Here is a 43,459-nt window from a genome sequence, read left to right on the forward strand (position 1 = left end):
ACCACAATCACAATATCGGGTACAGGCGATAGCGGTGGCACAATGCAGCGCAGTTCTTGAATCGCCTCATAGACAGTGGTTTGGGCGTTAATGGCGTTGACCAGGTTGCGCTGGAGGCGAGAGTGATAAAGAGTGGGCATGGGTTTTTGCTGGGCCTGCCCATGGATAAATTCCCAGGCTGGGGAGCCGTCGATATTGTCCTGGTTTAGAAATGCTTCTAGAGGACTAGTGATAATAGGCGATTGCGCCATAGCTTAACCCCTCTGGTAGGGTGGGCACTGCCCACCATTTAAGACCGGTGTGCCGACGTTGTACTGCCACCTAACCCCGCACGTTAAACAGGCGGGCCACCCCGTACGCAAATCCCGGCAGCAGCTCTGAGGTAATTGTGTCCTGGGCCAAGAGGGTAGTGGTTAAGGTCAGCTGTGCCTGCTCACGGCGGTAGATCTCGATGCGCTGGGCGGTGCGATCGACGATCCAATATTCCAAGACACCTTGAATGGAGTAGAGCTTGAGCTTGGCAGAACGATCACGGTCTTCGTTAGCTTTACCCGGAGATAACACTTCTACGACCAACTCTGGTGATCCCTGGAAGTGGCCTGCCTCGTCTTGAATTTGGGCTATCCGCTCGGTGCTTGCCCAGACTACATCAGGAGAAACATTGTCGGCATCAGAGAAAATCAGCCCCGGCATAATAGATGCCTCGCCTTGGCCAGAACTGAAAGCCCAGTTATCCAATGCGGCAAAAATACGGCCAGCCAGCTGCTGGTGCTTGTGGTGGGGCGACCTAGTCACAAACAGCTCTCCATCAATAATCTCGTAGCGAACCCACTCATTTTCAGGGAGCGCTTCGATGTCTTTGGTGGTCCAGCGAACTGGGCTTTTGGCAACGCTCATGGCTGAGAACCCTGGAAAAGCTGTAGCTCTAATTGTAGTTGGCGAGTTGGTTTGGGTGAGTAGGTGACCTTTAACAGCAGAGGCCTCAGCTAGATTCTGCGCAGTGATCCTATGAGACCATCATCCTAATGGTGGGCGGTGCCCACCCTACGCTGCGACAGGCACCGGCAGCGATACCAAAAAATTTCGCAGGATTTGCAGGCCTGACTCGGTGAGAATGCTTTCGGGATGGAACTGCACCCCTTGCAGGTGCGGATAGTCGCGGTGCTGCACGCCCATAATGGTGCCGTCTTCGACCCAGGCGGTAATTTCGAGGACATCAGGGCAGGTGGGGCGATCGATCACCAGGCTGTGGTAGCGGGTAGCCAAAAAGGGATTCTCTAGACCGGCAAACACGCCCTCGCCAGTGTGGAATACGGGGGAAGTTTTGCCGTGCATGAGCTCGGCGGCGCGCACCACGTTGCCGCCAAACACCTGACCGATGCTCTGGTGGCCCAGGCACACGCCGAGGATGGGCAGGGTGGGGCCAAGCTTTTCGATGATCTCCAGCGAAACCCCTGAGTCATCGGGGGTGCCAGGGCCGGGGGAGATGACGATGCCATCGGGCTTTAGAGACATGATCTCATCCACGGTGATTTCGTCGTTGCGAAACACGCGCAGGTCGTTCGCCACCGGCAGTTCAGCCCCCAGTTCGCCTAGGTACTGCACCAGGTTGTAGGTAAAGCTGTCGTAGTTGTCGATGACCAAAATCATGGATGCAGGCAGAATAGGGCGAGAAAAGAGAGGCTAAAAGAATTGGGGTTGCAGGAGCCGCCACAGGGGCGGCAGCAGCAGGCAGGCGGCGACCGAAACCGAAATCAGCGCCGAAATCAGCACGGCGGCGGCGGCGCAGTCTTTGGCGATCTTAGCGAGTTCGTGGTAGGTCTGCTCGACGGTGAGATCGACCACCGACTCTAGGGCGGTGTTGACCAGCTCCATGGTGAGCACAATGCCGCAGGTGAGAATAATGACCGCTAGTTCTACCGGGGCAAGGCCCAGGGCGATCGCCAAACTGACCGCAAAGCTACCGACCACCACATGAATGCGAAAGTTGCGCTGGGTGCGAAAGGCGTAGGCCGCTCCCTGCCAGGCATACCTAAAGCTCACTAGCAGATTGGTGGCTACCTTCCAGGAGAGCGATCGGTTTACCGGGCTGAGGTTGGCCTCCGGTACCGACACCGCTGTCTCAGATTTTTCGCTGTAGAGGGTCATAGATAACTACTGATAGAAGCCATTGGGCGATATGCCCCTATACCGTACCGTGGAGAGCGAATCAGGGCTAATCTAGCCTACTTTTTCAGACTTTAACCCAGCGGCGGTGAGCAATTCGCTTTGTTTATCCAGCATTGCCACTAGGCTCGGGTCATCGGGGTGATCCCAGCCCAGCAGGTGTAGGAATCCGTGGGCGGCTAGCCAGGCTGTTTCCCAACGCAGGGAGTGACCTGCTTCTGCGGCTTGGCGGGCAGCGGTGTCTAGGGAAATAATAATGTCGCCCAGATAGAGGGGTTCTGTGGTCAGCAGTTCGTCTATCTGAGGAAAATCGGTTTCGAGGGCGGCGAAGGAGAGCACGTCGGTGGGCTGGTCGAGATGGCGAAACTGGTGGTTGAGGGCGGCGATCGCCCTGTCGGTCGTCAGCTTGAGCGACAGCTCGTAGGCCCCAATCGGCGACCCTTCCAGGGCCATCTGCTGGCCCCACTGGGTAAACCAGGTCTCCCAATCGTCAGTCGATATTATTTCGGCATCGGGATGCTCTGGGTCTAGGGCCACCTCTAGGGTAGGCAGGGGGAAAAGCGTTGCAGTCATAGGAATTAACGGGTCAGGTAGGCTAAGCCCACCAGCAGGCTCAGCAGAGCAGTCACAGTCAGCGAAAAGTGAAACAGCGACTTGCCGCCCTTCTTAACCATGTTGCGCATGGCCAATTTGACAAAACTGGGGGGCGCTTCAGCAGACGATGGGGCCGAGGGCGGCTGAGGGGTGGCGGTCGGGTCTAAAGTAGTTGGATCTTGGCTCATAGGAAACGTTGCAGTGCGGATAGCTTTAATGTACCGGGTTTTCTGGGTGGGTAGCGGGGGAGAACGCCCATTCAATAGGTGGCCTGTAGGCGGCTCAGCAAGTAGTCCCCCGCTGTAATGGGTGGATGCTTGGGTGGGTTGTTTGGCCCCTGACAGGTGGGCAGGCAGGTGATTAGAGCTTCGGAGTCGGGCTCGCAGAAGAAGGCGATGGAGTAGCGATGGTTGAGAACCGGCCCTGCGGGGCCATCGCGCCCGGCCTTGTCTACCTGGGGTAGCCCTACCCGGTGCTGGGTCGAGCGAAACACACCGTTGCTCCAGCGCTCGGTCAAGTCTCCGGTGTTGATTAGCACGGCACCGGGAATAGCTGGGGCTGAAATCCACTCTCCCTGCGTGCTGAGCACTTCCAGGCCGCCCACGTCATCCTGAAACAGCAGGGTGAGGGTGCCGTAGTCGGAGTGCGCCCCGGCTCGAATTTGCCCTGGTTTGGGGAGGCTGTTCAAAGGCGGATAGTGCAGCAGCCGGAGGGTGTAGTTGCGAGTCGTGTGTCGGTTGAGAAGAAAGTCTTCTGGCATCTCCAGAGCTAGGGCAAAGGCGCGAAACAGCCTGGCCGCCGCTGTCGCACAGGCGTTAAAAAAATCGGTCAGGGTGGTGCGAAAGTCAGCCTGACCAGCAGGCCAGAGATTCTGCACCGGAGGAATGCCTAACCTATTAGCTTCCTCGGCGCTGACCTCTCGGCCCAGGTTAAAGGCCTCTTTGAGATCGCCGGGCTGGGTTTCGTCCAATCGCTCTCGCTCTAGGCCGATGTAGCCCCGGTTGCTGACTTCGCTGGCCCAGGCGATCGCCTGTTTCTCGGCCAGAGGCAGGGCAAAGAACTGCTGCGATCGCGCAAAAACCCCCTCTATCGCCGCCTGGGGAATGCCGTGGTGGGTGAGATAGAGAAACCCCACCCCATGGCAGGCTCGATAGATGTCAGCGGCCACCTGGGCCTTACCCGCCGGGTCACTGGCCCAGAACGGTGAAAAATCGATCACGGGAATATTGCCTTGCGTGCTCACGGCCCTGGTTCTCTGACGGCATAAAGCGTTCTGTGGTGGGTAATGTCCGCCCTCCGGTGGCTTCAGGGTATCGCTGGCGGTTTAGACCGTCTGTTCCTGAAGAACCTGGTTTTCTTGACGGAGGTAGGCCTGAATGAAGGCTTCGAGATCCCCAGCCATCACGTCATCGATCGCCGTGGTTTCAACCCCGGTGCGCAGGTCTTTGACCAGCTGGTAGGGATGAAACACGTAGTTGCGAATTTGGGCACCCCAGCTGGCTTCGACCATGTCGCCGCGAATTTCGGCGATCGCCTGGGCCTGCTGCTCTTGAGCAATAATCAGCAGCTTGGCCTTAAGAATGATCATGGCCTTCTCGCGGTTTTGCAGCTGCGATCGCTCCTGGGTGCAGCGCACCGAAATCCCTGTGGGCAAGTGGGTAATGCGCACCGCCGTCTCCACCTTGTTGACGTTCTGGCCCCCCGCCCCACCCGATCGCGAGGTCTTGATCTCCAGGTCTTTTTCGGGAATATCCAGCTCGATGTTTTGATCGAGAATTGGCATGATCTCGACCCCGGCAAAGCTGGTCTGGCGCTTGCCGTTGGCATTAAACGGCGAAATCCGCACCAGGCGGTGGGTGCCCTTCTCCGACTTGAGGTAACCGTAGGCGTATCGCCCGGTGATCTCGAGGGTGGCCGATTTGAGACCGGCTTCTTCACCTTCCGATATTTCGACCAGGTGTACCTGGTAGCCCTGGCGCTCGGCCCAGCGGGTGTACATGCGCAGCAGCATCTCAGCCCAGTCTTGGGCGTCGGTGCCCCCCGCTCCAGCGTTGAGGGTCAGTACAGCCCCTTTTTTGTCGTAGGGGCCAGAGAGCAGCTGCTGTAGCTCCCACTGGTCTAGCTCCTGGCTGAGGCTGGTAACGGTGGCCTGGGCTTCTTGAAAGAGAGAGTCGTCCTGATCTTCTTGCAGCAGTTCGAGGATGGCAATGGTGTCGTCGAGGCTGGTTTGCCAGGTGGTGAGCTGGCTGAGGCTGGCCTTGTAGTCGCTCAGCTCTTGCAGGGTGTCTTGGGCTTTGCTCTGGTCATCCCAAAACTCGGGCTGGGCGGCGACCTGCTCTAGGTCTTGAATGCGGGCTTCAAGGGCAGGGATGTCAAAGATACTCCTGGGTTTTACCCAGGCGATTGGTGAGTTCGTCAAGCTCGCGCTTGAGGTCGGTGGTGTCGATCATGGTGTGAGGTAATTAGCTCGGAAAATCACTATAGCGAATGTTGGTAGAGGGATGAGCAGAGATTAGGCTGGGCATCGCCCACTGACTGTGCGACCAATTCCCTGCCTATAGCTTGGGCACTGGCCACTACAATTAAGTCATCGGTTAGATAACTGGCATAACCGCACCAGGGAGGTTAACCCGATGGTTCAAACCCCTACTCAATATCTGGCTCAGCAAGACTTTGAACAACTTTGCCTAGAGCACCCCGATCGCATGATCGAACGTACTGCCCAAGGAGAATTGGTAGAGGTGGCCCCTGTAGGAGGAGAAGGCAGCAGCCAAGAGGCCGATTTAATTGGAGACCTGATCATTTGGAATCGGCAAACCAAGTTGGGCAAAGTATTTAGCTCTCAAGGGGCTTTCAAGCTGCCCTTTGGCTCAACCCGTGCCGCTGACGTCGCGTGGGTTCAGTTAGAGCGCTGGGAAGCCCTCACCCCTGAGCAACGGATTGGTTTCCCACCAATTTGCCCTGATTTTGTCATTGAGCTGCGTTCTCAATCCATCTCCAACGGCATCATTAAGCCGCAATCTTTGGCAGAACTGCGCACCAAAATGGCTGAGTACCTGGCCAGCGGGTTATGCCTAGGTTGGTTGATTAACTCTCACGATCAGCAGGTTGAAATTTATCGGGCTGGGCAAGCTGTTCAAGTAGTTTCCATGCCTACTCTTTTGTCTGGCGAAGACGTGTTGCCCAATTTTGAACTTCAAGTTTGACTCTTCTAACCCAACTCCAACGTTTGGGTGCGTGGTCTTCGTCGTCCCGTAGGCGAGCTGCACTACTGTGTTTGCCCAAGGCCTTGCTTTGGCCACCTAAGCCGCCTTAAAAAAACGAATGATTTCGCGCACGTGTTCTAGAAACTGGCCGTCGGCGCTGAGCTGAGCGATCGCCTGCTGTCCCTCTAACGCCAATCGCTGGTGCTCCGTTTGATTGGTAGCAGTCAGGGTCATGACTTCCGTAGTGAGAACTGTGAGATCCTGCCTTAAAGCCTGGCGCTGGCGCTGCTCGGTGGCGGCCCAGGAGGCGGGGTCGTCGGTGTTGAGCTGGGTGGTGAGCTGCTCTAGCTTGGTTTCGGCCTGGGTGAGGCGATCGCGCAGCTCCACCACATCTTCGCGCGGGTACTTAAACTGCTGCTGAATGGCGGCAATGCGGGCGGCGAAATACTGGTAGGTGCGAACGGCGGGGCGCAGACCGCTGAGCAGTAGGGCGGCGGCAGAGCCCCAGTAGCCGAGCTGGCTAATTCCTGTACTGGCTAGAAAGTATAGGCCCAGGGCGGTGAGCAGGTGCAGACCGAGGACGAGGCGCAGCGACCAGCGGGCCAGCGATCGCACGTAGTCGATCTGGCGATTGTCTACCGCGATGCCGTTTTCTGCCGATAGGTTGGCTTCGCTCAGCGCGCCCTTGGCCTCAAAGTAAATGTTCCAGGGCACGGTGGTAATCGTCAGTAGCCAGCCAAAGCTGGCCAAACCCACCACCCAGTCGGCGAAGTTGCCCACAGGAATCTGCCACCACTGGGCCAGGCCAAAAATGCCCAGCAAAAGTACCACCAACACCAGGCTAAAAAAGCTTGCCACCATCCCTAGGCTCCAAACGCAATTAAGGGGCAAATAGATTAGGGAAACATCCCCGCCTATCTGCCCCTATGCTGGCCGCTATAGCTTGTCTGAGCGTGGCCGCTATACCGGTTTTTCAGCTGTTCCTGGCTGGCCCTTGGACAGGGTGATGGCTGACAGATTAGAGGGCGTTTGAAAAGTGATTTGCTGTAGTTTTAGTCACCTGCCGATCCCCCCTGCCCCCCTTAAAAAAGGGGGTAAAAGTCCCCCTTTTTAAGGGGGACTTAGGGGGATCTCCACTTTTTCTACAAGAAATAGGACTTTTCAAACATCCTCTTAGCTCGACTTTATCCAAATGCTAGAACCCTTACACGGCACTGGCTCTGGCAGGCCGGATTTTCTCTAGACTTTTCAGTATGTCAGTCAAACATGGCATGTCTGAAAAAGTTTGGCTCTCCGACTGCGATCCAGGCACCGCCGAAAATGGCTCCAATTTCAAATGGATAAAGTCGAGCTTAGATGCCTGGGTTTTTCCAAAAACCCAGGCATCTTGAGTGGCTACACCGCTAGATGCTGAGTGACGGCCTGCACAATGTGCTGAGTCCAGCGATCGACTAGGCCCGCGTCTGCGGCCTCGACCATGACTCGAATCACTGGCTCGGTGCCGGAGGGGCGCACGAGCACTCGACCCTCATTACCCATAGCCTGCTCGGCGGCAACTACAGCCTGGTGAACGGGAGCACAGTCTTGCCAGTTGAGGCGGCGATCGCGATCGACCACCATCACATTCTGTAGCTTCTGCGGATAGGTCTGGAAGCTGTCATCCACCAGGGCCGCTAGGGAACCCCCCAGGGATTGCACCAGGGTAGCCAGGTGCAGGGCGGTGAGAATGCCGTCGCCAGTCAGGCTGTAGTGGTGGCAGAGAATGTGGCCCGACTGTTCGCCCCCTAGCTTGGCCCCCCGGCTGACCATCTCGCTGTAAACATGCTGATCGCCCACTTGGGTGCGCACCAGGGTGCCGCCCAGTTTTTCCCAGGCGCGCTCAAAGCCCAGGTTGGCCATCACCGTAGAAATTAGGGTGTCGTTGGGCAGTCGTCCCTGCTCTTGCAGCCGCTTGCCCCAGAGATAGAGAATGTAGTCGCCATCGACCACGCGGCCTTGGGCATCCACCGCCATCACCCGGTCGGCATCGCCGTCGAAGGCAAAACCCAGATCGGCACCGTGGGCCTGAATGGCAGCCTTTAGGGGTTCTAAATGAGTCGAGCCGCAGTCTACATTGATGCGATCGCCGTCGGGGGCAGCGTGCAGAGCAATTACCTCGGCCCCAGCTTCCACAAACACCTGCTCAGCCAGGCGAGTGGCAGAACCCCAGGCCATGTCGAGTACCACCTTCATGCCCGCCAGGTCGAGGCCGGGCAGCAGGGGCTCGTGCAAGAAGCTGGCGTAGCGGTTGACGAGTTCGGGGCGGTAGTAGCACTGACCCCAGGTGGTTCCTGGGGCGATCGCCGTAGCCTGGCCCCTTAAGGCCACTTCAATCGCCGATTGCACGCTGCTGGCTAGCTTAGTGCCATCGCCGCCAAAAAACTTGATGCCGTTGTCGGCGGGGGGGTTGTGGCTGGCCGAAATCATAATGCCGCCCAGGGCCTGGCACGACTCGGCCAGGTAGGCCACAGCGGGGGTCGGGCAGAGCCCAATGTGCCACACATCTAGCCCGGCGGAGGTTAGCCCGGCAGAGAGGGCCGAGGCCAGCATGTGCCCAGAGGTGCGGGAGTCTTGGCCTAAGATGACCGGCCCGTCGGTTAAACCTTGGGCCTGCATGATTTGTCCGGCCCAGTAGCCAATTTCCATCGCCAGGGGAGCGTTCAAAAGATCCCCGGCTTTGCCGCGAATACCGTCGGTACCAAACAAAGGGCCGGGAGGGAGTTGTAGACCGCCCAATCCCTTCGTAGACTGCTCAAAAACAACCTCAGAACCGCTGAGTTGCTGGCCAATGGGTACTGTGCCCGTCGGCCTCACCGGAGAACTGACCATGTTAATTTTCCTCACACCTCACACTCACTGTGGAGGATAACACCTCTGCCTTAGGATGGAACTATCCCTTTAGGCCAGTTCTGCCACCGCTATGGCCATTGATATCTCCAATGACAGTGTTGATCCCCGTCTAGGGGCAGGGGTGGCTCTGTTTAATCAGGGTGACTATTACGCCTGCCACGACGTGCTCGAAGCCATCTGGATGGAGGCTGATACCCTAGACAAGCCGTTTTACCAGGGCATTTTGCAGATTGCGGTGGGGCTGTATCACCTGGGCAACCACAATTGGCAAGGGGCCAGCATTCTGCTGGGGGAAGGGACAAACCGCCTGCGCCCCTTTGAGCCAGTCTACGGGGGCATAGATGTGGAGCGCCTTGTAGACTGCGGCTGGGCCTGGTTGATGGCCCTTCACCAGAGCGGCCCTGAGCGGGTGGCCGACGTAGCGGCGGTGGTACCCGAGGCCCAGCGAGAGCCACTGTTTGGGGTTGACGCAAAGACCGTAGTGGCGATCGCCGCAGACGATGGCTCGCTACCGCTACCGGCGCTGTACATATACCCTCTAGCTAGCTTATAGACCGCTGGGCGGCATCATAGAATGAAGCGCATCCAGCGGTTGGGGGAGTAGGCCAAAAAATAGGGTGCAGGGAGAACAGTCTCTGGCTCCAAGTCTGGCGTGGGGCGATCACACCAGTGCGCTGATTCGCTAAGCCTTTCAGCAGAATGGTGCTATGCAGAGAAGCAGGTAAGCACCGCAGAGACATATCAACAATTTGTTGACTTACCTAACACAACCCCGTTTGAACCCGTTAGGTAGATGCTCCTATAAGAGAGGACGTATGCTTTCTGTGCAACCCGTTAGGAATCTGTGATGGGCAAAAGGCACCCGTTCCCTAGGTAGAGGGCTTCCTAAAAGGGGAACCCAAAATTAACTAATGAGTGCCCATCCATAACAAATGCTTTCACGCTAGTTAATAACGCTAAAGCGTTACTTATAGATAGGTAGACAAAATCAACAAATGGGTTCACGTATTCAACAAATGGGTGCTCATTCACAATAAATGCTTTCGCGTTAGTTGCTAATACTAAAGTATTACTTATGGATGGGTAAGCAATATTAACTAACGGGTTCGCAATATCAACTAACGCCTTAGCAATATCAACAAATGCCTTGACTGTTCTTTGGAATAGGACACTATTTACCGTAAATGCTTGAATAAACCCGTAAGTGCAGAGTCCATTATCGCCCTATGTAAGAGGATATTTGAAAAGTATCAATTAATACCCATGTAGAGGAAAAGGCTTCCTAAGTATTAGGCTCAGATTAACAACCTCTGTAGCCATTCGGAAGCCATGACCTCAGCATATTCCAGCAGCCTAACGCGTGACCAGTGGGATCTCCTTTCATCTCTACTACCCGGCCCGAAAGCGACGGGTCGACCTCGAACGGTTGACCTCTACGACGTCATTAATGCCATTCTCTATCTCTTGACGACGGGCTGTGCTTGGGGGCTCTTGCCCGATGACTTTCCGCCCTATTCCACGGTCTACTACTACTTTCGCCAATGGAAAACCGATGGCACCTGGAAACGGGTGCATGACCACATTGTTGAGTGGGTGCGAGTGGTTGATGACCGCCCTAAGACGCCCAGTGCTGGGGCACTCGACTCCCAGAGCGTGCCGAGTGCGGTGATGGTGAACCAATCGGTGGGCTTTGACGGCGGCAAGAAAATCAAGGGTCGCAAGCGCTTTACCTTAGTTGACACCATGGGGTTATTGATTGCGGTGAAAGTCGTTGCCGCCAGTACCCCGGAACGCCAGGGGGCCAAGCAATTGATGCAAACCGTCAAGGAGGAACGGGAGTGCCTCCCCCGACTGACTCGCATCTGGGTCGATGGAGGCTTTTCTGGCGTTGACTTCCTCAAGACAGTCATCGACTGCTTTGGGCTGATTCTCGAGGTGGTGCTGCGTCCCCAAGAAAAGACCGGCTTTGTGCTGTTGCCCAGACGCTGGGTCGTGGAGCGAAGCTACGGTTGGTTGCACTGGTGTCGCCGTCTCAATGTCGATTATGAGCGCTTGCCCGAGTCCTCCGAAGCCCTCATCTACATCGCTATGACTCGGGTCATGCTGCGGAGGTTGGCTTGATTCCTTTGATACACGTCTCCGTGTTTTCAAATATCCTCTCAGCTATCCAAAGCCAGTGCGCGCTATCCAGCCTGCTCCATAGCTAAAGTTGCTGGTGGGCAATGCCTACCCTACGGTGCCGACAAGGGAAAATTATTATGCCAAGACTTGTTTGTTGGTAAACAGGCCTTCGGCATCTACGTCGTAGACAATCGGCACCCCCGTGGCCAGTTCTAGGCTGGCCACTTCGTCTTCGCTGAGGCGATCGAGCACCATCAAAATCGATCGCAGCGAGTTCCCATGCGCGGCCACCATTACATTCTTCCCGGCCTTTAGCTCCGGCAAAATCGCCGCTTCAAAAAACGGCACCGTGCGCTTTACCGTATCCTCCAGGCTTTCCCCCCCCGGCGGTCGCACACTGTACGATCGCCGCCAGAGGTGCACCTGTTGCGCCCCAAATTTTTCCGACATTTCGGCCTTATTCAACCCTTGCAGGTCGCCGTAGTAGCGCTCATCTAAAGCGGGGGAGCAAATAATTTTGAGTTCCTTGTCGGGATCGCCAATGTGGCGATCCCAGCCGTGCCAGTCGGGTTCTGCCGGGTCGTGCCAGATGTAGGGAATGCGGCCACCGCGCACCGCATCACACTCCGTCAGACAGACGATCGCCGTTTCGATCGCCCGAATCAGCATGCTGGTAAAACAGATATCGACGGTATACCCCCCGTCGCGCAGCTTGCACGATGCGATCGTTGCCTCCGCCCGGCCCCGCTCGCTCATGGGCACATCGACCCAGCCGGTGAACTTGTTAGCCGCATTCCACAGGCTTTGCCCGTGGCGAATCAAAATGAGTTTTGCCATAGGTAACGGCGGGGCCGGTTGAGGTAAATCGTCAGAGGGGGAGGCCCATCGCCCCTCCCTGCCAGCTTACCCGATGGTCAAGGCCACGTCTGGGAAACATCAAGCTTCAGGAATTTTTGCAATACTTTAGTAATATCCTTGTTGCTAAAGTAGTTTCCCCGCCACTATGACTGCCGCCAATCCCCTGCTCGCCCTCGACTACCTGCCCGCCCTAGAGGCTCTGGGGGATGACTACTACGATATTGTCGCTGCCGCCAAATTTCCAAAGCACATTCTGCGGTTTCGCAACGACGATGTGGTGCGGCAGCTCGGCCTCGACCCCGCCACCGTCAGCGACGCCGACTTTATCGAAGCCTTTGGCAAATTTCAGGGGCGCGAACCCTTTCTGGCCCTGCGCTACCACGGCTACCAGTTTGGCGAATACAACCCCTTCTTGGGCGACGGGCGCGGCTTTCTCTACGGCCAGGTGCGCGGTACCAACGGCACCCTCTACGACTTTGGCACCAAGGGCTCTGGCACCACCCCCTACTCGCGCGGCGGTGACGGCATGCTCACTCTCAAGGGCGGCGTCCGCGAGGTGCTGGCGGCAGAAGCGCTCCACGCCCTGGGGGTTAACACCTCCCGCGCCCTCAGCCTGGTCGAAACGGGGGAATCGCTCTGGCGCGGCGATGAGCCTTCGCCGACGCGATCGGCGGTGCTGGTGCGGTTTAGCCAGTCGCACATTCGCTTTGGCACCTTTGAGCGGCTGGAATACCTCAACCGCCCCGACCTGATCGCCAAACTGCTAGAGCATGTGATTGATATTTATTACCCTGAGGCGCGGCTGTTTACCGATGCCCAGGAGCGGTATTTACATTTTTATGAGGAACTGTGCGATCGCGTCGCTCGTCTCGCCGCCCAGTGGATGTCGGTGGGCTTCTGCCACGCCGTGCTCAACACCGACAACATGTCGATCACTGGGGAAAGCTTCGACTACGGCCCCTTCGCCTTTATGGATGGCTACGACCCCCGCTTCACCGCCGCCTACTTTGACTACGGCGGGCGCTACAGTTACGGCAACCAGCCGATCATCTGCCAAATGAACCTCAAGGCACTGCAAAAGCCCCTCAAGCTGATCATGCCTGAAGCGGATCTGGAAGCAGCTCTAGAACCTTTCAAAGATCGCTACGAAACCTACTACCGGCAGCGCATGCTCCGCAAATTGGGCTTTGAATCGCTAGCGGATGACCTGGCCACCACCCTCGTTAGCCAAACCATTGAGTTGCTTACTGCTGTAGAAGTGGGCTATCACGATTTCTTCCTCGGCCTCACTCAGCAGTTCTCCTCAACCTGGCGCGACGACCCTAGCCAAATCTTTAGCACAACTCTAGCAGCCTCAGATGCGGCGGCGATCGCCCCGCTTGAAACCTGGCGACAGACTTACCACCGCTGCCTGCAAAGTCTTGATGCAGGGAATATGGAAGGCGTCGCATCATTACTGCGACACACCAACCCCGCCACTGTACTCCTGCGCCCCGAAATCGAAGCCATTTGGGAACCCATCACTACCGACGACAACTGGCAACCCTTCTACGACTTGTTGAATAAGATCCAGCATCCGTTTGCGTAGGAATAGGCATTCTTTGGGTCGGCCTCGATCATGGTGGGCATTGCCCACCCTACAGCATCCCTTTTGACGGGGGTAGGCACGACCACCCCTAGGTAAACTGAGATACATAACATCTTCTGGATGATTAAACCCATGGCCGACGACCCCACCCCTAATCCCCTTGCCCCGCCTCCTACCGCTAAAATTCTCCAGTGCTTTAGCGGTTCTTTTGTAGCGGGCACCATTGCCATCCTCGCCTACCGCATGATGCTGTCGATCGCCGCCAACTTTGCGGCTCGGCCCGTTCTATCAGACAACCCAGCGGTGGTAAATATTTCATCAGCCGTGCGCACCCTGGTCGTCGGCATGGCTGCTCTCGGCGCTGGCATCTTTGGCCTAGCCGCCGTGGGGATATTTTTGCTGGGAGTTCAGCTCCTCTTTCAGCGCCTCACCGGGCGACCCTCTACCCTGCAAGATTAGCCGCTGCTTCCTCACCCACCGGCCCATCCACTTACCTAGCCCTTCGCTGGCCCCTGCGTAACAATGAAGCAGGCAACTTTAAGGATGCAGCGCCATGAGTATTGGGGTTTGGGTACTGGGCAATCAGCTGTGGCAAGACCAGGCCGCCCTAGCTAGCTGCAAGGGCAAAGACGCCCCGATTCTATTGATAGAATCTCAAACCTTTGCGGAAGAACGGCCCTACCACAGGCAAAAGCTGGTGCTGGTGTGGTCGGCCATGCGCCACTTTGCCGACGAGCTGAAGAGTGCGGGGTGGGCCGTTACCTACAGCATTTGCGACGACACCGAAGCTGCCCTACGCCAGTGGATTGACGATCAGAACATCACCGAACTGCGGATCATGGATCCGGTAGATCATCCATTCACCGCCTGGCTGAATGGACTAGATTTGTCCTGCAAACTCACGATTCTCGACAACAACCTTTTTCTCTGGAGCACCGCTGACTTCAACGACTGGGCCGACCAGCGCAAGGGACTGCTGATGGAGAGCTTTTACCGCGAAGGCCGCAAGCGCTTTGCCGTGTTGATGGAGGGCGACCAACCCATCGGCGGCCAGTGGAACTTTGACAAAGACAACCGCAAGCCGCCCAAGGGCAAGCTCAGCACTCCAACGCCTCAGTGGTTTGACCCCGACGCTACCACGCAATCTGTGATCGATAAGGTCGATAAGCTAGAAATCTCCACCTTTGGGGAAGCGACTCCCTTCAACTGGGCCGTCACCCGCGACCAGGCGCTGCAAGTGCTGGATGTATTCATTGCCGAACGGTTAGAGACCTTTGGCCCCTACCAAGACGCGATGGTCACAGGCGAAGACACCATGTGGCACGCCCTGCTGTCGCCCTACCTGAACCTGGGACTGCTGCACCCCTTAGAGGTGATTGAGCGGGCAGAGGAAGCGTTCGTCGAGCGCAACCTGCCATTGAACAGCGTGGAGGGCTTCATTCGCCAGGTGATGGGCTGGCGGGAATATATGCGCGGTCTATATACGCACTTTGATGCCGACTACGCCCAGCGCAACTGGTTTGAGCACCAGCAGCCCCTGCCTGAGTTTTTCTGGACTGGGGAGGTGGAGATGAACTGCCTGCACCAGGTGATCGATCAGATTCACCGCACCGGCTATGCCCACCACATCCAGCGGCTGATGATTCTCAGCAACTTTTCGCTAATCGCCGGGTTCACCCCCCAGGCGGTGGAAGACTGGTTTCACGCGGTGTTTATCGACGCCTACGACTGGGTGATGCAAACCAACGTGATCGGCATGGGCCTGTTTGCCGACGGCGGGCTGCTGGCCTCTAAGCCCTACGCCTCGTCGGCCAACTATGTAAACAAAATGAGCGACTACTGCAAGGGCTGTCGCTACAACCCCAAACAGCGCACCGGGGAAGACGCCTGCCCGTTTAACTTTTTTTACTGGGATTTTCTCCATCGCCATCGCGACAAGCTGCAGGCCCAGGGCCGCATGAGTTTCATTCTCAAGAACCTAGACCGGATGGACAGCGAGGAGCTAGATGCGATCCACCGGCAGGCGGCGGATTGGCACGAGGCCCACCCGTAACTAGAAGTTGTGTTTTGTGACGGTTTGGGGGTGCGATCGCAGCCCCCCCAGCCCAGAAAGTTAAAATTCAGAGGCGAAATTCCCTAGAGATCCCCCCTATCCCCCTTGTGAAGGGGGGTACTTGATTAGCCTTCTACAGCGAGAGTCTGGGGGGATCGGTTCTGATCAAAGCTCGCCTCAACGCAGCGAGCAATGCCGTAATCTCGACTAAATACTATGGTTCAAACCGCACCTCAGACCCCAGCCAGCACCCTGCCCGCCGACAGCTACGTGGTGGTGGGTCTGGCCACCTGCTACCTGCGCCATGAGGGTGAAACCCTCGAAATTCAGGTGCTAGAGCCAATTCCCTCGGCCTACCTCCAGTCGGTGCTCCAGGGCATCCCCACCTCCTATACCGCCATCTGCGGGGCCACCTTGGCCCAGGCCCAGGCCCTCGACCTGCCCGAAATTGCCGCCGACCCGGCCCAGCCCTGCGCCGACTTTGAAGAGCGCTTGCAGGCGGCCGCCCGCACCTACCAGTCGCGGCCCGAGGCGGTCAATCTGGTGCCCGTGGGCACCCTCAAGCGCGACCTCAACCACTCTACCGAGCGCAAGCGGGTACTCAACAGCCAGCGCAAAATCTCCAAAAACGACAACGTCAAGCAGCACAAATATACCCACGAAGTGCTGTAGGGGCAAACGGCTGTTTGCCCAGCGGGGTTGCATTAGTACAGGAGAGGGCTTGGCTTCACCTATGGTGCAGAGCCAAGCCCTAGTAAATTGATCCTGCGGTGGGCGGACGAACACCGTTCGCCCACTCCCAATGCGTGGGGAACCCTAGAACCACAACCCTCTAGATCGGCACGATGGAGCGCTGGCAGGTGGGGCAAATGCCGTGGATTAGCAGTTGGCAATCCAGAATGTGGTAGCCGGAGCGATCGGCGGTTTTGGCCCCCACCTTGAGTACTGAGTCATTTTTGAACTCGATGGTCTTGTTGCACCGCACGCAGATCAGGTGGTGGTGGTGGTGGGGGGCGGGTTGGTTGATCTCGTAGCGCTTTTGGCCCTCGGCCAGCTCTAGCTCGCGCAAAATGCCCATGCGCGCCATCAGCTTGAGATTGCGGTAGATGGTGGAGAGGCTGATCGGCTCTCCCTCTTTTTCGAGCAGCTCACAGAGATCTTCGGCGCTCAGGTGGGTGCTTTCAGGCAAATTCTGAAAGGTTTTGAGCATGGTCTCGCGCTGGGGAGTCATGCGCCAGCCGCGCTCGTTGAGTTCGGCTTTAAGGGCTGATGGAGTGTAAGCAGCCATGGCCTGGTTTCTCCCCGTTAGATTTCAATAACTAATCCTTAATGAGAATAGTAGCGAACTTTTTGGGGTATTTGCAATAATTTTTTGTTATTGAGAATGACTCCGAAGACTGCTTTAGATGTCTTTAGGTTTCTCTAGGGTGCGGGCGGCGGTGACCAGGGTGAGCGCGGCTAAAGGCGCTGTGACGGCTCGCAGAATGTGGGGGCCTAAGGAAACTGGCTGAAAGCCCGCTGCGATCGCCCCCTCCACCTCAGCCTCTGTCCAGCCCCCCTCGGGGCCAATGGCCACCACGGCGGGGATGGTGCGATCGGTAGCCTGAGCCACTGCCAGCAGGTGGGGAGCCTCGCCTCGCGCCACGCAAATCCACCGATTTCCCTCGATCGGCCCCTTGAGATAGTCTCGCCAGGGCACAGGGGCCAGGATTTTGGGCAGCAGCAGCCGTTCCGACTGTTCGGTGGCTTCGGCGGCGATGCGTTGCCAGCGCTCTATCTTCTTGGGGTTGGGCTGGTGCAGGGTTCGATCGCTAATCACCGGCTGTAGGGTGCTCACCCCCAGCTCAGTGGTCTGGCGCACCACATCGTCGAAGCCGCTGCCCTTGGGCAGGGCGATCGCCAGGGTAATCGAAGCCTGGGTCGCTGAGGCTGGGGCGGGTAGAAGGGCGATCGCGGCCACATCTGGCTGCGCTGTCAGGGTGGCTAGCCACTGCTGCCCCTGGCCGTCGAGGGCCACAAACTGCTGCCCAGCCCCCAACCGCAGCACTCGGTACAGGTAGTGCTGCTGGGTGCTGGTCAGACAAAGCTGGTCATCGACCACCTGATCAGGCTCCACCATTAACCGCTGCATCGGCCCCCCTTGGGTCTGTAGGGGGTAAAGGGTTGGTCGAGGCCATCCGCAATGCCACGATTCAAGCTACTCAGGTATGTCCTCTGGGCTTCGTTCTTCACAGTTCGTTCATGGGGATTCGTTCTTCGTTCTTCACGTTTCGTTCTTTTGCCCTAGTCGATGCCTTACCCCTTATACCGCAACCCCAAAACTAAGGCCCCCAGCTCGAAAGCTGGAGGCCCTGGTTTTTTAGATGGTTCAGTATAGTACGTCCCTTATAAGAGCTTTACGGCTCATGACTAATGTAGGGGAATCTACGTAAAGAAGAAATAAGCTGTTTATGAAGCTTCTTCCAACTTTTTGCGGAAGTTACCTAGACGTTGGCGCTATCCCTTGATATATGGGCGTTTCATCTCTCTATTCCAGATTAGCTCCAGGAGCGCAGCACCCCAAACACCTTGGACAATAGCCCCTGAAGACGCTTATTTTTAGCGTACTTTTGCTTAGTGAGCTGAAGCGCCGCCTTGCTGTTCACCTCCGCCAGGGTGGGGTAGATGTGAATCATACTGGTCAGCGCGCCGACCTTGAGGTTGTTGCTCATGGCCAGCACAATTTCATGAATCAGTTCCCCAGCATGGGGGCCAACCAGGTGCGCCCCCAAGATTTCGCCATTGCTGCGGGTAATGATCTTGCCAAACCCTTGGCCAGCGGCCTCCGCCAGGGCGCGATCGACCCCATCGAAGCCCTGCTTGAGCACATATACATCGTTGTGGCGCTGGCGGGCCTGGGCCTCGGTCAGGCCCACCCGAGCTAGCTCAGGGTCGGTGAACGTGGCCCAGGGTATGACCCGGTAGTTGGCGGTTTTGGTGGGAAACAGCAGGGCGTTTTGCATCGCCACGGCCCCCTCGTAGCCAGCCACATGGGTAAATTGATAGCCGCCAATTACATCCCCGGCGGCGTAGATGCGGGAGTTGGTGGTTTGCAGCTTGGAGTTCACGGTAATGCCCTCTTTGCCCACGGCGACACCAGCGGCCTCCAGATTCAGCGAATCGACGTTGGGTGCCCGGCCCGCCGCCAGCAAAATGTCGTCAACTACCACGGTGCCGTTGGTGGTATGCACGTGCTTTTTGCCGTCGATCACCTCTACCCGCTGGGCGCGGGTGCCGTTGAGAATGCGCACGCCGTCTTTTTCCATCTGCGCCTGCACGACGGCGGCGGCTTCCGGATCCTCTTTTGGCAGAATGTGGTCTTGGCTGCCGATCAGGGTGACCTCGGTACCGAGGCGGGCGAAGGCCTGGCCCAGCTCGCAGCCAATGGGGCCAGCCCCAATCACTGCCAGAGATTTTGGCTGGTGCTGGAGCGAAAACACTGTCAGGTTGGTGATGTAGCCCGCTTCCTCTAGCCCCTCAATCTTGGGGTTGGCCGGGCGCGAGCCGGTGGCGATGATGTAGCTGCGGGCCTTAAGAGCGCGACCGTTGACGGTAAACGTGCGAGAGTCAGTGAATTCACCTTTGCCGTAAATCACCTCGACCCCCAGCGACTCAAAGCGCTCGGTGGAGTCGTGCACCTGAATGGTGTCGACCACCCGGTGCACGTGGCCCAGGGCGGCCTGAAAGTCAATTTTTTCGAGCTGGGCATGAACGCCAAACTCGGGGCCGCGCGAGACCTCGTGGGCTACCCGCGACGCGTGGATGAGGGATTTGCTGGGTACGCAGCCGTAGTGCAGGCAGTCGCCGCCGAGGCGGTCTTCTCGCTCGACCAGGGCGACTTTGGCTTTGAGCTGGGCTCCGGCGCTGGCGGCGACTAGCCCGGCAGAACCGCCGCCAATAATGACCAAATCGTAGTCAACGGCCATGGTAGTCTCCTTGCCCTGGGGTGCTGATGGGGAAATTCATCTAGGTCAATTTCCTTAGAGCATAGGCAAAAAATCTGAGGGATGGCTGAGACAGGTTGAAATGGGGGGCCAAGGCTGGGGGAAAACGAAACAGGAAGAACGAAGAAGGAAAAACAAAGAACGAAGCGGGGGCTTTTTCCCTAGCAATCCCCTACAGGCCTAGTATGCCTAGCTCATGCTGGCGGGGCACGATGTCGAGCACGTCGAGCTGGGCGCAGTATTGCAGGTCGGTTTCGTTGTTGAGGCGCAGCAGGCGCTGGCCGTGGCTAGCGTAGTGCATCAGGTCGAGTAGCTGGTCTTGCCATTGCAGGTAGAGGCTAACGGCGGCGATCGCAGCGTCATTCCCGGCCAAATCTTTAAAGGTCTGTCCGGTGGCAGCGATCACCCCGTGGACAATGGCCCCCGCACAGACCGTGTCTTCCAAAGAATAGGTGCCCTCCCAGCCCGAGCCGACGATCCACACGGTTTCAGGGTTTTGGCTGAGCAAGAAATCGACCACCGCCTGGCGGGTGGTGAGGGCGGCGGTGATTACCGTGGGGGCATGCTCGATGCGCTTGAGGCAGCGGGTGCCGTTGGTGGTGCTCATAAACAGGCGCTTGCCGCCAGATAGCTCGGGGGAGTGATCGAGGGGTGAGTTGCCCAGGTCGCAGCCCTCAACTTTGCCGCCGCCCCGTTCGCCCGCCCGCAGCCGTTTGTCGGCGGGCCAGGTTTCGCTGGTGGTGAGCAGGTCGTCGATGTTGCTAAACACTTGAATGGCCTCGGCCCCCGCCGCTAGGGCTGCGGCCATGGTGGTGGTGGCGCGCAGCACGTCGATGGCGATCGCACAGTCGGGTGCACCCTGCTCAGGCACTTCTTCAGGAGTATGGAATAGAAATAGTTTCACGGTTTAGGAATTTACTTAGGGGTTAACAATCGAAATCGGGGTCGCCAGGCGGGGGGCGGTAACACCTCATTCTATGCGGGGAGTTGTCGCATTTCTCAAAAAAAGGAGCACCCCTAGGGGCGCTCCTTAGCTTGTGATTCTGCCGTTAAGCAAGCGGGCAGCCTAGGGCAGCCACTCCAATACTGCTTCTTCCTTGGTATTGGTGCGGCGCGAGGGGGTAGCGCGATCGAAGGTCATATGGATGGCGCGAGTTTGCTCGCCATCCGCCGCTACCGCCATGATTGGATAGTCGATGTTGCCGTCCTGGAACGACATCTGGAACCGGAAAGTGCCATCGGAGTTGAGTTTGATCGGCTGCCCGCCAATGGTGACGGTGGCATCGGGCTCGGTGGCCCCGTAGACGATCAGCTCAGCATCAGCCACCAGCCAGAACTTGCGGGGCCGAATGGGCGGTGCTGAGGCCGAGAAGCCTGCCCCCGACATGGTCAGCCCAGCGCCCGACATGGTGAAGCCTGCCCCGGACATGGTGAGTTCGTTAAAGGCACCGATGCCCGACATGGTGGGCACCCCAGCTGCGGCCCCAGGGACGGCCCACAGCCCGGCTCCGGAGGGAAACACGTAGGAGCTGACGGCCTTTTCGGGAGCCATCGAGCCGGGCACGTGGGAACCCGGCACATGCTGCATCGAGCCGAACAGTGACCCCGCCACCCGCTGGGCCTCGGTCGATTCGGTCATGGCGTAGATTTCGTCGTAGATGGCGTTGGCGCTTTCGGCGGCGCGCTGGCTGGGGTGCTTGAGAGCTGCTACCGTCTTGCCACGCAGGTCAGCCTGCCAATCGACGGTGACAAAGTGGTCTTCGACCCAGTCGGAGGGATAGACGGGGGGAATGTGGACGGGCAGGGAGCGGGCCAGCACCAGCCAGCGGCCATCGTTGCAGAGGTAGCCGATCTCGGCCACGTAGTCGCGATCGCTGACCGGAATGGGCAGGTACCACTCCCGCGCCATCTCGTCGCACTCGTACTGCTGCAGGCTGTGGGGCGTCTGCGACATGAAGTTGATGTCGGTGACGTCGTAGAAGCGCAGGGCCAAACGCGAACCGCCCTGTCGCCGCAGCTCATCTTTGTGGGTGTGGGGAATGTCCCAGTAGCAGTAGGCCCACTGGGGGTCGCGGGGCATGAGCACAATGCGGCTTTCGCCGTAGCCGCTGGGCAAGTCAGACAGACCCTCATCTACGGTGGCCAGCACCTCAACTGGGGGCGCAGAGGGGGCCGTGTAGGCGGGAGTTGCCCCAGCGGTAGCGCCGGCCATAGCGGGTGCTGCCACCGACACCTTTGGGACGGCAACTGCCGCTGCCCCCAAGCCACGCTTGGCATCGATCGCCTGAATTGCTGCAATCAGCTCGGTCTTGCGCATACGGCTGTAGCGAGACACTTCGTACTCACTAGCTACCTTGCGGAGCTGCCGTAGGGTCAGTTCTTCTAAGGGTGGGCGGGGGGAAGACATAGAGCACTCTCCTCATAGAGACCAGGACGACAGACGATCAATCACGGCAGGCCGAAGAAAATAGCCAGCAGCGGCGGAAGGCTCAACCGATCCAGCGATCGGAATGGGGATACTCCGCTTAAAATCTCTCCGCCTAGCTGCCGGTCTTCAAGTTCAGGGTGGGGATCAACCGTTGCCAAGTAGCATGACAAAAACTACCGCTGGGATCAAGCCCCTGACAAGGCTTTTCTGGCCCTAGCAGCGAAAGAGTAGGGGTTCGGGGATCAATTTGTCATGAAATCCTCACAAATTGATCCCCGTGCGTATTATTACGTCAGGACTTTTTAATATTTGGTCATGACTTTAGGCGTGATGGCGCGGTGACTGCGTACTGCGTACCGATGTCCCGTTCTCCAACGAGGGGTGCTTCCCCTGCTAGAGTTTGGGGAAGCCATGATTCTCGACGCCGGTTCTCCCTGGGAGCGCGCCAGATCATGAGTTTTGTTCTCTTAGCCCGCCTATGACCTCTGACCCTGCTAATTCTGCCGACTCTGCCGCCAAGGGCAGCCGCATCATCAGTCGGCTGCTGCCCCCGGCCATTCGCCTGTGGCTGCACACCCAGCTCGACCACATAGAGGGTCTAGAGTTTGCCATCGACGGCAAAGACCGCCAGATTTTGGGTGGCTACCTGCCGGGGGTGACTCTGGCGGCTCGCCAGGCGGTGTACCAGGGGCTGCACGTCAGTCAGGCCGAGGTTAAGGCGACAGATATTCGCGTCAATCTGCCGCAGGTGCTGCGGGGTAAGCCTCTGCGGCTGTTGCAGCCCTTTCCGGTAGATGGGCAGGTGACGGTGCTGGCCGAGGATCTGCGCGCTTCTCTGGGTTCCCCGCTGCTGGGCCAAGGATTGCGCGACGTGCTGAAGCAGCTGCTGGCTGGAGCGGTGTCTGAACAGCAGGTTCCCTTAGTGAACTGGCTGGGTGATAGGGATTTGTCCCCCGAGGTTGACATTGTTCTGGGGCGCGATCGCATGACCCTGCGCTGGCCAGGGGCATCCTTTAGCGATGACACACTGGAGCTAAGCCTGGGGCTGGCGATGCGGGATGGGCGGTGGCTGTGTCTAAAGCAGCCGGTGGCCACAGTGGTGCCAGCGACCGGAGAGCCGTCGTCGCCGATCGCATTAGACGAAATCGCCTTTGACCTGGGGACAGAGGTCGATATTCGCCAGCTAGCCGTGACCCCCGCAGGCATTGACCTCGTGGGTATGGTGCAGGTGATTCCAGCTGACTAATCGAAGGAATTCCACGCGTGGCGCTGCGGAACTAGTCTGTGGGCTGAATCAACCCTTAGCCTTGGCTTTTTTCTCAGGGAAGTTGCGGGGTGGAATCGCCCGGCCTTCGTAAAAGCGACGTTCTAAAATGCCCAGGCCCGCCCAGGCGGCGGCGGTGGCTAGAGGCAGCAGACCCAGCAGAATGGCGACAAGGCCAGTGAGGCTACCGATGGCGATCGCGATCGGCAGCAGCGACCAGACCACCGCGCTCACCCCCAGCAGCCCCCAGCGCAGTTTTTGAATACGATTTAGCGCCGTGCGGCAGCTGTGGCAGTGCTGGGTATGGGAGTGGTAGCGATCGAGCAGTGCAGTTGGGCTCAACGCTGGTTCTAGGGATTGCCCAGGGAAGGGATCGGCCTCGAAGTCGCTGACCCAGTTGCGGAAGGCCAGCACGTAGCGATCGGCCTGGGTGGGCAGGTAGCAGGCCTGGGCGTAGGTGCGAGTCTTCTCTGGAGAGGCTTGGCCAATGGCTTTCTCCAGTTCGCGCTCTTGAATGTGCAGAAAAATCTGGTCATCTTCGAGCACACCGTTGTTGCCGATGTGGCTGTACCAGCGGGGGGTGAGGCCAATTACTGTAGCAGGCAGTTTTGACGAAAACTTAAACGGAAAACGGGCAAATAGCCGACATTCGCCCTTGCGGATCGGGGTGGCGTAGACCACGGTTAGGGTGCGGCCAAACTGCTCTGAGGTGAGGTCGTGGTACATCAGCGCCGGGGCGATGAAGGTGGTGTGCTGGGTACCCAGCTTGCCCTTGCGGGGGCCTTCGGGCCAGAGTCCCCGAAATCCCTGTTTTCCAGCGTCTAGAACGTCCATCTCCATGGAGGCCGCATTCTCCCGCTTGCCCACGGTTTTGTGGTGGGTGTAGGGAATGTGGCTGGCATCTAGCACGTTTTCGAGCAGGGTGAGGGCATCGTAGGGCAGGTCGCGAAAGGTGTTGAGCATCACCCAGCCCTCGGGCTCTTCCTCCACCGGACCAATGATCGGCACCTCTACCTGGGGCGCATTTTCGGCCTGGCCAGGGTAGACAAACAGCAGCCCCTGGGCGATCGCCGTTGGCAGCGCCAGGGCACAGGCCCGCGCCGATTGGTTGCCCTGGCCACCGTCAGGCTGCTGAGGAATGTGGGTGCAGGTGCCGTCGCCCGCAAAGGCCCAGCCGTGGTAGGGGCACTCCAGCTCGCCATGCTCGTTCACTCGCCCTTCTGAGAGGGGGGCCAGGCGGTGGGGGCATTTGTCTTCAAACACGCGCCAGGCGTTGCCCTGGGCATCCCACCAGATGACGATGCCGCGATCGAGCAGGGTGAAGCGGATGGGATGCGCCGGGTCGAGGTCGGCTACATAGGCTACGGGATACCAGGCCTCGGCCCAGTCAAACCGAGCCGGGTCGGGGCCACCCGCGGCCAGGGCGGCGGCGGTGGACTGGGGTGCGATCGCAAGAGAAGTCATGGGCGAGCTCTAGCAGTAAACCGTTCTCTTTACATTCTGCAATATTTTTAAGCTGGGGATCGGTTACTGGGGCGATCGCTGGTGATGGCCATGGGGTTAGGGCGATCGCAGCGCTGCTGAGAACTGCCAACAAATAGTAGAATGCGCTAGGTATGGGCCATGTTTGAAATTTCAGTAGGCCTACCCAGGCCTTTTTAGCGGCTGTGGCTTAATTTAGAGCCAATTACCTCAATTAGGGGTCTTTTTGCCGGTGTATGCCCTAACTTTTGGCATAGTGTAAGACAGGTCTGGGCCGTACCCACGCCTGATTTTTAAGCTCCGGCAAAAAATTAATCTAGGGCTGGGGTGTGAGCTTCCTGGGTCAGCAGCGGATTTTGAAACGGTAGTTCCCGACAGTCGATGGTGGCTGAAGCAGATGATGAGCACGGCAGGGTAATGGCTGATTGAGTACTGATTTTCTCTGGCTATGTCTGACGCATGACGCGCCACTCTCTACCCCAACCCGATATTAGCCCAGCGCAAATTTTGGATACGGTAACTGCGATCTGCGAGGCGGCAGCAGTGGGCAGTGGGCTAGAAGCCTTGCTTCAGCAGGGCGTCGATCGGCTGCGTCCGCTGCTCGACACCGATCGAGTGGTGGTCTATCAGGTGCTGTCTCCCCATGACGGCTGCGTTGCCGCAGAGTCGGTGGGGGCCTCCTGGCGGTCTTTGCGGGGCGATCGCTTTACCGAATCCTGCATGGCCAGCGGCTGGGAAGATCGCTGCCGTCAGAGCCAATGCAGCCTAGTGGCCGATGTGCAAGACAGCACCCTTGAGCCTTGCTACGCTGACTTACTGAGTCGCCTACAGGTGCAGGCCAAACTGGCCGTGCCGATATTTGCCGGTTCCTGTCTCTGGGGAATGCTCATTGCCCACCAGTGCCGCAGCCCGCGTCTGTGGAACCTGTCCAGCCGCGATTTGCTGATCCATGCGGCTCGACACCTCGGCCAAAGCGTTTACCAGCAGGGTTTGCAACAACAGATCCAGTCCCGTTCTGTGGGCAGTCAAACCGAGCAGCTGTTTGAGCTTTTCACCCAACACGTTGAGCAGGTTCTATTCATTCGCGATGCGGTGTCGGGTCAGTTTTTGTACGTCAGCGCGGCCTACGAACGCATTTGGGGCCATCCGCCAGCATTGCTCTACAGCGATCCGCGTCTGTGGCTGCGGCAGGTGCATCCCGACGATTTGCCTCGGGTGCAGGCGTCTATTGGGCGGCAGTTTGACGGCAATTCTGTGCAGCGGGAGTATCGCATTGTGCGCCCTGACGGCGATGTGCGTTGGATTCATGCCTATGTGCAAGTGGTCAACGATGACCAAAATCAACCGCGCTACATGGTGGGCTGGGGCGAAGATTGCACGGAGCGTCGGCAACTACAGGCCAGTTTGCAAGCTACCGAAGCCGCCCTCAGCCGCCGGGTAGATCAGGAGCAGCTGCTGCGCGCGCTCACCGCCCGAGTGCGCGAAACCCTCGACCTCGATACGATTTTGAGTGCCACGGTAGCTGGCGTTAAAACGGTGTTTGACGCCGATCGGGCGGTGATTTTTCAGATCTTGGCCAGTGGCGATCGCCGCATTGCCCAGCAGGCCTCCAACCCCGAGTACGACACTCTGGCCGACGCCATAATTCCATCGGGGCGACTGCCCGTCGCCTACCTAGAAAAACTGCGCACCGGGCAACCCTACATCGTCAACGACAATACGGCGGAACCCTGGACACCAGACTTAGTAGCCTTTCTCTCGGCCATGCAGGTGAAGTCGGCGATGATTGCGCCCATTGCCCATCCCTTGGGGGGCGATTTGCGAAGCGTAAAGCCTGCGGCATCCCAGAAACGGGAACCGACTCGGAACGAGTATCCGTCCCGGAATCGCCAGCCGCTGTGGGGACTTTTGGTGGTGCATGCCTGCGGCGAACAGCGCCAGTGGCAGCCCTTTGAAGCCAATATGCTGCAACATTTTGCCGATCAGCTCAACACGGCGCTGCACCAGGCGGAGCTATACCATCAGCTCCAGACCGCCAACCAAGAACTCGATCGCATCTCTAAGGTAGACAGCCTGACCCAGCTGGCCAACCGCCGCTGGCTCGATGAGTACCTCAGCCAAGAGTGGCAGCGGCTGACCCGAGAGCGCAAACCGCTGAGCGTGATTTTGGCCGATGTCGATTACTTCAAGCCCTACAACGACACCTACGGCCACGCCGCAGGCGACCAGTGCCTGGTAGAGATTGCCAGCGCCATTCGCTTTGGCGTGCGCCGCCCCGCCGATCTGGCCGCCCGCTACGGCGGCGAAGAGTTTGCCCTGGTGCTGCCCGACACCGACACCTCTGGAGCCATTCGCGTAGTGCAGCTGGTGCGCCATCACCTGCAAACCCTTGACCTGCCCCATGGGGCCAGCCCCAGCGGCGACACCATTACCCTCAGCTTTGGCATTGCCACCATCATGCCGACCCCCGGCAGTCCTGCGGAGGGCATTCTCGAGGCGGCCGACCAGGCCCTCTATGGGGCCAAAGACGCCGGGCGCAACCAGTACCAGGTGTTTAGTCCTTGACAACGCCTAGCCCAGGGGAATCAGCACAAGCACGCCATAGGCGACGGCGATCAGTGCTGCGGTTATACCCAGCAGCCCCTGGCTGACCCTAGAGCTGAGGCGGGGCAATAGGTAAGCGGTAGCCGCCAGCACCAGCAGCAGTTCAATGGTGGCTCCCCAGCGGCCAAAGTGGTCTACATCCCAGTAGGAGACGGGGCTGATGAACCGCACCAAGCTGAGGGGCCAAAAGTGCTGATGGGCATCGTCGTGGTGCAGGGGTAGGTCAGCCAAGTGGTGCAGCACCATGCTGGCTCCCAGAAATCCCAGCCAGGCCCGTCTGAGGGCATAGCCGAGGGCCACCCCCACCAGCCCCAGGGGAATGGAGTTGCCCACGGCAAAAATGGCCTGCCAGGGCTGGCTGTAATAGGCCTCGTTCCAGATAGTTTGGGCGGGTAGCCCCTGCCCGCGAGCCCAGCCGTAAAATACAAACAGGGCCGCATCGGGAATTAGCCCGCCAATTAAAATCGGCCAGGTCATAGCAGGAGCCACCGGGCGACGCAGCACCGCCAGATTCAGAATCAGGTGACTGGGAGTATTCATAGGGCCTATGGTACATCGACCGATTTATCTCGACTGCCACGCCACGACTCCGGTAGATCCGCGGGTGGTGGAGGCGATGCTGCCGTTTTTTACCGAGCACTTTGGCAACCCCGCCAGCCTCACCCACGCCTACGGTTGGGAGGCCGAGGCGGCGGTGACAAAGGCTAGGGAAACCATTGCCGCTGCCATTCACGCCAGCCCTGAGGAGATTGTCTTTACCAGCGGTGCCACCGAGGCCAACAACCTGGCGATCAAGGGCATTGCCGAAGCCTGCTTTAGCCGGGGCCGACACCTGATTACGGTGCAGACGGAGCACAGCGCCGTGCTCGACCCCTGCCGGTATCTCGAATCTCTGGGCTTTGAGGTCACCTACCTGCCGGTGCAGCCCGACGGACTGGTGGATTTAGATGCCCTAGATAAAGCCTTTCGCGACGATACGGTACTGGTGTCGGTGATGGCGGCCAACAATGAGATTGGGGTGCTGCAACCGCTGGCGGAGATTGGGGCGCGGTGCCGCGATCGCCAGGTCTTCTTCCACAGCGACGCAGCCCAGGCGATCGCCAAAATTCCCCTCGACGTCGAGGCCATGAATGTGGATCTGCTGTCGCTGACGGCCCACAAAGTTTACGGCCCCAAGGGCACGGGCGCGCTCTACGTGCGGCGGCGACCCCGGGTGCCCCTGGCCCCGCAGCTCCACGGCGGTGGCCACGAGCGGGGGCTCAGGTCGGGCACCCTGTATCCACCCCAAATTGTCGGCTTTGCCAAGGCAGTAGAGCTGGGCTTGGGGGAATTAGAGGCCGAATCGGCTCGACTGGTGTCGCTGCGCCAGCGGCTGTGGGAGAATCTGCAATCCTTAGATGGCCTGCACCTCAATGGCCATGCCACCCGGCGACTGCCCGGCAACCTCAACGTCAGTTTTGCGGGGGTCGATGGCCAGGCGCTGCTGCTGGGGCTGCGGGGAATTGTGGCGCTGTCGTCGGGGGCGGCCTGTAGCACCGCCAGCACGACCCCGTCCCACGTGCTCAAGGCGTTAGGACGGGAGGATGGGTTGGCCTATGCCTCGCTGCGCTTTGGCCTGGGGCGGTTTACTACCGCTGCTGAAATCGATCATGTGGTAGCAGGCGTTGTGGCTACGGTGCAGGCACTGCGTCAGGTCGCCAGCTAGGTACTACCACGGTTGACGAGATAGGGCATAATAATAAGTAGCTTTGGGGTCAGGGGCATCGGCAAGGTTAGATCAGTGCCCAGGTTCGATTTACACGGTAGTAGTGTTGAATTCCCCGGCGGGCTTATGACAACCCAAGATCGGCAACTTAGCGACCTTCTCAAAGCGGGTATTGAGCAGGCCCGCTTGGGCTATTTTGAGGCGGCGATCGCTCAGTTTTCCCAGGCCATCGCCATTGACCAGGCCTGTGCCAAGGCCTTCTATAACCGGGGTTGCGCCCACCGCGACCTGGGCCGCCACGGGGCGGCGATCGACGACTTTTCTGCCGCTCTGCGGCTGGAGCCGCACTTCACCAATGCTTACATCAACCGGGGTAGCGTCTATCGCCTGGTGGGGCAGTTAGGCCAGGCTCTGGGCGATCTAGACCGGGCCATTGAGCTTCAGCCTGCGTCAGTGAAGGCCTACGGCAACCGGGGCCGCATCAAGCTCGATTTAGAAGATTACGGCGGCGCGATCGCCGATTTCTCGGTTGTGCTGGCCGAGCAGCCCAAGTTTGCCAAAATTTTGCTGTGGCGGGGGCTGGCCCACCTCAAGCAGGGAGCCCACGCCGCCCTGGCCGAACCCCGCCGCGAGGCCTACCAGGCTGCCATCGTCGACTTTTCACGGCTGTTGCAGAGCCAGCCCCACCACGCCGAAGCCTATAACTACCGGGCAGTGGCCTACTTTCAGCTGCGCAACACCTACCAGGCCACCCTCGACATCAACCGCGCCCTCGACTGCCAGGTTGACTACGCCGAAGCCTATATCAACCGGGGCATGCTGCGCCACGAGCTGGGTGACTTTCAGGGGGCGATCGACGACTACACCACGGTGCTAGAGCTCAACCCCGCCCTGCAAGACCGCTCCTATAACCAAACCCTGGTGGGCCTGGCCCTCGACAGCCCGGACGCCACCCTGAGCGAAGATACCCCACTCAACCTGCGCTTTCGCCTGGCCGACTTGTACGACAGCCGGGGGCTGCTGCGGGCCCAGGTGGGCGACATGGAGGGGGCGATCGCCGACTACACCCTGGCCCTGCGCTTCAACCCCCACAGTGGCCGCATCTTGGCTAACCGAGGTCGGGTGTTTAGCCGCCAAGAAGACTACGCGGCGGCGATCGCCGACTTTGACCTGGCCCTCGATATCAACGACAGTGATGCCCTGGCCTACTGCGATCGCGGCTACGCCCTCTACTTTCTCGACGAGTGGGCGATGGCCCTCGACGACTTCAACCGCGCCATCGAGATCAGCGCCACCCTGGCCGAGGCCTACATTGGTCGCGGCCACACCAACATTCGCCTGGGCAACAATGCCGCCCTGGCTATGGATGACTTTCGCAAGGCTCTAGAACTGTCGTGGGACAGCCGCAAACCCGAGCGATCGCGCCCCCTGTAGACCGTTCAAAGTCGCTCTATGCCTAGATCAACCGATGGCCAACAATACTAAATTACTCCCTTGCTGCGATGGCCCTATCTTTGCCGCCTGGGCTACAACAATTTGCCGATCGCCAAATTGCCAGGGGCAAATACACCACTCTCGACGAAATGTTTCTGGCTGGACTTCAAGCCTTAGCTGAGCGAGAGCAAACCTACCAGCGACGGTTTGCCGAATTGCGTCATGAGGTTTTGTTAGGGGCTGTCGAGGCTGAGCGCGGTCAACTTTTAGATGCTTCTACAGAAATTAGCGCCATTCGCCAACGACTCCGCGATCGCTATGCTGAGCCATGAGTCGCCTCTGAGCATAAAAGTTAGATATAGGCACAAATCACAGCAACCTCCACCAGATAGAGATTTGGCGGAGCGGGTAAACCCTGTGCTGTGTAAGAAACGAGCATGGCAGGATTCGAACCTGCGACCCCTAGAACCGGAATCTAGTGCTCTATCCACTGAGCTACATGCCCTTAGGCTGAATTATTCTAGCATCTGCTAGAGGTGTTATCACGACGACTCGTCCTTAATCTACAACCGAGTATGGCCAATACCGTTACCCCTTTTCTCATGTTTGAAGGCTCCGCTGAGGAGGCCATGACCCTGTATGCCTCGACCTTTAGCGGGTGTCAGGTCGATGAGATTGACTATTACGGTGCTGGTGAGCTGGGCAGAGAAGGCACCGTGAAGCAGGCTACCCTGATTGTGGGCGGGCTGACAATCATGTGCACCGACAGCCCCATACCCCACGACTTTTCGTTTACCCCCTCGATGTCGCTATTCGTCGATTGCACCAGCGATACTGAGCTTGAACAGGCCTTTGAGCAGCTTTCAGCCGGTGGCGAAGTGTTGATGCCGTTAGATGACTATGGCTTTAGCCAGCGATTTGGCTGGGTGAACGATCGCTTTGGCGTGTCGTGGCAGCTTAATCTGGCTAAGTAATCCAGAAACCGCAAACTAAGCCGCGCGGCTCGTCTACGAGTTTTGCCCTTTCACCTCTCTACCTGAGACCCTATGACCCAACCTACTGACACCGCCAATCCTCTCGATGCCGCCGCTGCCGCCCTGAGCCAAGAGGCTGAAGGGGCGGGTTTATCGGAAGAACAATATCGCCGCAAAATGCAGCGCCGCCAGGAGGTGCAGCAGCAGCGCATCGCCGATCGCAACGTCGAAAAGGGGCTAGTGATTATCAACACCGGCAACGGCAAGGGCAAAACCACCGCCGCCCTGGGCATGGTGCTGCGCTCCCTTGGCCACGGCTATCGAGTGGCAATCGTGCAGTTTATCAAGGGCGCGTGGGAACCGGCGGAGAAGGCGGTGCTGGAGCGGTTTGGCGACCAGCTCAGCTTTCACGCCATGGGCGAAGGGTTTACCTGGGATACGCAGGATCGCGATCGCGACACCCAAACCGCCCAAACCGCCTGGGAAACGGCGCTTTCCTACATCCGCAACCCTGAGTACAAAACTGTTCTGCTTGACGAGGTGAATATCGCCCTCAAGCACGGCTTTCTGAGCGTCGATCAGGTGGTGACGGGGCTGGCCGAAAAGCCGGAGATGACCCACGTCATTCTCACCGGGCGAGGGGCACCCCAGGCGCTAATCGACCAGGCGGATCTAGTGACGGAGATGACCCTGGTTAAGCACCCCTTCCGCGAACAGGGCATCAAAGCCCAACCCGGCATCGAATTCTAGGGTCGCGCTGTCGTAGGGTGGGCACTGCCCACCACAGGGAAAATTCTGTGCAAGCGCCATCCCAAGGGTACTGCCCACCATTGGAAAGACCTTTCCCAGGCCAACCCCTCAATCTCAAACCCCTGATGACCTATGGATCGCTACACCACCCTACGCCGCATCCAGAGCCTCGATCCCGAGCGCGACCACGCCGAAATCTGCCACCTGCTGGCGGGGTATGAGTTCCCGTGGGATGTCACCCGCGCCCTGGAGGTGGCTCTGCTGCGGACGTTCTGTATTCCCAGCGTGTCGGCGCTGCTGGATAGAACCGGCGAGTTTCGCCACCACGCCCAAAAGCGCTACGACGACACCGGCATTGTGGTGTCTGAGGTGCTCAAGCACGGCTACGACAGCCCCCGAGGCGAGGCGTTTATTCAGCGCATGAATGCCATTCACCGCCACTACGCCATTGGCAACCGCGATTACCTCTACGTGCTCTCGACCTTTGTGTACGAGCCGATTCGGTGGTGCGATCGCTTTGGCTGGCGGCCCTTTTGTGAGAAAGAGCGGCTGGCCTGCTACTACTTTTGGCGGGCGATTGGCGATCGCATGGGCATTCAATCTATTCCGCCGACCTACGAAGCGTTTGAGCAGTTCAACCACGAATTTGAGACCGAGCATTTTGCCTATACCCCTGCCAACCAGCGAGTCGCCGATGCCACCCGACGACTGCTGCTGTCCTGGTTTCCTGCCCCTACCCGCCCCCTGGTTAACTGGGGACTGCCCTGCCTGCTCGACCCGCCGTTGTTGACGGCGCTGGGATGGCAGTCGGTGCCGGTAGCGGTGCAGCAGTTAGCCAACACGGCCCTCAAAGCCCGCAGTCGCCTCTTGCGCCGCCTGCCGCCGCGCACTGAGCCCGGTTTCTTGGTCGATCAATCCATTCGCAGCTACCCCAAGGGCTACACCGTAGAAGATATTGGGCCAGAGGCGCTGCGATCGCGCCTGTAGGCACTTCATCCTCAACGCTATCGCTGGGGTTATGCACTATCATCAGAAGCCGTAGCCGCTACCAGTAGCCCCATGCCCGACTGTCAGCCCTCCCTGCTCTCCGACGCCGATCTGCGGGCGGCGGATCTGTCGTGGGCCTACAACCGCCCAGCGGGGTCCGCGATGCCAGCGGACGAGCTCCAGGGCTGGAAGCAGCGGGTGGCCCAGTTTCAGGCCACCGTCAAGGCTGACCCATCGGTGCAGGGGTCGCTGTTCGATGTCGTGAATGCTTCGCCTGCGGAGACCCTTGACCCCTTTACCCTGCTGCCCCGCAATGCCGAGTTCTGGCGCGGCCAGTTTCAAGAGACGGGCGTACCTGCCCTGTACTTTGTGGTCGATCACGACGCGGCGGTGCTGCTCTACGTGGGCGAAACCGTCAAGTCAAACCAGCGCTGGAAAGGGGTACACGACTGCAAGCGCTACATTCTCAGCTATGTGGAAGCCCACCGGGTTCACAGTCTGCCCGTAGCGGTGAATATTGGCTTTTGGCCCCATGCCGACGGCGATCGCAAAGCCCGCCAGTCTCTAGAACTGGAGCTAATTCGCCGCTGGCGATCGCCCTTCAACAAAGAAAACTGGGCCATCTGGAGCACCCCGTTTGTGGGCGGCAAGCTAGAGCCCTAGGGTATGCCGTTTACAACTTCTAATGCTGTGGCAATGGCTAGCGGCTTTGGTAGCCTGGGCCTTGAAAATAGTTCACCAGGGCGATCGCCAATCCCCCCAGCAGCGCGTAGACAATCATCGCGATCAGGTTGTTGAGATCAAAAATTCGCGTGGCATCGGCGCTGGTAGGGCTAATAAAGAGGGTCGAAAACGGCCACATAAACGGCTCTGCCAGAGCATAAATGGTTCGGGCAAACGGGTTGTCGGGGTTGGCGCTAGACAGGCGCAGAAAGAAGCGCAGACTCAGTAGCACCTCTAGGGCACCGATCAGCAGAGCGATCGTATTGCGTACCCAGGCCAATCTAGAGCGTCGCTGCGCCGCCCGCAACCGATCTTGCTCTTGCCTAAGGCGATAGACCTCCTGGTTTTGAGTGAGTTCTCGGTGGCGTTCAAACTCATCGTGTCCGTTGGGTGTCTGGCTCATGGGGGTGTTATCGCCTGCAATTAATAGTTCTTGATGCTACAGCAGCCGCCACGTTAGCTAAAACATAGCGGAGTCTGGCCGACGCTATAGGGTTGTCTCACTTTATATAGGGTATGGCCCAGAGGCAATCTCTGACAGAGATATTACTAAACCAGCAACAATAACGCCTACCAACATAGGTTAACCCCATAGGAAAACTGTAGGAAATATGAGGAAGTGGAATCTAGCCAATCCCCAACCTGCGCTCCTATTGCGCTCCTATGATGTAGGCGATCGCTGCTTTGTCCGATCTAACCCCCCGTATCTAACCGGTCTACCCATTAACCAGCACTGGCAAAGCGAATCTTCAGGTAGTCGTCTTCCATCTTTGCGCCGGAGGGCTGGAGCGCCGCCAGAGCCTGGGGCAGCACCAAGTTGCGGCGGTGGTTGCCGATGCGCACATTCAGCTCGTCGGCAGACTTGCTCAGCTCAATCTGGTCTTTGGGAATGCCGGGCAGATAGAGCTCCAGGCTATAGCAGCCCTCCTCCTGCACTACGCGCAGAGTGGTTTCTTTGTAGTAGACCTGGGTGGGGTCTTCGTCGGTGTACAGAGTTTCTTTAAGCCGCTGGAGCGATTCTAGACCACAGAGTTCTTCGGCAAATAGGGGCACCTCTTTCACCGGCAGGGGGTGAAAGTTCTCGTGAATCTCCTGCTTGTACTGCTGTTGTTTTTCTTTCATGCGCTGAAAGAAGGGATCCTGCACCTCGTCGGGGATGATGCGGTTGGCGATTACCAGGTCGGTGCCGACGTTGTAGAGGCTGAGGTAGGCGTGGGCGCGGAGGGATTCTTTGATCACCATTTTTTCGGGGTTGGTGACCAGGCGCACGGAGGTGGTGCCCGCGTCGGTGAGCACTTTCTCTAGCTCAATTAGCTGCTCATAGAATTCGTAGGGGGCATCCATCACCTCTTTGGTGGGCAGGTTAAAGCCCGCCACTGGGCGAAAGAAGGGCTGCACCAGGGGCCGCAGCGCTTCGGAGACTGCCTGGAAAGGTTTGTAGAGTTTGCGCATGTACCAACCCGCCACCTCGGGCAGGCTGAGCAGGCGCAGGGCGGTGCCGGTGGGGGCCGAGTCGATAATCAGCACGTCGTACTCGCCTTCGTCGTGGTGGCGCTTCATGCGCACCAGGCTAAAAATCTCATCCATGCCGGGCAGAATGGCCAGCTCTTCGGCTTCGATGCCCTCTAGGCCACGGGCTTGGAGCACGTCGGTGATGTAGCGCTTTACCGCGCCCCAGTTGCCTTCGAGCTCCATCAGGGCGTCTAGCTCAGCGCCCCAGAGGTTGGGCTGCACAAGGCGCGGGTCGTGGCCGAGTTCCATATCAAAGCTGTCGGCCAGGGAGTGGGCCGGGTCGGTGCTGAGTACCAGGGTTTTGTAGCCCAGTTCGGCACAGCGCAAGCCTGTGGCGGCGGCTACGGAGGTTTTGCCTACGCCGCCTTTGCCGGTCATTAACAATACCCGCATGTGGGTGTCCTCGCCTTTTCCGTTATGGTTCCCTATTTCTCTAATCTATAGGGTTTTTGAGGTTTCCGCAGGGCGTTAGCGATCGCTTGTTGGGGCGTGATCCCCGAAATCGTCATTTTTTCTACGCTTGAAGGTTTTTAATGAAACCATTCCTGTTGTAGGGGCAAACGGTTGTTTGCCCGAAGGGGTAGCGGTCTTATCTTAAGATCTGGCGGCAATGCGGGGATGGTGGTTGAGGTGTTCGCGGCGCAAAATAGGGGAGGACAGCCAGGTCTACCGCTGGGGCCATTTCGCTGGCCCTAGACCCCCGTTGAGCAAGGACGTTCCGCCACCCTGCACCCGACGGAAAGGAGTAAGTGATCATAGGTTTAAAAGTCTGTTCTGCAAATGGGCCTGTCGGTCGCATCAGCTCTGTGGTTCCGGCCACCTATTCACTGCTGTCTGGCGTTGAGTAGGGTGGGCATTGCCCACCATTGACCCCGCGCTCCTAGGCCGCGATCGCATCCATCAGCTCCTCGGCCATGTCAAAGTTGGCGGTGACCGACTGCACATCGTCGAGGTCTTCGAGGGCATCCATCAGTTTCACCAGCAGGCGGGCCTGGTCGGGGTCTTCGACCAGGACAGTGTTGCTGGGAATCCAGCGCAGCTCGACCTGGTGGATGGTGTAGCCGTGGGTTTTGAGAGCGGTGTCAAGCTGTTCTAGGTCGGTGGGGGCGCAGAAAATTTCGGCACCGGGGATGACTTCGTCCCGTCGGCCCAGCAGCTCGGTGAGGTCATAGGTTTCGGCACCGCCATCCATGGCGGCTTCGAGCAGGGTTTCTTCGTCGCCGGGTGCGGCGATGGTGACGACACCTTTTTGCTCAAACATCCAGCCGACGCAGCCGGTTTCACCCAGGTTGCCGTTGCTTTTGCTGAAGGCGGCGCGCAGGTCGGCGGCGGTGCGGTTGCGATTGTCGGTCAGTGCTTCAATCAGCACGGCGATGCCGCCGGGGCCGTAGCCCTCGTAGCGGATGGCTTCGTAGCTGTCGTCGGCATCCAGGTTGCCAGATCCCTTAGCAATCGCCCTGTCAATATTGTCGTTGGGCACCCCCGCCGCCTTGGCTTTATCGATCGCCGTGCGCAGCTGAAAGTTGCCCGCCGGGTCGCCCCCCTGGCGGGCTGCTACGATAATTTCTCGCGACATTTTGGCGAAGGTTTTGCCTCTTACGGCGTCAACCCGCGCTTTTTGGCGCTTGATGTTGGCCCACTTGCTATGACCTGCCATACCTCACAAACGGGTAACTGCATGCTTGATTTTATCGCCTTAGAGTGTTCTAACTAAATACTTATCCGGGATCTCACCGCGACCGGCCTATTGGGCCGCGTTCGCGTTCTTTAAAGGGATAAAGGAATGCTTTTTTAGTTGGGATACTCTAAGGAGTAGCGGCTCGCAGGGCGGCCCCAATCAGCCCCACCTGGGGGTTGAGCACGATATGTACGGGCACCCGATCGAGCAGGGGGCTGACGCGGCCTTTGTGGGTAAAGGCGTCGAGGAAAGAGCCCGAGGTCATCAGGTCAAGGTTTTTGGCGGCGATGCCCCCGGCCACGTAAAGGCCGCCGTAGGGCAGCAGTTTGAGGGCCAGGTTGCCCGCCTCGGCCCCGTAGGCAGAGACAAAAATCTCCATGGCTTTGTGAGAGAGGCGATCGCGGCAGCCCACGGCGGCCTGGGCAATCACCGCTCCGGGGTCAACGGTTTTGGTGGAGAGGCCGGTCTGGCGTTCCCAGGTGGTGATGGCTTCAGCGATCTCTGGGGTTTCGGTGGCAAACTCGCGATCGCGCAAAAACTGGTAGATCGCCACAATCCCCTGGCCCGACACCACCCGCTCCACCGACACGCGGGAGATCTGGTGCTTGTCGAGCAGGTAGCGCATCAGCTGAAACTCTAGCTCTGAGCGCGGCGCAAAGTCGGCGTGCCCACCCTCGGAAGGGAATACCAGAGGCCGACCGCTGGTGTCCAGGGCAAACCCCTGCCCCAGCCCTGTACCCGCGCCGATGATGGCCACCGGGGCATTGCCGTCGGGATCGCCCGCTTGTAGGGTGTGGATGTCCTCGGCAGCAAGGCCAAAGACGCCATAGCCGACCGCTTCAAAGTCGTTGATTAACTCAACGCGGTCGAGGTCTAGCTCGACCTGGAGGCGATCGCCCTCCAGCGACCAGGCCAGGTTGGTGAGGCTAGAGATGTTGTCGACCACTGGCCCGGCGATCGCAAAGCAGGCCCGCTCGGCATCGTAGGCATGCCCGGCGTCAATGGCGGCCTGGTGCAAAAATTCTTTCACCATGGGCACCAGGTCGGGGTAGGCCTGGCTGGAGTAGGTGCGCTCAAACTCGGTTTTGAGAATCACCGGGGTCTCTGGGCTGGGCGCGCTGGCCTGAACCAGGCGCAGAATGGTTTTGGTGCCGCCAATGTCACCGGCAAGCAGATAGGTCATGGCTGGAACGTTCTGAGGGGCTAACGACAGTTGCGGGCAGATCCTGGTTTAGCTTACCGCTGCGAAAGCCCTCTAGATCGAGGGTGACGTAGGTGAAACCGTAGTCTTGCAGCGCCTTTACCAGTGCTTCAAGATTAGTGGTGGCGACAAAATCCTTAATATTTTCTGCCGGAATTTCGATGCGGGCGGTGTCGGCCTGCGATCGCACCCTGAGCTGCCGCAGCCCCAGATGCCGTAGGTACAGCTCCGCCTGGCCCACCCGCCGCAGCTTTTCTAGGGTAATCGCCTCACCGTAGGGAAACCGCGAGCTGAGGCAGGGCTGGGCTGGCTTATCCCACCAGGGCAGGCCCAGCAACCGCGAGATCTCGCGCACCTCAAACTTGGTGATGCCCATTTCAGCTAGGGGTGACCTCGCCCCCCGCTCCTGCGCCGCCTGAATGCCTGGGCGGTAGTCGCCCAGGTCGTCGGCGTTGACGCCATCCACCACGTAGGGGTAGCCCCGCCCCAGGGCCAGGGGCTTAAGGGTGTCGTGCAGCTCGCTCTTGCAGAAGTAGCAGCGGTTGACGGGGTTGGCGGCGTAGTTGGGGTTATCCAGCTCATGGGTAGCGACAATTTCGTGGGCAATGCCGATCGCCGCCGCCTGCACCTGGGCCTCTTCTAAATCGGCGGGCATGAGCGAGGGAGAGTTGGCGGTAACGGCGAGGGCGCGATCGCCCAGCATGTCGTAGGCGACCTTGGCCACCAGGGTGCTGTCGATGCCGCCCGAATAGGCGATCAGCGCCCGATCCATCGCGGCGAATAGGGCTTTAAGCTGGTCAAGTTTTTGCGACACCATAGTTGAGCTACAGAAGTTGAAAGGATGGGGCCTAGAAATTGGGCTAGGCCAGAGGGCCGCCTATCTCCATCCTACCGATGCCCCTTTCCCATTGCCTAGTTCTAACGGTCGTTGTGCCCTATGGTGAAGCGATTTCAAATTTAGCCATTCAGTACTGCTTCGTAGGCTTGTCCGGCCCGCTCCCAGGTGAAGGTATCTTCGATGAGTTCGCGGCCTCGCGCTGAGAGGGTGGCGCGCAGGTCGGGCTGGTCAAAAAGTTGAGCGATCGCCCCCACATACTCATCCACCGTGTTGGCCCGCAGCGCCCGCTGGGGCTGGTCTACGGCGAGACCTTCGAGGCCGCGATCGCTCGCCACCACCGGCACCCCCGCCGCCATTGCCTCCAGGGTTTTGTTCTTAATGCCAAAGCCAATGCGCATTGGCACCACAGCCACGGTCGCTCGGTGCAGATACTCCGCCACCGACGGCACCCGCCCGGTGACGACGACTCCCGGCAGATTGCCCAACGCCTGGACTTCTGCGGTGGGTTTGTTGCCCACCAGGTACAGCGTGGCATCGGCGTAGCGCTGGCGCAAGGGCGGCAGAATGACCTGGGCCAGAAATTTTGCGGTGTCTACATTGGCGATGTAGTCCATCGCGCCGACAAAAACCAGGCTGTGTCCGCCGGGGTCAGCGCTGCGGTAAGGGAACTGCACCAGATCGACGCCGTTGGGCACCACGTGGAGGGGAGTAGCTCCGGCAATCGGGGCAAAAAATTGGCGGTCTTCCTCAGTGGTGATCACCAGGTCGGTGAATTTCTGGGCGTAGCGGCGTTCGTAGCGGCGCAGCAAGGGTAGGTTGAGGCGATCGCGCAGCGGCTTCTCCGCTGTCCCCGTCTGGAGCTGATTCACCAGCGTGCCATAGAGCGAGCTGTGGATATCCACCACCACCTTCTTGACTCGCTGACGATAGCTGGGGCGCACAAAGACTTCATTGACACTGTGTTCGCAGGTGATGGCATCGCAGTGGCTGCCCTCGACCCACTCGTCGATCCACCGCTGCATGGTGGGGGTATGCAGGTAGGTGGTGCTGGGGGGCGTACCCGTAGCGAGAAAATGGGCAAAGCGGCTGGCTTTGCCCGTTAGCCCCGGTTGCAGGTCGGCGGCGGTAGGTCGAGGAAAGCACACCAGCTTCTCCACATGGGTAGACAGGGTATTCACCTCCTCCTCCGTTACTTCGTCGGATCGCTGCGTTACCAGCGTGACCTCGTGCCGTTGGGCCAGGTGCTTGAGTAGGTAAAACGTGCGAATCTGGGTGCCCCCCAGCGTCGGCGGGTAGGGAAACGTGGTAGAGATCATCAAAATTCGCATCAACCGGGTTCCCCTAAATGAGCAATGGTGTGGGCTGCCTCGGGCAAAGCGGCCTGGGCCTGCCCCTGACTGCGGGCGTAGGCACACCACAGATCCAAGGGGGCGATCGCTAGCTCCAGAGCGGTGCCGCGTCCGTTCAGGAGCTTAGCGGTAGCCTGGGGCAGTTCTTTCAGCCCCCAGCGCAGCAGCCGGTAGCGGATTTCTTTGGCCGTGAGGGGGCGCATCAGATCGACGCCGTGGAGGTCGTGGAGGTAGCGGTTTGAGCAGCCATAGCGATACCACTGACTGCGGAGGCCTTTTAGCGTATTGCGATGGCGATGGTAAACCACGGCATCGGCGGCGTGGACGAGTCGCCACGGGGTGGCTTGCTGAATACGCCAGCACAGGTCAGCGTCCCCGCCCGTGGTCAGGTGGGGACGAAAGAGCCCAACTGTACCCAAAATTTCGGCCCGCACCGCCAGGTTCGCCGTTTGACCATAGGGCAAAAAAGTATGGTTGAGGGTGTTGTGCTGGGAGAGGGTGCCCTGGCGATCGGCGTAGCGCTCTAGCCAGTTTTGGCTGGGCAGGGCTTTGATTTCCCCAGCGACCAGCCCTACAGAATGGTCGGTAAAGGGCTGCACCAGGGCGGCGAGCCAGCTCGGCTCAGGGTGGCAATCGGCATCGGTAAAGGCAAGAATTTCCCCTGTGGCGACGGCGATGCCAGCGTTGCGGGCGGCGTAGGAGCTTTGGATATCGCTGTAGGTGAGGGCGCAGAGGTGGATTCCCTGGGATGCGGCGGTAGCGGTGGCGGCTTGGAGCAGGTCGGGGGTGCGATCGCAGCTCCCATTATCCACCAGCAAAAATTCGACGCGATCGGCAGGGTACTGCTGCCCCAGCAGCCGCTCTACCAGCTCAGGCAGGTCGGTCTCACCGTTGTAGATGGGCACAATCACCGATACCGAGGGATACACCCTCGGCTGAGCCGCATCGGTTGTCACAATGGGAACCGCCATCGTCTGTCATGCAATCCATAGAGCAAACTGGTTCCAGTATGCCCATCCTCTCCGGGGATGTCCCTAGACTGGGGCTGCCGTGCGAGGGGCGTCGGTGCTAGGGGAGCGACAATCCGAAGATACCCCTGCGCTTCTCGCTATACTGCTGAACGCAATCCGTTGTTGGCGCTATGCGTTCTACCGTTCAACCCTCCCTCGCCGTTGGCCTCGCCGTCGCCCTAGGACTGTCGAGCTGTGCCCCTGTCCCCGATGGGGCTGACGCGGCTCTAGAGGATGCTGTCCCAGCACAACCGGCGATGCCTCCGGTTTACGAAACCGTGAGATTGCCCAGCGCGATCGCCCATGTGATGACTATTCCGGACCCGGTGCGCTACCCAGTACAGGTAGCGGTCGTGAATGATCTGGCGCGGGTGGATCAGATCGTCTCCCAGGTGTGCGAGGGGGAGGGGTGCGCAGCCGCAGCGATCAACGCCGGTTTCTTTGACCCTAACAACGGGCTGACGACATCCTACGTAATGCAGGATGGCGCACTGGTGGCCGACCCCAACCAAAACGATCGGCTGATTGGCAATCCCGACCTGACCAGCTATATGGATCGAATCTTGAATCGCTCAGAATTTCGCCGCTACGACTGCGGCGGCACCCCGAGCTACGACATCACCTTTCATCAGGAGCCTGTGCCAGCGGGGTGCGCCCTGGTGGATGCGGTCGGTGCTGGGCCTCAGCTGCTGCCCCAAGATACTTCGGTGGAGGAAGGGTTTATCGATCGCACTGTCGCCCGCGATGCCCTGGGTAGCCAGTCGCCCAATGCGCGATCGGCGGTGGGCCTTAAGGCCGACGGCAGCGTGGTGCTGGTGATGGTGGCCGAGGTGCCGGGGGTGTCGCCCTCGGGCATGACCATGGCGGAAGTGGCGGGGCTGATGGGCGATCGCGGTGTCACCCAAGCCCTCAACCTCGACGGCGGCAGCTCCTCAACGCTGATGTACGACGGTACCACCCACTACGGTCGTCTCAACAGCGCTGGAGATCTGGTTCAACGCCCGGTGAAATCAATTCTCTGGGTGGCTAATCCTGACTGGGGGGTTGAGTGAAAACGCTTTATTCGGTGGTGGGCAATGGCCTACCCCCAAACCATCTACCCCCTACCCATCTACTCCCCCACTCCCTACCTGCCTCTCCACAAAGGCCCGGCTTCGGTGGAGATTCAGTTCTAGCTCCACTAGATCGCTGAGCTGGGCAGTGAGGGTTTCGATGCGCTGATTGGCTGCGACCTTGCGGTGGAGGGCTGCTCTCGCGAGATCTTCTCGGTTCATAGCTAGGGCTTTTTGGGCGACACGATGCCATTCATCGGCGGCTTTGTAGGCGGTTTGCTGGTCGGCCAGGGTGGTGTTGTAGGCGGTGGCGATGTCGCCCAGGGCTTTTTGAAAGTTGGCGCGGGCTTCTGTGGGGCTGGTGGTGTGGCGATCGCGATCGGCCAGTTGCCGCAGTTCAGGGAGGTTGAGCTGGTCGGTGCGCAGGCCAAAGTTGGCCAACTGGCGGCTCTCGCTGCGCCCGGTGGTGCACCAGTTAGCGAAATGTTCGCAGTTGTTGAGCAGCAGGTCGTACCGGCGCTCGCCCAGGCGGCTAGTGGCCCGCTCAATCACAACCTCGGGGGCATAGATCAGCGATTTGCGCACGGTGTAGACCGGGTTGTGCCAAGCAAAGGCATCGTAGCTGGTGCAGGCGATCTCGGCCTCTGCCCCCGCTTTGCTGTAGTGGATGACGGTGCCGTCGCCACAGTCGATGCCGTGGTGCTGGTACAGTCCCGGTACCCCGGCCAGATCTCGCAGAACGTAAATTTGGTCGCCCTTGGCCATAGCTGCGGCTATCTCACTGAGAACGCTGAAGGCGCGATCGGCATCGCATTTGAGCATTGGGTTGAAATAGGTATATATTCCAAAACAGCTCATCTTTGTTATAGCAGCCTGGTTCCCTAGGAACGTGGATTAAATAACCTGAACTTCTGGGACGGCGGTGTAGTTCCATTGAGGCAAGAGGTCATCAAAGACAATTGTCATCGTGGCTTTGAAGTCTTCAGCTACTTTTCGCCCCGTTTGGTAGG

43 protein-coding genes and 1 tRNA gene (1 of these 44 only partly in view) are annotated in these 43,459 nt (G+C 59.0%); 17 read left to right on the forward strand and 27 right to left on the reverse strand.

Annotated elements, in window-relative coordinates:
* From VB780_RS03615 to prfB, 8 genes are all read right to left on the reverse strand, one after another.
* Positions 1–251 carry the 5' portion of a Uma2 family endonuclease gene (locus tag VB780_RS03615; protein WP_323349775.1) on the reverse strand. It extends 289 nt beyond the left edge of the window, so the window shows 251 of its 540 coding nt (coding positions 1–251); it begins with the start codon at positions 249–251; the stop codon falls past the left edge of the window.
* Between the two features lie 70 nt (positions 252–321).
* Positions 322–897 (reverse strand): Uma2 family endonuclease, encoded by a 576-nt coding sequence (locus VB780_RS03620; RefSeq protein WP_323349776.1) that lies wholly within the window; start codon positions 895–897, stop codon positions 322–324.
* A 147-nt stretch (positions 898–1,044) separates the two neighbouring features.
* Positions 1,045–1,650, reverse strand: coding sequence for an aminodeoxychorismate/anthranilate synthase component II (locus tag VB780_RS03625; protein ID WP_323349777.1), 606 nt, complete (start codon positions 1,648–1,650; stop codon positions 1,045–1,047).
* Positions 1,651–1,683: 33 nt separating this feature from the next.
* Positions 1,684–2,148 (reverse strand): diacylglycerol kinase family protein, encoded by a 465-nt coding sequence (locus VB780_RS03630; protein WP_323349778.1) that lies wholly within the window; start codon positions 2,146–2,148, stop codon positions 1,684–1,686.
* A 72-nt stretch (positions 2,149–2,220) separates the two neighbouring features.
* Positions 2,221–2,739 (reverse strand): rRNA maturation RNase YbeY, encoded by a 519-nt coding sequence (gene ybeY / locus VB780_RS03635; protein WP_323349779.1) that lies wholly within the window; start codon positions 2,737–2,739, stop codon positions 2,221–2,223.
* Between the two features lie 5 nt (positions 2,740–2,744).
* Positions 2,745–2,948: a DUF3285 domain-containing protein gene (locus tag VB780_RS03640; protein ID WP_323349780.1), complete on the reverse strand. Its 204-nt coding sequence runs from the start codon at positions 2,946–2,948 to the stop codon at positions 2,745–2,747.
* Positions 2,949–3,019: 71 nt separating this feature from the next.
* Entirely contained in the window at positions 3,020–4,003 is a 984-nt protein-coding gene (locus tag VB780_RS03645) for an isopenicillin N synthase family dioxygenase (protein ID WP_323349781.1), read from the reverse strand.
* A gap of 81 nt (positions 4,004–4,084) precedes the next feature.
* Positions 4,085–5,210, reverse strand: a protein-coding gene (prfB, locus tag VB780_RS03650) for a peptide chain release factor 2 (protein ID WP_416349197.1) whose coding sequence is annotated in 2 segments (ribosomal slippage) — positions 4,085–5,134 and positions 5,136–5,210 — 1,125 coding nt in all. Because the reading frame shifts where the segments join, the coding sequence is not laid out codon by codon here.
* A gap of 183 nt (positions 5,211–5,393) precedes the next feature.
* Between prfB and VB780_RS03655 the strand changes: the two genes are divergently transcribed.
* On the forward strand, positions 5,394–5,966 hold the full coding sequence (locus VB780_RS03655) for a Uma2 family endonuclease (RefSeq protein ID WP_323349783.1): 573 nt from the start codon (positions 5,394–5,396) through the stop codon (positions 5,964–5,966).
* Positions 5,967–6,062: 96 nt separating this feature from the next.
* Here the strand turns inward: VB780_RS03655 and VB780_RS03660 are convergent, their stop codons facing one another.
* Together VB780_RS03660 and glmM are read right to left on the reverse strand one after the other, a co-directional pair.
* Complete coding sequence (locus tag VB780_RS03660) at positions 6,063–6,827, reverse strand: hypothetical protein (RefSeq protein WP_323349784.1); 765 nt, start codon at positions 6,825–6,827, stop codon at positions 6,063–6,065.
* Positions 6,828–7,361: 534 nt separating this feature from the next.
* Positions 7,362–8,834 (reverse strand): phosphoglucosamine mutase, encoded by a 1,473-nt coding sequence (gene glmM, locus VB780_RS03665; protein WP_323349785.1) that lies wholly within the window; start codon positions 8,832–8,834, stop codon positions 7,362–7,364.
* 91 nt (positions 8,835–8,925) lie between these two features.
* On the opposite strand from glmM, the gene VB780_RS03670 reads away from it, so the two are divergent.
* Together VB780_RS03670 and VB780_RS03675 are read left to right on the forward strand one after the other, a co-directional pair.
* Complete coding sequence (locus VB780_RS03670) at positions 8,926–9,408, forward strand: DUF309 domain-containing protein (RefSeq protein WP_323349786.1); 483 nt, start codon at positions 8,926–8,928, stop codon at positions 9,406–9,408.
* Between the two features lie 776 nt (positions 9,409–10,184).
* Entirely contained in the window at positions 10,185–10,976 is a 792-nt protein-coding gene (locus VB780_RS03675) for an IS5 family transposase (RefSeq protein ID WP_323349787.1), read from the forward strand.
* 135 nt (positions 10,977–11,111) lie between these two features.
* On the opposite strand, the gene VB780_RS03680 is transcribed toward VB780_RS03675, so the two are convergent.
* Positions 11,112–11,813: a 2,3-bisphosphoglycerate-dependent phosphoglycerate mutase gene (locus VB780_RS03680; RefSeq protein ID WP_323349788.1), complete on the reverse strand. Its 702-nt coding sequence runs from the start codon at positions 11,811–11,813 to the stop codon at positions 11,112–11,114.
* Positions 11,814–11,979: 166 nt separating this feature from the next.
* Here VB780_RS03680 and VB780_RS03685 point away from each other — a divergent pair, with 166 nt between their 5' ends.
* The 4 genes from VB780_RS03685 (at position 11,980) to VB780_RS03700 (ending at position 16,147) form a co-directional block, all read left to right on the forward strand.
* Entirely contained in the window at positions 11,980–13,422 is a 1,443-nt protein-coding gene (locus VB780_RS03685; RefSeq protein ID WP_323349789.1) for a protein adenylyltransferase SelO, read from the forward strand.
* 132 nt (positions 13,423–13,554) lie between these two features.
* Positions 13,555–13,881 carry a DUF3082 domain-containing protein gene (locus VB780_RS03690; protein WP_323349790.1) on the forward strand — a complete coding sequence of 109 codons (327 nt, stop codon included), beginning with the start codon at positions 13,555–13,557 and terminating at the stop codon, positions 13,879–13,881.
* A gap of 94 nt (positions 13,882–13,975) precedes the next feature.
* A complete protein-coding gene (locus tag VB780_RS03695) occupies positions 13,976–15,475 on the forward strand; it encodes a cryptochrome/photolyase family protein (RefSeq protein ID WP_323349791.1) in 1,500 nt (499 codons plus the stop codon).
* A 216-nt stretch (positions 15,476–15,691) separates the two neighbouring features.
* Positions 15,692–16,147 (forward strand): hypothetical protein, encoded by a 456-nt coding sequence (locus tag VB780_RS03700; RefSeq protein ID WP_323349792.1) that lies wholly within the window; start codon positions 15,692–15,694, stop codon positions 16,145–16,147.
* 160 nt (positions 16,148–16,307) lie between these two features.
* Here the strand turns inward: VB780_RS03700 and VB780_RS03705 are convergent, their stop codons facing one another.
* The 5 genes from VB780_RS03705 to VB780_RS03725 all read right to left on the reverse strand — a co-directional run bounded on the left by VB780_RS03705 (position 16,308) and on the right by VB780_RS03725 (position 21,865).
* Positions 16,308–16,763, reverse strand: a complete 456-nt coding sequence (locus VB780_RS03705) for a Fur family transcriptional regulator (protein ID WP_035985320.1) — start codon at positions 16,761–16,763, stop codon at positions 16,308–16,310.
* 114 nt (positions 16,764–16,877) lie between these two features.
* On the reverse strand, positions 16,878–17,594 hold the full coding sequence (locus VB780_RS03710) for a 16S rRNA (uracil(1498)-N(3))-methyltransferase (protein WP_323349793.1): 717 nt from the start codon (positions 17,592–17,594) through the stop codon (positions 16,878–16,880).
* Positions 17,595–18,012: 418 nt separating this feature from the next.
* Entirely contained in the window at positions 18,013–19,440 is a 1,428-nt protein-coding gene (locus tag VB780_RS03715; protein WP_323349794.1) for an NAD(P)/FAD-dependent oxidoreductase, read from the reverse strand.
* A 190-nt stretch (positions 19,441–19,630) separates the two neighbouring features.
* Positions 19,631–20,362, reverse strand: a complete 732-nt coding sequence (locus tag VB780_RS03720; protein ID WP_323349795.1) for a 2-phosphosulfolactate phosphatase family protein — start codon at positions 20,360–20,362, stop codon at positions 19,631–19,633.
* 162 nt (positions 20,363–20,524) lie between these two features.
* On the reverse strand, positions 20,525–21,865 hold the full coding sequence (locus tag VB780_RS03725) for a DUF4912 domain-containing protein (protein ID WP_323349796.1): 1,341 nt from the start codon (positions 21,863–21,865) through the stop codon (positions 20,525–20,527).
* A gap of 499 nt (positions 21,866–22,364) precedes the next feature.
* Here VB780_RS03725 and VB780_RS03730 point away from each other — a divergent pair, with 499 nt between their 5' ends.
* Positions 22,365–23,132, forward strand: coding sequence for a DUF2993 domain-containing protein (locus tag VB780_RS03730; RefSeq protein WP_323349797.1), 768 nt, complete (start codon positions 22,365–22,367; stop codon positions 23,130–23,132).
* Between the two features lie 48 nt (positions 23,133–23,180).
* Here VB780_RS03730 and VB780_RS03735 read toward each other — a convergent pair whose 3' ends face one another.
* Positions 23,181–24,614, reverse strand: a complete 1,434-nt coding sequence (locus VB780_RS03735) for a Rieske 2Fe-2S domain-containing protein (protein WP_323349798.1) — start codon at positions 24,612–24,614, stop codon at positions 23,181–23,183.
* A 477-nt stretch (positions 24,615–25,091) separates the two neighbouring features.
* Here VB780_RS03735 and VB780_RS03740 point away from each other — a divergent pair, with 477 nt between their 5' ends.
* Positions 25,092–27,197 carry a diguanylate cyclase domain-containing protein gene (locus tag VB780_RS03740; protein WP_323349799.1) on the forward strand — a complete coding sequence of 702 codons (2,106 nt, stop codon included), beginning with the start codon at positions 25,092–25,094 and terminating at the stop codon, positions 27,195–27,197.
* A 6-nt stretch (positions 27,198–27,203) separates the two neighbouring features.
* Here the strand turns inward: VB780_RS03740 and VB780_RS03745 are convergent, their stop codons facing one another.
* Positions 27,204–27,776, reverse strand: coding sequence for a hypothetical protein (locus tag VB780_RS03745; RefSeq protein WP_323349800.1), 573 nt, complete (start codon positions 27,774–27,776; stop codon positions 27,204–27,206).
* A 7-nt stretch (positions 27,777–27,783) separates the two neighbouring features.
* Between VB780_RS03745 and VB780_RS03750 the strand changes: the two genes are divergently transcribed.
* The 3 genes from VB780_RS03750 (at position 27,784) to VB780_RS03760 (ending at position 30,707) form a co-directional block, all read left to right on the forward strand.
* Positions 27,784–28,941, forward strand: a complete 1,158-nt coding sequence (locus VB780_RS03750; protein ID WP_323349801.1) for a cysteine desulfurase family protein — start codon at positions 27,784–27,786, stop codon at positions 28,939–28,941.
* Positions 28,942–29,067: 126 nt separating this feature from the next.
* Positions 29,068–30,375: a tetratricopeptide repeat protein gene (locus tag VB780_RS03755; RefSeq protein WP_323349802.1), complete on the forward strand. Its 1,308-nt coding sequence runs from the start codon at positions 29,068–29,070 to the stop codon at positions 30,373–30,375.
* A gap of 68 nt (positions 30,376–30,443) precedes the next feature.
* Positions 30,444–30,707 (forward strand): type II toxin-antitoxin system ParD family antitoxin, encoded by a 264-nt coding sequence (locus VB780_RS03760; RefSeq protein ID WP_323349803.1) that lies wholly within the window; start codon positions 30,444–30,446, stop codon positions 30,705–30,707.
* Positions 30,708–30,807: 100 nt separating this feature from the next.
* Here VB780_RS03760 and VB780_RS03765 read toward each other — a convergent pair.
* A tRNA-Arg gene (locus VB780_RS03765) sits at positions 30,808–30,880 on the reverse strand.
* A 70-nt stretch (positions 30,881–30,950) separates the two neighbouring features.
* Between VB780_RS03765 and VB780_RS03770 the strand changes: the two genes are divergently transcribed.
* The 4 genes from VB780_RS03770 to VB780_RS03785 all read left to right on the forward strand — a co-directional run bounded on the left by VB780_RS03770 (position 30,951) and on the right by VB780_RS03785 (position 33,749).
* Entirely contained in the window at positions 30,951–31,349 is a 399-nt protein-coding gene (locus VB780_RS03770) for a VOC family protein (RefSeq protein WP_323349804.1), read from the forward strand.
* 72 nt (positions 31,350–31,421) lie between these two features.
* The gene (gene cobO / locus VB780_RS03775; RefSeq protein WP_323349805.1) at positions 31,422–32,099 is read left to right on the forward strand and encodes a cob(I)yrinic acid a,c-diamide adenosyltransferase; all 678 of its coding nucleotides are present in this window, start codon (positions 31,422–31,424) and stop codon (positions 32,097–32,099) included.
* Between the two features lie 132 nt (positions 32,100–32,231).
* Positions 32,232–33,086, forward strand: a complete 855-nt coding sequence (locus tag VB780_RS03780) for an oxygenase MpaB family protein (protein WP_323349806.1) — start codon at positions 32,232–32,234, stop codon at positions 33,084–33,086.
* A gap of 72 nt (positions 33,087–33,158) precedes the next feature.
* Positions 33,159–33,749 carry a GIY-YIG nuclease family protein gene (locus tag VB780_RS03785; protein WP_323349807.1) on the forward strand — a complete coding sequence of 197 codons (591 nt, stop codon included), beginning with the start codon at positions 33,159–33,161 and terminating at the stop codon, positions 33,747–33,749.
* A 37-nt stretch (positions 33,750–33,786) separates the two neighbouring features.
* Here VB780_RS03785 and VB780_RS03790 read toward each other — a convergent pair whose 3' ends face one another.
* From VB780_RS03790 to VB780_RS03820, 7 genes are all read right to left on the reverse strand, one after another.
* A complete protein-coding gene (locus VB780_RS03790) occupies positions 33,787–34,212 on the reverse strand; it encodes a YggT family protein (protein WP_323349808.1) in 426 nt (141 codons plus the stop codon).
* A gap of 320 nt (positions 34,213–34,532) precedes the next feature.
* A complete protein-coding gene (locus VB780_RS03795; RefSeq protein ID WP_323349809.1) occupies positions 34,533–35,714 on the reverse strand; it encodes a TRC40/GET3/ArsA family transport-energizing ATPase in 1,182 nt (393 codons plus the stop codon).
* Between the two features lie 487 nt (positions 35,715–36,201).
* A complete protein-coding gene (locus VB780_RS03800) occupies positions 36,202–36,978 on the reverse strand; it encodes a YebC/PmpR family DNA-binding transcriptional regulator (RefSeq protein WP_323349810.1) in 777 nt (258 codons plus the stop codon).
* A gap of 148 nt (positions 36,979–37,126) precedes the next feature.
* On the reverse strand, positions 37,127–38,182 hold the full coding sequence (locus VB780_RS03805; RefSeq protein ID WP_323349811.1) for a glucokinase: 1,056 nt from the start codon (positions 38,180–38,182) through the stop codon (positions 37,127–37,129).
* Positions 38,160–39,017, reverse strand: coding sequence for an ATP-dependent sacrificial sulfur transferase LarE (gene larE, locus VB780_RS03810; protein ID WP_323349812.1), 858 nt, complete (start codon positions 39,015–39,017; stop codon positions 38,160–38,162). The genes VB780_RS03805 and larE overlap by 23 nt, the downstream gene beginning before the upstream one ends.
* Positions 39,018–39,157: 140 nt before the next feature.
* A complete protein-coding gene (locus VB780_RS03815) occupies positions 39,158–40,366 on the reverse strand; it encodes a glycosyltransferase family 4 protein (RefSeq protein WP_323349813.1) in 1,209 nt (402 codons plus the stop codon).
* On the reverse strand, positions 40,366–41,358 hold the full coding sequence (locus VB780_RS03820; protein ID WP_323349814.1) for a glycosyltransferase: 993 nt from the start codon (positions 41,356–41,358) through the stop codon (positions 40,366–40,368). The genes VB780_RS03815 and VB780_RS03820 overlap by 1 nt, the downstream gene beginning before the upstream one ends.
* Positions 41,359–41,528: 170 nt before the next feature.
* Between VB780_RS03820 and VB780_RS03825 the strand changes: the two genes are divergently transcribed.
* Positions 41,529–42,449 (forward strand): phosphodiester glycosidase family protein, encoded by a 921-nt coding sequence (locus VB780_RS03825; RefSeq protein ID WP_323349815.1) that lies wholly within the window; start codon positions 41,529–41,531, stop codon positions 42,447–42,449.
* A 51-nt stretch (positions 42,450–42,500) separates the two neighbouring features.
* On the opposite strand, the gene VB780_RS03830 is transcribed toward VB780_RS03825, so the two are convergent.
* Positions 42,501–43,271, reverse strand: a complete 771-nt coding sequence (locus VB780_RS03830; RefSeq protein ID WP_323349816.1) for a lecithin retinol acyltransferase family protein — start codon at positions 43,269–43,271, stop codon at positions 42,501–42,503.
* Between the last annotated feature and the right edge of the window lie 188 nt (positions 43,272–43,459).

Source organism: Leptolyngbya sp. CCNP1308, assembly GCF_034932455.1.
Lineage (GTDB): Bacteria > Cyanobacteriota > Cyanobacteriia > Phormidesmidales > Phormidesmidaceae > Nodosilinea.

Excerpts from the sequence above, each read along its gene's own strand:
- VB780_RS03715 (WP_323349794.1), bottom strand. The coding sequence starts at position 19,440 with ATGGCCGTTGACTACGATTTGGTCATTATTGGCGGCGGTTCTGCCGGG.
- VB780_RS03660 (WP_323349784.1), bottom strand. The coding sequence starts at position 6,827 with ATGGTGGCAAGCTTTTTTAGCCTGGTGTTGGTGGTACTTTTGCTGGGC.
- VB780_RS03625 (WP_323349777.1), bottom strand. The coding sequence starts at position 1,650 with ATGATTTTGGTCATCGACAACTACGACAGCTTTACCTACAACCTGGTG.
- VB780_RS03630 (WP_323349778.1), bottom strand. The coding sequence starts at position 2,148 with ATGACCCTCTACAGCGAAAAATCTGAGACAGCGGTGTCGGTACCGGAG.
- VB780_RS03710 (WP_323349793.1), bottom strand. The coding sequence starts at position 17,594 with ATGGTGGAGCCTGATCAGGTGGTCGATGACCAGCTTTGTCTGACCAGC.
- VB780_RS03690 (WP_323349790.1), top strand. The coding sequence starts at position 13,555 with ATGGCCGACGACCCCACCCCTAATCCCCTTGCCCCGCCTCCTACCGCT.
- VB780_RS03725 (WP_323349796.1), bottom strand. The coding sequence starts at position 21,865 with ATGTCTTCCCCCCGCCCACCCTTAGAAGAACTGACCCTACGGCAGCTC.
- VB780_RS03785 (WP_323349807.1), top strand. The coding sequence starts at position 33,159 with ATGCCCGACTGTCAGCCCTCCCTGCTCTCCGACGCCGATCTGCGGGCG.
- VB780_RS03755 (WP_323349802.1), top strand. The coding sequence starts at position 29,068 with ATGACAACCCAAGATCGGCAACTTAGCGACCTTCTCAAAGCGGGTATT.
- VB780_RS03695 (WP_323349791.1), top strand. The coding sequence starts at position 13,976 with ATGAGTATTGGGGTTTGGGTACTGGGCAATCAGCTGTGGCAAGACCAG.
- ybeY (WP_323349779.1), bottom strand. The coding sequence starts at position 2,739 with ATGACTGCAACGCTTTTCCCCCTGCCTACCCTAGAGGTGGCCCTAGAC.
- VB780_RS03780 (WP_323349806.1), top strand. The coding sequence starts at position 32,232 with ATGGATCGCTACACCACCCTACGCCGCATCCAGAGCCTCGATCCCGAG.
- VB780_RS03805 (WP_323349811.1), bottom strand. The coding sequence starts at position 38,182 with ATGACCTATCTGCTTGCCGGTGACATTGGCGGCACCAAAACCATTCTG.
- VB780_RS03740 (WP_323349799.1), top strand. The coding sequence starts at position 25,092 with ATGACGCGCCACTCTCTACCCCAACCCGATATTAGCCCAGCGCAAATT.
- VB780_RS03815 (WP_323349813.1), bottom strand. The coding sequence starts at position 40,366 with ATGCGAATTTTGATGATCTCTACCACGTTTCCCTACCCGCCGACGCTG.
- VB780_RS03795 (WP_323349809.1), bottom strand. The coding sequence starts at position 35,714 with ATGCGGGTATTGTTAATGACCGGCAAAGGCGGCGTAGGCAAAACCTCC.
- VB780_RS03830 (WP_323349816.1), bottom strand. The coding sequence starts at position 43,271 with ATGCTCAAATGCGATGCCGATCGCGCCTTCAGCGTTCTCAGTGAGATA.
- VB780_RS03620 (WP_323349776.1), bottom strand. The coding sequence starts at position 897 with ATGAGCGTTGCCAAAAGCCCAGTTCGCTGGACCACCAAAGACATCGAA.
- VB780_RS03760 (WP_323349803.1), top strand. The coding sequence starts at position 30,444 with ATGGCCCTATCTTTGCCGCCTGGGCTACAACAATTTGCCGATCGCCAA.
- VB780_RS03670 (WP_323349786.1), top strand. The coding sequence starts at position 8,926 with ATGGCCATTGATATCTCCAATGACAGTGTTGATCCCCGTCTAGGGGCA.
- VB780_RS03745 (WP_323349800.1), bottom strand. The coding sequence starts at position 27,776 with ATGAATACTCCCAGTCACCTGATTCTGAATCTGGCGGTGCTGCGTCGC.
- cobO (WP_323349805.1), top strand. The coding sequence starts at position 31,422 with ATGACCCAACCTACTGACACCGCCAATCCTCTCGATGCCGCCGCTGCC.
- VB780_RS03735 (WP_323349798.1), bottom strand. The coding sequence starts at position 24,614 with ATGACTTCTCTTGCGATCGCACCCCAGTCCACCGCCGCCGCCCTGGCC.
- VB780_RS03820 (WP_323349814.1), bottom strand. The coding sequence starts at position 41,358 with ATGGCGGTTCCCATTGTGACAACCGATGCGGCTCAGCCGAGGGTGTAT.
- VB780_RS03680 (WP_323349788.1), bottom strand. The coding sequence starts at position 11,813 with ATGGCAAAACTCATTTTGATTCGCCACGGGCAAAGCCTGTGGAATGCG.
- larE (WP_323349812.1), bottom strand. The coding sequence starts at position 39,017 with ATGGTGTCGCAAAAACTTGACCAGCTTAAAGCCCTATTCGCCGCGATG.
- VB780_RS03675 (WP_323349787.1), top strand. The coding sequence starts at position 10,185 with ATGACCTCAGCATATTCCAGCAGCCTAACGCGTGACCAGTGGGATCTC.
- glmM (WP_323349785.1), bottom strand. The coding sequence starts at position 8,834 with ATGGTCAGTTCTCCGGTGAGGCCGACGGGCACAGTACCCATTGGCCAG.
- VB780_RS03770 (WP_323349804.1), top strand. The coding sequence starts at position 30,951 with ATGGCCAATACCGTTACCCCTTTTCTCATGTTTGAAGGCTCCGCTGAG.
- VB780_RS03640 (WP_323349780.1), bottom strand. The coding sequence starts at position 2,948 with ATGAGCCAAGATCCAACTACTTTAGACCCGACCGCCACCCCTCAGCCG.
- VB780_RS03800 (WP_323349810.1), bottom strand. The coding sequence starts at position 36,978 with ATGGCAGGTCATAGCAAGTGGGCCAACATCAAGCGCCAAAAAGCGCGG.
- VB780_RS03705 (WP_035985320.1), bottom strand. The coding sequence starts at position 16,763 with ATGGCTGCTTACACTCCATCAGCCCTTAAAGCCGAACTCAACGAGCGC.
- VB780_RS03750 (WP_323349801.1), top strand. The coding sequence starts at position 27,784 with ATGGTACATCGACCGATTTATCTCGACTGCCACGCCACGACTCCGGTA.
- VB780_RS03685 (WP_323349789.1), top strand. The coding sequence starts at position 11,980 with ATGACTGCCGCCAATCCCCTGCTCGCCCTCGACTACCTGCCCGCCCTA.
- VB780_RS03825 (WP_323349815.1), top strand. The coding sequence starts at position 41,529 with ATGCGTTCTACCGTTCAACCCTCCCTCGCCGTTGGCCTCGCCGTCGCC.
- VB780_RS03790 (WP_323349808.1), bottom strand. The coding sequence starts at position 34,212 with ATGAGCCAGACACCCAACGGACACGATGAGTTTGAACGCCACCGAGAA.
- VB780_RS03730 (WP_323349797.1), top strand. The coding sequence starts at position 22,365 with ATGACCTCTGACCCTGCTAATTCTGCCGACTCTGCCGCCAAGGGCAGC.
- VB780_RS03655 (WP_323349783.1), top strand. The coding sequence starts at position 5,394 with ATGGTTCAAACCCCTACTCAATATCTGGCTCAGCAAGACTTTGAACAA.
- VB780_RS03700 (WP_323349792.1), top strand. The coding sequence starts at position 15,692 with ATGGTTCAAACCGCACCTCAGACCCCAGCCAGCACCCTGCCCGCCGAC.